The 57,208-nt window shown below is 70.6% G+C and carries 53 protein-coding genes (1 of these 53 cut by a window edge); 27 read left to right on the top strand and 26 right to left on the bottom strand.

The features are described from left to right. The 5 genes from LX88_RS43800 to LX88_RS22210 form a co-directional block, all read right to left on the bottom strand. Positions 1–687, bottom strand: the 5' portion of a protein-coding gene (locus LX88_RS43800) for a sigma-70 family RNA polymerase sigma factor (RefSeq protein WP_307790873.1). Its footprint begins 45 nt before the window's first position; only the first 687 of its 732 coding nucleotides appear in the window; the start codon lies at positions 685–687; its stop codon lies beyond the left edge, outside the window. Between the two features lie 348 nt (positions 688–1,035). Continuing rightward, a complete protein-coding gene (locus LX88_RS22225) occupies positions 1,036–1,239 on the bottom strand; it encodes a hypothetical protein (RefSeq protein WP_258949727.1) in 204 nt (67 codons plus the stop codon). 146 nt (positions 1,240–1,385) lie between these two features. Continuing rightward, positions 1,386–2,930, bottom strand: a complete 1,545-nt coding sequence (locus tag LX88_RS22220) for an alpha/beta hydrolase (protein ID WP_258949726.1) — start codon at positions 2,928–2,930, stop codon at positions 1,386–1,388. Between the two features lie 190 nt (positions 2,931–3,120). After that, entirely contained in the window at positions 3,121–4,098 is a 978-nt protein-coding gene (locus LX88_RS22215) for a hypothetical protein (RefSeq protein ID WP_258949725.1), read from the bottom strand. A 50-nt stretch (positions 4,099–4,148) separates the two neighbouring features. Beyond that, entirely contained in the window at positions 4,149–4,514 is a 366-nt protein-coding gene (locus LX88_RS22210) for a PadR family transcriptional regulator (protein WP_258949724.1), read from the bottom strand. A gap of 185 nt (positions 4,515–4,699) precedes the next feature. Between LX88_RS22210 and LX88_RS22205 the strand changes: the two genes are divergently transcribed. Continuing rightward, positions 4,700–5,089 carry an ATP-binding protein gene (locus tag LX88_RS22205; RefSeq protein WP_258949723.1) on the top strand — a complete coding sequence of 130 codons (390 nt, stop codon included), beginning with the start codon at positions 4,700–4,702 and terminating at the stop codon, positions 5,087–5,089. A 52-nt stretch (positions 5,090–5,141) separates the two neighbouring features. Here LX88_RS22205 and LX88_RS22200 read toward each other — a convergent pair whose 3' ends face one another. The 3 genes from LX88_RS22200 to LX88_RS22190 all read right to left on the bottom strand — a co-directional run bounded on the left by LX88_RS22200 (position 5,142) and on the right by LX88_RS22190 (position 12,394). Further along, complete coding sequence (locus tag LX88_RS22200) at positions 5,142–7,439, bottom strand: SpoIIE family protein phosphatase (RefSeq protein WP_258949722.1); 2,298 nt, start codon at positions 7,437–7,439, stop codon at positions 5,142–5,144. Next, on the bottom strand, positions 7,436–11,974 hold the full coding sequence (locus tag LX88_RS22195; protein ID WP_372511386.1) for a hybrid sensor histidine kinase/response regulator: 4,539 nt from the start codon (positions 11,972–11,974) through the stop codon (positions 7,436–7,438). The genes LX88_RS22200 and LX88_RS22195 overlap by 4 nt, the downstream gene beginning before the upstream one ends. Positions 11,975–12,106: 132 nt before the next feature. After that, entirely contained in the window at positions 12,107–12,394 is a 288-nt protein-coding gene (locus LX88_RS22190) for a DUF2188 domain-containing protein (protein WP_258949721.1), read from the bottom strand. 85 nt (positions 12,395–12,479) lie between these two features. On the opposite strand from LX88_RS22190, the gene LX88_RS22185 reads away from it, so the two are divergent. After that, positions 12,480–12,824: a hypothetical protein gene (locus LX88_RS22185; protein ID WP_258949720.1), complete on the top strand. Its 345-nt coding sequence runs from the start codon at positions 12,480–12,482 to the stop codon at positions 12,822–12,824. Positions 12,825–12,901: 77 nt separating this feature from the next. Here the strand turns inward: LX88_RS22185 and LX88_RS22180 are convergent, their stop codons facing one another. Next, positions 12,902–13,666: an esterase/lipase family protein gene (locus tag LX88_RS22180; protein ID WP_258949719.1), complete on the bottom strand. Its 765-nt coding sequence runs from the start codon at positions 13,664–13,666 to the stop codon at positions 12,902–12,904. Between the two features lie 207 nt (positions 13,667–13,873). On the opposite strand from LX88_RS22180, the gene LX88_RS22175 reads away from it, so the two are divergent. The 8 genes from LX88_RS22175 to LX88_RS22140 all read left to right on the top strand — a co-directional run bounded on the left by LX88_RS22175 (position 13,874) and on the right by LX88_RS22140 (position 22,237). Beyond that, positions 13,874–14,695 (top strand): DUF4097 family beta strand repeat-containing protein, encoded by an 822-nt coding sequence (locus LX88_RS22175; protein ID WP_258949718.1) that lies wholly within the window; start codon positions 13,874–13,876, stop codon positions 14,693–14,695. A 46-nt stretch (positions 14,696–14,741) separates the two neighbouring features. Then, positions 14,742–17,882: an AfsR/SARP family transcriptional regulator gene (locus LX88_RS22170; RefSeq protein WP_258949717.1), complete on the top strand. Its 3,141-nt coding sequence runs from the start codon at positions 14,742–14,744 to the stop codon at positions 17,880–17,882. Between the two features lie 102 nt (positions 17,883–17,984). Continuing rightward, complete coding sequence (locus LX88_RS22165; protein WP_258949716.1) at positions 17,985–19,199, top strand: cytochrome P450; 1,215 nt, start codon at positions 17,985–17,987, stop codon at positions 19,197–19,199. A 25-nt stretch (positions 19,200–19,224) separates the two neighbouring features. Further along, the gene (locus LX88_RS22160) at positions 19,225–20,007 is read left to right on the top strand and encodes an ABC transporter ATP-binding protein (RefSeq protein ID WP_258949715.1); all 783 of its coding nucleotides are present in this window, start codon (positions 19,225–19,227) and stop codon (positions 20,005–20,007) included. Next, positions 20,004–20,768: an ABC transporter permease gene (locus LX88_RS22155; RefSeq protein WP_258949714.1), complete on the top strand. Its 765-nt coding sequence runs from the start codon at positions 20,004–20,006 to the stop codon at positions 20,766–20,768. Before LX88_RS22160 ends, LX88_RS22155 begins: the two co-directional genes overlap by 4 nt. Positions 20,769–20,879: 111 nt before the next feature. Then, positions 20,880–21,257 (top strand): STAS domain-containing protein, encoded by a 378-nt coding sequence (locus LX88_RS22150; RefSeq protein ID WP_258949713.1) that lies wholly within the window; start codon positions 20,880–20,882, stop codon positions 21,255–21,257. A 308-nt stretch (positions 21,258–21,565) separates the two neighbouring features. After that, positions 21,566–21,802, top strand: coding sequence for a hypothetical protein (locus LX88_RS22145; protein WP_258949712.1), 237 nt, complete (start codon positions 21,566–21,568; stop codon positions 21,800–21,802). 132 nt (positions 21,803–21,934) lie between these two features. Beyond that, positions 21,935–22,237, top strand: a complete 303-nt coding sequence (locus LX88_RS22140) for a hypothetical protein (protein ID WP_258949711.1) — start codon at positions 21,935–21,937, stop codon at positions 22,235–22,237. A gap of 33 nt (positions 22,238–22,270) precedes the next feature. Here LX88_RS22140 and LX88_RS22135 read toward each other — a convergent pair whose 3' ends face one another. Further along, complete coding sequence (locus tag LX88_RS22135) at positions 22,271–22,942, bottom strand: response regulator (RefSeq protein WP_258949710.1); 672 nt, start codon at positions 22,940–22,942, stop codon at positions 22,271–22,273. Continuing rightward, complete coding sequence (locus LX88_RS22130; protein ID WP_258949709.1) at positions 22,930–24,120, bottom strand: sensor histidine kinase; 1,191 nt, start codon at positions 24,118–24,120, stop codon at positions 22,930–22,932. Before LX88_RS22130 ends, LX88_RS22135 begins: the two co-directional genes overlap by 13 nt. A 169-nt stretch (positions 24,121–24,289) precedes the next feature. Here LX88_RS22130 and LX88_RS22125 point away from each other — a divergent pair, with 169 nt between their 5' ends. Then, positions 24,290–24,985 carry a DUF4386 domain-containing protein gene (locus LX88_RS22125; protein WP_258949708.1) on the top strand — a complete coding sequence of 232 codons (696 nt, stop codon included), beginning with the start codon at positions 24,290–24,292 and terminating at the stop codon, positions 24,983–24,985. Here LX88_RS22125 and LX88_RS22120 read toward each other — a convergent pair. Continuing rightward, positions 24,882–26,759 carry a tetratricopeptide repeat protein gene (locus tag LX88_RS22120; protein WP_258949707.1) on the bottom strand — a complete coding sequence of 626 codons (1,878 nt, stop codon included), beginning with the start codon at positions 26,757–26,759 and terminating at the stop codon, positions 24,882–24,884. The genes LX88_RS22125 and LX88_RS22120 overlap by 104 nt on opposite strands. 139 nt (positions 26,760–26,898) lie before the next feature. Between LX88_RS22120 and LX88_RS22115 the strand changes: the two genes are divergently transcribed. From LX88_RS22115 to LX88_RS22105, 3 genes are read left to right on the top strand one after another with little or no spacing between them, the layout of a single operon-like run. Further along, positions 26,899–27,975 carry a TetR/AcrR family transcriptional regulator gene (locus LX88_RS22115; RefSeq protein ID WP_258949706.1) on the top strand — a complete coding sequence of 359 codons (1,077 nt, stop codon included), beginning with the start codon at positions 26,899–26,901 and terminating at the stop codon, positions 27,973–27,975. After that, on the top strand, positions 27,972–28,580 hold the full coding sequence (locus tag LX88_RS22110; RefSeq protein ID WP_258949705.1) for a transcriptional regulator: 609 nt from the start codon (positions 27,972–27,974) through the stop codon (positions 28,578–28,580). Before LX88_RS22115 ends, LX88_RS22110 begins: the two co-directional genes overlap by 4 nt. Then, positions 28,568–29,914 carry a PEP/pyruvate-binding domain-containing protein gene (locus LX88_RS22105; RefSeq protein WP_307790868.1) on the top strand — a complete coding sequence of 449 codons (1,347 nt, stop codon included), beginning with the start codon at positions 28,568–28,570 and terminating at the stop codon, positions 29,912–29,914. Before LX88_RS22110 ends, LX88_RS22105 begins: the two co-directional genes overlap by 13 nt. A 267-nt stretch (positions 29,915–30,181) precedes the next feature. On the opposite strand, the gene LX88_RS22100 is transcribed toward LX88_RS22105, so the two are convergent. Next, on the bottom strand, positions 30,182–30,769 hold the full coding sequence (locus LX88_RS22100; protein WP_258949704.1) for a histidine phosphatase family protein: 588 nt from the start codon (positions 30,767–30,769) through the stop codon (positions 30,182–30,184). Positions 30,770–30,993: 224 nt separating this feature from the next. Between LX88_RS22100 and LX88_RS22095 the strand changes: the two genes are divergently transcribed. The 7 genes from LX88_RS22095 (at position 30,994) to LX88_RS22065 (ending at position 37,022) form a co-directional block, all read left to right on the top strand. Further along, positions 30,994–31,455 carry a hypothetical protein gene (locus tag LX88_RS22095; protein WP_258949703.1) on the top strand — a complete coding sequence of 154 codons (462 nt, stop codon included), beginning with the start codon at positions 30,994–30,996 and terminating at the stop codon, positions 31,453–31,455. A gap of 80 nt (positions 31,456–31,535) precedes the next feature. After that, positions 31,536–31,862 (top strand): lycopene cyclase domain-containing protein, encoded by a 327-nt coding sequence (locus LX88_RS22090; RefSeq protein ID WP_258949702.1) that lies wholly within the window; start codon positions 31,536–31,538, stop codon positions 31,860–31,862. Further along, positions 31,862–32,173, top strand: coding sequence for a lycopene cyclase domain-containing protein (locus tag LX88_RS22085; RefSeq protein ID WP_258949701.1), 312 nt, complete (start codon positions 31,862–31,864; stop codon positions 32,171–32,173). Before LX88_RS22090 ends, LX88_RS22085 begins: the two co-directional genes overlap by 1 nt. Further along, entirely contained in the window at positions 32,160–32,852 is a 693-nt protein-coding gene (locus LX88_RS22080) for a class I SAM-dependent methyltransferase (protein ID WP_258949700.1), read from the top strand. The genes LX88_RS22085 and LX88_RS22080 overlap by 14 nt, the downstream gene beginning before the upstream one ends. Beyond that, on the top strand, positions 32,849–34,372 hold the full coding sequence (locus tag LX88_RS22075) for an FAD-dependent oxidoreductase (protein ID WP_258949699.1): 1,524 nt from the start codon (positions 32,849–32,851) through the stop codon (positions 34,370–34,372). Before LX88_RS22080 ends, LX88_RS22075 begins: the two co-directional genes overlap by 4 nt. Next, a complete protein-coding gene (locus tag LX88_RS22070) occupies positions 34,369–35,580 on the top strand; it encodes an NAD(P)/FAD-dependent oxidoreductase (protein ID WP_258949698.1) in 1,212 nt (403 codons plus the stop codon). The genes LX88_RS22075 and LX88_RS22070 overlap by 4 nt, the downstream gene beginning before the upstream one ends. Continuing rightward, positions 35,577–37,022, top strand: a complete 1,446-nt coding sequence (locus LX88_RS22065; RefSeq protein ID WP_258949697.1) for a cryptochrome/photolyase family protein — start codon at positions 35,577–35,579, stop codon at positions 37,020–37,022. The genes LX88_RS22070 and LX88_RS22065 overlap by 4 nt, the downstream gene beginning before the upstream one ends. On the opposite strand, the gene LX88_RS22060 is transcribed toward LX88_RS22065, so the two are convergent. The 4 genes from LX88_RS22060 to LX88_RS22045 form a co-directional block, all read right to left on the bottom strand. Next, positions 37,019–37,876 (bottom strand): MerR family transcriptional regulator, encoded by an 858-nt coding sequence (locus LX88_RS22060; protein WP_258949696.1) that lies wholly within the window; start codon positions 37,874–37,876, stop codon positions 37,019–37,021. The genes LX88_RS22065 and LX88_RS22060 overlap by 4 nt on opposite strands. Next, positions 37,873–38,160 carry a WhiB family transcriptional regulator gene (locus LX88_RS22055; RefSeq protein WP_090063512.1) on the bottom strand — a complete coding sequence of 96 codons (288 nt, stop codon included), beginning with the start codon at positions 38,158–38,160 and terminating at the stop codon, positions 37,873–37,875. Before LX88_RS22055 ends, LX88_RS22060 begins: the two co-directional genes overlap by 4 nt. An 80-nt stretch (positions 38,161–38,240) precedes the next feature. Continuing rightward, positions 38,241–39,203, bottom strand: a complete 963-nt coding sequence (locus tag LX88_RS22050; RefSeq protein WP_258949695.1) for a Rieske (2Fe-2S) protein — start codon at positions 39,201–39,203, stop codon at positions 38,241–38,243. A gap of 13 nt (positions 39,204–39,216) precedes the next feature. Beyond that, complete coding sequence (locus LX88_RS22045; RefSeq protein ID WP_258949694.1) at positions 39,217–40,143, bottom strand: phytoene/squalene synthase family protein; 927 nt, start codon at positions 40,141–40,143, stop codon at positions 39,217–39,219. Positions 40,144–40,286: 143 nt separating this feature from the next. On the opposite strand from LX88_RS22045, the gene LX88_RS22040 reads away from it, so the two are divergent. Genes LX88_RS22040 through LX88_RS22025 form a run of 4 tightly spaced genes read left to right on the top strand, consistent with a single transcriptional unit; the run spans position 40,287 to position 44,487 of the window. After that, positions 40,287–41,363 carry a polyprenyl synthetase family protein gene (locus tag LX88_RS22040; protein WP_258949693.1) on the top strand — a complete coding sequence of 359 codons (1,077 nt, stop codon included), beginning with the start codon at positions 40,287–40,289 and terminating at the stop codon, positions 41,361–41,363. A 13-nt stretch (positions 41,364–41,376) separates the two neighbouring features. Beyond that, positions 41,377–42,837 (top strand): phytoene desaturase family protein, encoded by a 1,461-nt coding sequence (crtI, locus tag LX88_RS22035; protein WP_258950154.1) that lies wholly within the window; start codon positions 41,377–41,379, stop codon positions 42,835–42,837. Further along, positions 42,834–43,085, top strand: a complete 252-nt coding sequence (locus LX88_RS22030) for a DUF3253 domain-containing protein (RefSeq protein WP_258949692.1) — start codon at positions 42,834–42,836, stop codon at positions 43,083–43,085. The genes crtI and LX88_RS22030 overlap by 4 nt, the downstream gene beginning before the upstream one ends. A gap of 28 nt (positions 43,086–43,113) precedes the next feature. After that, the gene (locus tag LX88_RS22025) at positions 43,114–44,487 is read left to right on the top strand and encodes an alpha/beta hydrolase (protein WP_258949691.1); all 1,374 of its coding nucleotides are present in this window, start codon (positions 43,114–43,116) and stop codon (positions 44,485–44,487) included. On the opposite strand, the gene LX88_RS22020 is transcribed toward LX88_RS22025, so the two are convergent. From LX88_RS22020 to LX88_RS22005, 4 genes are read right to left on the bottom strand one after another with little or no spacing between them, the layout of a single operon-like run. Next, positions 44,462–45,814 carry a GH1 family beta-glucosidase gene (locus LX88_RS22020; RefSeq protein WP_258949690.1) on the bottom strand — a complete coding sequence of 451 codons (1,353 nt, stop codon included), beginning with the start codon at positions 45,812–45,814 and terminating at the stop codon, positions 44,462–44,464. The two genes, LX88_RS22025 and LX88_RS22020, sit on opposite strands and share 26 nt — an antisense overlap. Positions 45,815–45,833: 19 nt before the next feature. Continuing rightward, positions 45,834–46,721 (bottom strand): carbohydrate ABC transporter permease, encoded by an 888-nt coding sequence (locus LX88_RS22015; RefSeq protein WP_258949689.1) that lies wholly within the window; start codon positions 46,719–46,721, stop codon positions 45,834–45,836. A 4-nt stretch (positions 46,722–46,725) separates the two neighbouring features. Continuing rightward, positions 46,726–47,637, bottom strand: coding sequence for a carbohydrate ABC transporter permease (locus tag LX88_RS22010; RefSeq protein ID WP_258949688.1), 912 nt, complete (start codon positions 47,635–47,637; stop codon positions 46,726–46,728). 18 nt (positions 47,638–47,655) lie between these two features. After that, positions 47,656–48,912, bottom strand: a complete 1,257-nt coding sequence (locus LX88_RS22005) for an ABC transporter substrate-binding protein (RefSeq protein WP_258949687.1) — start codon at positions 48,910–48,912, stop codon at positions 47,656–47,658. Between the two features lie 205 nt (positions 48,913–49,117). Here LX88_RS22005 and LX88_RS22000 point away from each other — a divergent pair, with 205 nt between their 5' ends. Continuing rightward, positions 49,118–50,158, top strand: a complete 1,041-nt coding sequence (locus tag LX88_RS22000; RefSeq protein WP_258949686.1) for a LacI family DNA-binding transcriptional regulator — start codon at positions 49,118–49,120, stop codon at positions 50,156–50,158. 24 nt (positions 50,159–50,182) lie between these two features. Here the strand turns inward: LX88_RS22000 and LX88_RS21995 are convergent, their stop codons facing one another. From LX88_RS21995 to LX88_RS21985, 3 genes are read right to left on the bottom strand one after another with little or no spacing between them, the layout of a single operon-like run. Next, positions 50,183–50,668, bottom strand: a complete 486-nt coding sequence (locus LX88_RS21995; protein WP_258949685.1) for a MarR family winged helix-turn-helix transcriptional regulator — start codon at positions 50,666–50,668, stop codon at positions 50,183–50,185. Positions 50,669–50,694: 26 nt separating this feature from the next. Continuing rightward, entirely contained in the window at positions 50,695–52,722 is a 2,028-nt protein-coding gene (locus LX88_RS21990) for a xanthine dehydrogenase family protein molybdopterin-binding subunit (RefSeq protein WP_258949684.1), read from the bottom strand. Beyond that, complete coding sequence (locus LX88_RS21985) at positions 52,719–53,189, bottom strand: (2Fe-2S)-binding protein (RefSeq protein ID WP_258949683.1); 471 nt, start codon at positions 53,187–53,189, stop codon at positions 52,719–52,721. The genes LX88_RS21990 and LX88_RS21985 overlap by 4 nt, the downstream gene beginning before the upstream one ends. 66 nt (positions 53,190–53,255) lie before the next feature. On the opposite strand from LX88_RS21985, the gene LX88_RS21980 reads away from it, so the two are divergent. Continuing rightward, complete coding sequence (locus LX88_RS21980) at positions 53,256–54,245, top strand: hypothetical protein (RefSeq protein WP_258949682.1); 990 nt, start codon at positions 53,256–53,258, stop codon at positions 54,243–54,245. Between the two features lie 8 nt (positions 54,246–54,253). Here the strand turns inward: LX88_RS21980 and LX88_RS21975 are convergent, their stop codons facing one another. Continuing rightward, complete coding sequence (locus LX88_RS21975) at positions 54,254–55,018, bottom strand: ANTAR domain-containing response regulator (protein ID WP_258949681.1); 765 nt, start codon at positions 55,016–55,018, stop codon at positions 54,254–54,256. Between the two features lie 285 nt (positions 55,019–55,303). Next, positions 55,304–56,800 (bottom strand): SulP family inorganic anion transporter, encoded by a 1,497-nt coding sequence (locus LX88_RS21970; RefSeq protein WP_258949680.1) that lies wholly within the window; start codon positions 56,798–56,800, stop codon positions 55,304–55,306. Positions 56,801–57,208: the final 408 nt, after the last annotated feature.

The following is a 57,208-nucleotide window of genomic DNA, read 5'->3' as shown; positions in this document are numbered from 1 at the left end:
GTGGTGACCGGGACGCCCGGTGTGGTGCGGTACGAGTCGGGCGCTCCGTTGGGAGTGGTGAGCACGCTGTCGGTCGTCGAGGCCGGCGTCGGCAAGGGTGGACCGGGGTCCACCGGTGTGCTGGGTGCGGTGGGCAGGAAAGCCGGTGCCAGCGCCAAGATCCCCGTCGTGGCGACGACGCTGCCCGCCACCGCGGCGGTACGGCGCCGCGACTGTCTCGCCCGGCTGCGCCGGATCAGGTCGGCGGCGGAGCTCAAACCCGGAGGCGATGTCTGCGACCGCAGTGCGGAGAAGATCGCTCTCAGTTCGTCTTCGTGCACCATCAGGCCTCCAGCCTCGACCGGTCGAACCCAGGCCGAGCTTGCGCCGCAACGTCAGCAAGCCCTTGCTGCTCTGCGACTTCACCGTGCCGGTCGAACAACCGAGTGCGGCGGCGACGTCCTCCACGCTCATGTCGTTCCAGTAGCGCAGCACCAGCACCGCACGCTGACGTGCGGGCAGTGTGGACAACGCCTCCCAGACCACGAGGCCGTCCTCGGCGCCGGGCGTGTCGAAGACTTCCTCGGGTGGTGCGTCGGTCAGCTCTTCCCTGCGCCAGTTGCCGCACAGCAGGTAGGCGGTGAACCGCATCGAGTCCGAGCACCGGTCGAAGAGTTCGGCGAACTCGGTTTCCCAGTTCAGCGTCATCCCCTATCCGACGGGCCGTGGCGGCGAGGACGGCACGGGTGACGATGTCCGTTGCCACGTCATGTCGTCTGTGCGGATCACTGTGGGACGCTGCTCTGGAGGTCGTTCGGTATCGCGGAGTGCGAGCACCGGGATCGCGATGACCACGAGCGCGAGCAGCAACACCGCCACCGCGATCACCTGGCCTGCTCGCACCGCGACTCTCCCAAGGGATCAGTGGCGCCTGGCAGACGCTCTCACCCTTATCCATGCGATGGGGGACCGGTTTGGTTGCCCGTGTGTCGTGAATCGCACCAGCGACCCGTGTGGGTGCGCTCGACGTAGGGCGTCCACGAGAACGGTGCCGATTCAGTTGCGCGGGGCCTCGCGGTTCTTGCGGTAGCTGGAGAAGAGCGCGATACCGCTGGCGATGGCGACCAGTCCGAAGGCGGCGCTGACGTAGAGGCTCAGGCCGAAGGCTTGGGTGGCGACGTTGCCCATGAGGCTGCAGGCCAGCACCACCGCGAGCAGGGTGCGGTTGCGGGTGGGGGAGAGGTTCAGTTCCTTGTCCATGGCAACGAATTTAGTTCTGCTCGCCGGCATCGCCGATACCGCAGGCTTCCTGATTGGAGGTAGAGCAGGCTGCACCTCGGCACCGAGAGCAGCTGATCCTGACAACTGTGCTCGATGATGGTCATGCGCCAGGGGAAGCAGCCCCGTCACCGCGGAGCGACGTCGGTGCAGACGACCTTCTCGTCCGGCAGCCGGCCGGTGGTCAGGAACGTCACCGTCGCCTCGTCCACGCACGTGGAGCCCTGGTTGTAGACGTAGTGCCCGCCGTTGTCCGCGCCGACGAAAGCCGCTCGCTTGCCGAGGACCTCGTACAGCCCGAGGCCGTCCTCCCACGGTGTGGCGTTGTCCCTGCGGTTCTGCAGGATCAACGTGTTGCGCGGTCCCTTTCCGGTCACGCGGACGGGCTGTTCGATCGGCTTCGGCCAGAACGCGCACGCCCAGATGTTGGCGGGCATCCCCGCGGTGAGCGGCCAGGCCGCGCGGTCCTCGGCGGTGCGGCGGGCGTAGTCGCCGACGTCGCCGGACCACTGCGCGTCACCACAGGTCAGTGCCAGGAACATGGTGGCCTGGTTGTCGGCCGGCACGCCGGGGGTCGGTGGCTGTGCGGCGAACACCTGCTGCAGCACTTGGCCGTCCGCCTCGGTGAGCGTGCCGCCGGCCAGTCCGGCGGCCGCCTTCCAGAACTGTGCGAGCACCGGGAGAGACTTGTTGTCCAGCAGGAGGCTGTAGGTGACGGTGCGCAGCATCGAACCCGTCAGCGCCAGTTGCGTGCCGGGGACGGGCGCGGGGGTGCGGTCGAGGCGGTCGGCGAGTGCGAGGTACTTCTGCGTCACCTCGTCGATGGTGCCGCCCAGACCGAGCGCGGCGTGCTGCGCCGCGGCGACCCTTGCCGCGTCGGGGAAGCGTTCCGACATGGCCTTGCCCCAGTTGTCCTTGGCGTGGGCCCAGACCTTCGTGGGGTCGACGTTGCCCTCGAGGACGACCCGGTCGGCGCGTTCCGGGAACAGTGACGCGTAGACGGTGCCGAGGTAGGTGCCGTAGGACTGACCCCAGTAGGAGATCTTCTTCTCGCCGAGCGCCGTGCGGATGCGGTCCATGTCGCGGGCCGTGTTGGCGGTGGTGAAGTACCGGAGTTTCCTGCCGGCGTTCGTCGCGCACCGTTCGGCGTCGGTGCGGGCGTGGCCGACGTTCGCGGTGATCGAACCGTCCGCGGCCGGGTACGGGAAGAGGCTTGCTAGAGACGGGTCGTCGAGGCCGCAGCTCTGCGGGGTGCTGTGCGCGACTCCACGCGGGTCGAAGCCGATCAGGTCGTAGGCCGCCAGCACCGACGGCGGCAGGGTCTGCGCCACGGCACGCGGTGTGTCCAGGCCGGGCAACGCCGGGCCGCCGGGGTTGAGCAGCAGGACACCGCGGCGGTCGCGGGACTTCGCCGCCGGCAGCTTCGAGACGGCCACCTCGATCTTCTCGCCACCGGGGTTCCGGTAGTCGAGCGGAACCTCCACCGTTCCGCAGGTGAGCCGGGGGTCGCGGCTGGCGCCCTCGGCCGACGCCGGGCACGTGCCCCAGGTGATGCGCGGCGTGCCGGCCGCCTCGGCGACGACCGGTGGTGCGTCCTGACTCGTGGGGCCTTCTGCCGCGGCGGCGTCACAGGCCGCCACCGCGGCGACGGTGAGCGCCACCGCGATCACCACCCTGGTGGACCTCCGGGGGATACCGGCTTCCGCTGACCGTTGCATCGTCTTCAACGTCCTTGTCCTCCAGGTCTCGGCGTGCTGCGACGCACTGACGCTGTCGCCAGCAGAAACCTATGAGGGACGGTGGCGCGACGAATCCCCTTGGCGTGGACACTCTTCTGTAGTCCTCACGGGGGACAGCGGCCACCTATGCGGTGAACCTGGTGAACGAGCGCAGGCGAAGGTGGCGGAGAGCCGTGGTCGTCGCCGTGAACGCGACGGCTGCGAGTGCCACGTCCGGGAGGAGTCTGAAAAGGACTGCCGCGGCCAGGAAGGAGCCCCGCGGAAGCAGGTCGTGGATCGGCTCGAGCGTGTAGGCGGTGGCGCTCACGATCAGCAGGGCGGTGAGCAGGCTGCGCCGTCCCGTGCGGTGGAGGAGCAACCCGGTGGTCGCGACGAGTGCGACGGTCATGCCGATCGGGAGTGCCAGCAGGTCGAGGTCCATCGTGAACGGGTGCCTGCTGCGGGCGGGCACCGACGTGGCGGTGGTGAGAATCGCGAATACCACGGAGATCGGGGCGATGGACGCGGCGACGAGCCCGGCCGTCAGGCGCTCGCGCTTGCCGAGCTGAAGCGCGGTCGTGGGTGTGAGAAGCAGGAGCAGGCCACCGATGGCGACGGTGATGTGGGCGTCCCAGCTCGCGCCCGCGACGGGCAGGAACGGCGCTGTGAGAGCCGCTCCGGCTGCCAGGAGCTTGGCTGATCGGGCGCGGCCCCTCAGCACCGACACCACTACTCCGCCCCAGAGCGTCGTGGTGACCGCGAGCGCGAGGTGCCCCCACGGCGACTCGATGTGCACGGCGTCGGTCAGGCCCAGGCCGTCGAAGGCGAGAAGTACGTAGAGGGCGACGAGGTAGCCGGTGACCAGGGCGGCGGTGGGGACGGCCGCCGCCGCGGTCGCACCGCGGATGCCGTCGCCTGCTCCGCGCAGGTGGGCTCGGGCGGCGCCGTGCACCAGACTGGCGCGCTCCCGTGCGGTGGGCCGGACCTGGCCGGGCCGCGCCATCTCGCAGAGGGTGCCCAGCATCTCCTGCTCACGGTCTGCCCGGTAGGCGGCGGGATACCAGCGGAGCAGCTTGCGGTAGGCGTGCTCCAGGCGATCGGGTGCCGGGTCGGAAAGGGTCACGAACGAGCTCCTTCGATGAACACGGGTCGGTGCTGGAGAGACCGGGTGAGTCAGGCCAGGCCGGGCGCGGGGCCGAAGCCGCCCGAGCCACCACGGGCGGCTCGGGCTCGGAGACCGGCGGTGGCGGCGTCGGCGTTGGCCCGCAGCCGGACGGTTTCGCTCGCGAGCACGCCGGCACCGGTGTCGGTGAGCCTGTAGTAGCGGCGTAGACGACCGTCGACGACGTCCTCGCGATCCAGTTCGATCCAGCCGTCTTCCTTGAGCCGGTCGAGTGCGCCGTACAAGGTGCCCGCCTGCAGGCGGACGCGGTCACCCGAGAGTTCCGCGACGGTCCGGACGATGCCGTAGCCGTGCAGCGGCTCTGTGGTGAGCGCGGTGAGGATGAAGAACGTGGGTTCACGCAGCGGAATGGGCACGCCGTGAAGCTACAGCGTTCGATATATATCGTCAACCGACCTATGGCCTCGAGCCCGTCCGGATGTCGGGGTGTTCTCCGCCCACTACTCCGCTCACTACTCCGCTCACTACTATGTGATTGCTGCAGGCGGTCGCGGTCGCGTTGCGCCCGTTGGCCATAGGCATACCTTTCGAGGAGGCGCTCGTGACACCGCACGGGCTTCTCGTGCTCGACCTGCCGGTGCACCCAGGCGTCGCGGTGTCGGCGTTGCGCCGTGATCTCACGGCGGCTCTGCGCGGTCTAGGAGAGGACCACCTCTACGACGTCCTGCTCGTGATGACGGAGCTCGTGAGCAACGCCCTGGACCACACACCTGGTGTCGGTCGTCTGCGCGTTCAGCGCAGCCAGGCGCCCTGTGCGGTGACGGTCGAGGTCGACGACATCTCGTCCGCGGAGCCGGTGTACGGCCTTTCGAGGCTGCCGAACGACTTCCGCGGGCGCGGGATCGTGGTCGTCGACAGCCTGGCGAGGACGTGGGGGACCCGGCGGCGCGCAGGCGGAGGCAAGACCGTGTTCGCGTCGGTCTACTGCTGAGCCGGCGCCGACCGCTTCCACCGTGAGAACCCGCCCGGCGCCGGGCAGGTGGTCACAGCAACTGGATACCGACGACGCAGGTGTCGTCGTCGGTGTTCGAGTCGCTGGTCGCGAGCAACTCGTCGAGCAGCGTCTCCAGATCGCGCGGTGGACCCGAGACCGCGACGCACAGGCGCTCCATGCATTCGTCGAGCGGCACGTCTCGGCGTTCGACCAGGCCGTCGGTGTAGAGCAGCAGGGTGTCGCCGGGCTCCAGCTGCACCTCACCCTCCTGATAGGACACTTCCGCCAGCGCGCCGAGCAGCAGTCCGGGCAGCATGGGCAGGAGTTCGCCGCGCTGGTCCCTGATCAGCACCGGCGGCAGGTGGCCGGCCCGCGCCCAGCGCAGCACGCGCGTGAGCGGGTCGTACACACCGCAGAGCGCGGTGGCGATGATGTGGTCGGTGAGGTGGTGCGCCACCAGGTTGAGCCACTTGAGCAGCTGACCCGGCCCCGCGCCGGTGGCGGCGAGACCGCGCAAGGCGTTGCGCAGCGCCACCATCCCGGTCGCGCCCTTGATGCCGTGGCCTGTGATGTCGCCGACCGAGACCAGGATCTGCTTGTTCGGCAACACGACGGCGTCGTACCAGTCGCCGCCGACCAGTTCCTCCTGCGCGGCGGGCCGGTAGCGCACGGCGACGCGCAACCCGAACGCGTCGATGGTGGGATGGGTGGGCGGCATGATCACCTGCTGGAGCCGCAGCGTGAGCCTGTTGTGCTCCTCGACCTCCTGCGTGGTGATGGCGAGCTGGTCCTGGGCGGCCGACAGCGCCACCTCGGTCCAGTGCTGCGCTGACACGTCCTGGTAGGCGCCGCGGATCGCGAGCAGTGCGCCGTGCGAGTCGAGCACGGGTTCGGCGATCACGCGGACGTGCCGGGTGACGCCGTCGGCGCGGTGCAGCCGGAAGGCCGCCGACGCGGGCCGGTGCTGGTGCTGGACGTTGCGGAGGAACCCGTTGAGGGACGGCAGGTCGTCCGGGTGGGCGTGATCGGTGATGTCCGACAGCGGCACGGGATCGGCGGTCGGCGGCAGGCCGTAGAGCGCGTACAGCTGGCTGTTCCAGATGACCTTGCCGTGCTGGGGCTCCTCTTCGAACCCGCCGATGCGACCGAGGCGCTGGGCGTGCTGCAGGAGGCTGGCGAGCCGGGCAGCCTCGTCCTGGACCCGCCACACCAGCAGGACGAGGACGCCGTGGCGGGTGACGCTGACACTGGCGGTGACCGTGAGCGGCAGTTCGTCGACCAGTGCCGCCAGCGTCATGCGCTCGGCCCGGAACGGTTCACCGGTCGCGTGCACGCGCTCGACCTTGTCGAACAGGTCGCCTTCGGCCGCGGCCAGCGGGTACGCCTCGAGCAGCAGCTTCCCCGCCACCGCGGACCGCGGCCTGCCCGCGAGGTCGACGAACCGGTTGTTCACGTGGTGCACCCGGAAGTCGGTGAGCGTGCCGTCGGCGGCGATCTCCGGGCCCAGCACGAGCGCGGGGTCGAGCAGTCCGTCGGCGAGGTCCGCGAGCTCGGCGGGCGCGGTCGTGACGTGGTCGATCTGGCCGTGCGGCGCGGTGTTGTCGAGGGTGGCGGCGCACAGCTCGGCCAGCGCCTCCACCTGCTTGTGCACGCTCAGCGGCTGCGGTTCGAGGACGTCGGGCCAGCAGATCTCGAGCACACCGGTGATCCGGCCCCCGGTGCCCGCGGGAACGGCCACGCGGCCGGGCAGGTCCCCGCCGATGGACGGCAGCCCGGACTCCGCGAGATCGGAGATCCACACCGCGTCGCGGTCGAGGAGCGCCCGCCGCGCGGGTGTGGCGACGCCGGGCGGCACGTAACGCCAGCGCTGGGCCTCGCCCGCGGCGAACCCGGCCTGCCCGACGAGGGTGAGCGAGGAGTCCGGGCCCGCCGACCAGATCGCCACCGCGGCCGCGCCCAGTGGCGAGAGCGCGTGGGCGAACAGCGACTGAGCGACGGCCTGCGTGTCGTCCGCCTGCAGCGCACCGCTTTCCGCCGTCCGCAGCCGGATCGCGGCGCGGTTGTCCGGGTCTGCCGCCGACGGCACCCGTGCGACGAAGTCGTCGCCGGACGCCTCGTTGATGATGTCGACGGCCAGTTCGAGCTGGGTGGTGCCGGCTCGGTCAGCGAGCAGGGCGAGCTGTTCCGCGGCCTGCGCCGGCCCGCAGCGCAGCCTCTCGACGAGCATGCCCTTCGCGAGCTCGACGAGCGCCCGGCCGTCCGCCTCCTCCCGGCTCTTCTCGAGCTCGCGCTGGAGGCGCGCGACCAGGCCGGCGAGCCGATCGACGCCTGTGCCGTCGGCCGTCACCGCTGACGCATCCAGTGACGTACGCAGGAGATGAGCTCGTCGGCGTCCACCGGCTTGGTGACGTAGTCGTTGGCACCGGACGCGATGCTCTTGTCGCGGTCTCCGGGCATCGCCTTGGCGGTCACCGCGATGATCGGCAGCTGTCCGTGGTCCGGCATGGCGCGAATGGCCGTCGTGGCGGCGTACCCGTCCATCTCCGGCATCATCACGTCCATCAGGATCAGGTCGATCTCCGGGTTGGCGACCAGGGCCTCGATGCCCTCCCTGCCGTTCTCCGCGTGCAGCACGCGGAGACCGTGCAGCTCCAGGATGCTGCTCAGCGCGAACAGGTTGCGGGCGTCGTCGTCGACGATCAGCACGGTGCGGCCGGCGAGCTGGCCGTTCGCCTGGTGGACCACCGGCTGCCCCGGCTCTTCCGGCCGTACCAGTGGAAGCACGTCCTGCGGGCCTTTGGCGTTGAGGTGCAACGCGATCCGCTCCCGCAGCTCGTCCAGACTGGACAGGATCTCGAGCGGTCGTGAGCTGCTGCGCTCGTGCAGCCGCTGCTCGTACTCGGCGGCCAGCCTGCGGTTGTGGTGCGCGAGCACCGGAACCGTGCTCGTCGCGGCGTCGCCGTCGAGGGCGTCCAGGAACCGCAACGCGGCCCCGTCGGGCATGTCGAGCTCCAGGACCACGCAGTGGCACGGCTCCGTCGCCAGCGCCGCCGCCGCCTCCTCCTGGCCGACCGCGGTGACCACGTCGACCGGGCCGCGCGGGTCATCGCTCGCGGACAGGTCGGTCACCGCGCTCTGCGCGACCAGTGCGAGCAGGCCGTGCGACTTCTCCTCGACCACGAGCAGCCTGCGCTTGTGGCCGGTGGCGACGGTCTGTGCCGCCGCCACGGGCAGCGCCGACGCCTCCTGCTCGGGGAGGTCCTGCGCGTTCTCGGGGAAGTCCTCGCGCCGTACCGGCAGGTAGAGGGTGAACGTGCTGCCCTTGCCGAGGGTGCTCTCCGCGGTGATCAAGCCGCCGAGCAGGTAGGCGATCTCCCTGCTGATCGACAGCCCCAGCCCGGTGCCGCCGTACTTGCGGCTGGTGGTGCCGTCGGCCTGCTGGAAGGCGCCGAAGATCGATTCGAGCTGGTGCTCGGCGATGCCGATGCCGGTGTCGCTGACGCGGAACATGATCGCCGGGCCGTGGTCGCGCACGGCGGGCGGCAGCTGGTCGGGGTCGGCGAGTTCGATGCGCAGGTCGACGCCACCGGTCTCGGTGAACTTCACCGCGTTGGACAGCAGGTTGCGCAGCACCTGCTGCAGGCGGGTGTCGTCGGTGACCAGCTCCGGCGGGGTGCCGGGGGCGGTGCTGAGCTGGAAGCTCAGCCCCTTCTGGGAGGTGAGCGGCCGGAACGTCACCTCGACGTAGTCCCGCAGCTGCCGCAACGAGACGCGTTCGGGGGTGATGTCCATCTTGCCGGCCTCGATCTTGGACAGGTCGAGGATGTCGTTGATCAGCTGGAGCAGGTCCGAACCGGCCGAGTGGATGATGCCCGCGTACTCGACCTGCTTGGGCGTGAGGTTGCGGCTCGGGTTCTGGGCGAGCAGCTGGGCGAGGATCAGCAGGCTGTTGAGCGGGGTGCGCAGCTCGTGGCTCATGTTGGCCAGGAACTCCGACTTGTACTTCGACGCCAGCGAGAGCTCCCGCGCCCTGGTCTCGAGTTCCTGGCGCGCCTGCTCGATCTCCAGGTTCTTCGCCTCGATGTCGCGGTTCTGCGTCGCGAGCAGTGCCGCCTTCTCCTCCAGCTCGGCGTTGGAGCGCTGCAGCTCTTCCTGGCGCACCTGCAGTTCGCCCGAGCGCGACTGCAGCTCCCCGGCGAGTCGCTGGGACTCGGCGAGCAGCTCGTCGGTGCGGGCGTTGGCGATGATGGTGTTGACGTTGACGCCCACGGTTTCCATCAGCTGCTCGAGGAAGTCGCGGTGGATGTCGGTGAAGTGGTGCACCGACGCCAGCTCGATGACGCCGAGCACCTGGTCCTCCACCACGATCGGCAGCACGACCAGGTTCACCGGGGCCGTCCGTCCGAGTCCGGACGAGATCGCGACGTAATCCGCGGGCATGTCGTCCACGGCGATGGTGCGGCGGCTGCGGGCGGCCTGGCCCACCAGCGACTGGCCGAACTCGAACCGCGCCGGCCGTGAGGCGTGGGGGTGCCCGTAGGAGCTGATCAGGCGCAGCTCCTGGTGGTCGTCGATGTCGTCGGCCAGGTAGAAGGCGCCGAACTGCGCGGACACCAGCGGCGTCAGCTCGTCCATGATCAGTTCCGCGACCACGGCGAGGTCGCGGCGGCCCTGCATGAGCCCGGAGATGCGCGCCAGGTTGGACTTGAGCCAGTCCTGGTCCTGGTTGGCCTTGGTGGAGTCGCGCAGCGAGCCCACCATCGAGTTGATGTTGTCCTTGAGCTCGGCGACCTCACCGGAGGCCTCCACGGTGATCGACCGCGTCAGGTCGCCCTCGGCGACCGCGCTCGTCACCTCGGCGATCGCCCGCACCTGCCGGGTCAGGTTGCCGGCGAGCTCGTTGACGTTCTCGGTGAGCCGCTTCCACGTGCCGGAGACGCCCTCGACCTCGGCCTGGCCGCCCAGCCGGCCCTCGCTGCCCACCTCCCGGGCCACGCGGGTCACCTCGGCCGCGAAGCTGGAGAGCTGGTCGACCATCGTGTTGATCGTCGTCTTCAGCTCGAGGATCTCGCCGCGGGCGTCGACGTCGATCTTCTTCGTCAGGTCGCCCTGCGCGACCGCGGTGGTGACCTGGGCGATGTTGCGCACCTGGTTGGTCAGGTTGTTCGCCATGAAGTTCACGTTGTCGGTGAGGTCCTTCCACGTGCCCGCCACGTTCGGCACGCGTGCCTGACCGCCGAGCATGCCCTCGGTGCCCACCTCGCGGGCCACGCGCGTCACCTCGTCGGCGAACGCGGACAGCGTGTCGACCATCGTGTTGATCACGCCGGCCAGCGCGGCGACCTCGCCCTTGGCCTCGACGGTGATCTTCTGGCTGAGGTCGCCCTTCGCGACCGCGGTGGCGACCTGGGCGATGGACCGCACCTGGTTGGTCAGGTTGGACGCCATGACGTTCACGTTGTCCGTCAGGTGCTTCCACGTGCCGGAGACACCGCGCACGGTCGCCTGGCCGCCCAGGTTGCCCTCCGTGCCGACCTCGCGGGAGACGCGGGTGACCTCGTCGGCGAAACCGGACAGCTGGTCGACCATCGTGTTGATGGTCTCCTTGAGCTCCAGGATCTCGCCGCGCGCGTCGACGCGGATCTTCTGGCTCAGGTCGCCTCGCGCCACCGCCGTCGTCACCTGCGCGATGGAGCGCACCTGCGCGGTGAGGTTGTCCGCCATGACGTTGACGGACTCCGTGAGGTCCTTCCACGTGCCGGAGACGCCCTTGACGTCCGCCTGACCGCCGAGGCGGCCGTCCGTGCCGACCTCGCGGGAGACGCGGGTGACCTCGTCGGCGAAGGAGGAGAGCTGGTCGACCATCGTGTTGATCGTGTTCTTCAGCTCGAGGATCTCGCCGCGCGCGTTGACGTTGATCTTCTGGCTCAGGTCGCCCCTGGCGACCGCCGTCGCGACCTGCGCGATCGAGCGCACCTGCGCGGTGAGGTTGCCCGCCATGAAGTTCACCGAGTCGGTGAGGTCGCGCCAGGTGCCGGAGACGCCCTTCACGTCGGCCTGCCCGCCCAGCGCGCCCTCGGTGCCGACCTCGCGGGAGACGCGGGTGACCTCGTCGGCGAAGGAGGACAGCTGGTCGACCATCGTGTTGATCGTGCTCTTGAGCTCGAGGATCTCGCCCCGCGCGGTGACCGTGATCTTCTGGCTCAGGTCGCCCCGCGCGACCGCCGTCGTCACCTGCGCGATGTTGCGGACCTGGTCGGTCAGGTTGCCCGCCATGAAGTTCACGGAGTTCGTGAGGTCCAGCCACACACCACCGACACCGGGCACCTCGGCCTGCCCGCCGAGCCTGCCCTCGCTGCCCACCTCGCGCGCGACTCGCGTGACCTCGTCGGCGAAGCTGGAGAGCTGGTCCACCATGGTGTTCACGGTGTTCTTCAGCTCGAGGATCTCACCGCGGGCGTCGACGTCGATCTTCTGGCTCAGGTCGCCCCGCGCGACCGCGGTGGCCACCTGGGCGATGTCGCGCACCTGGCTCGTCAGGTTGCCCGCCATCGCGTTCACCGAGTCGGTGAGGTCCTTCCACGTGCCCGACACGCCCGGAACCTCGGCCTGCCCGCCGAGCCGCCCGTCCGTGCCGACCTCGCGGGCCACGCGGGTGACCTCGGAGGTGAACAGCGACAGCTGGTCCACCATGCCGTTGAAGACCGTGGCGATCTCGCCGAGCAACCCGTCGGAGTCGTCGGGCAGGCGGATGCCGAAGTCGCCGTCGCGCACCGCGGTGAGCCCGGCGAGCAACTGCCGCAGCTCCGGCATGTCGGCCGCTCTTCGTGCCTCGCTCTGACCGGTGGCGGAACGGTCGGCCTTGGCCGTGGTGCCACTCATTCCTACTGCCTCCAGGACAGGGCGCAAACAAGGTGTGAGGGGACACCTGTTTGCTCAAGCGCACCTCGATCAACCAAACGACCTTACTTCAACCACGTCCGGGGAGGCGTAGAGGCGCATCCGGCACCGCGATCAGCCGGAGACGTCCCGCGGGTCCCGGCTGCGCGGATAGGTGTTCCGCTCGCCGATCGTGCCGTCCAGCTTGCGGATGATGTGCTCGACGCCGCGTTCGACAGCCATCTCGCGTCCCTTCGAGATCGCCTCGTCCTTGGTGTCGTGGGTGCTGGAGGCCTGCGAGTTGCCCTCGACCTTGGTCTTCCAGGTCCCGTTCTCGTGGTAGGTCTCGACGTCACCCTTCATCACGGTCTCCTCACTCGTCGTTGTGGGGCCCGGGATGCCCGGGAACCAGAACTTCGACACCTGATGGATCATTCGCCGGCCGTTGGCCGCACTCTTCCGGCCCAGTCCGAAGTTTGGCCGTGACGTCGACGGGTACGGCTGACGCATGACCAGAACTCGCTGCCACGCCGAAGGCGCCGAAGTGACGCTGCGGTCGAAGACGATGGTCCTCGACTTCGCCGGGGACTGTGACGGCACGCAGGCCGCCGGAATCCGGTTGGTCGCCGAGCTCCCGGACGCAGGTGGTGCCGAGGACGGCGGAACGGTCGTGCTGGAGCGAGATGCCGCGACGATCACCCAGCCGGGTGGTGAGATCTGCCTGGCCGCACGGGAACCGCTGCGCTGGGACGACGGGCCGGTCGACGTCGAGTTCGTCCTGCCGGAGAGTCCTGAGTCGACGGTGCTCACCGTCCGCGGGCTCTTGGTACGGCAGGAGCCCGCCGACGGTTGATTCCGCGAGGCATCACGGTCTTCCGGCCGCCGCGGACGTGACCGGCGACCTCGCCGGCCGTCCGGAGGAGTCGCTCGTCATCCGGTGGCGCGCAGGTCGTACCGCTCGGCGGCCCACCTGGCCAGGCGCGGCCGCAGAGCGAGGTAGACGTCCGGGTCGACGCCCATGCCGGTGTGGGTGCTGTGCACCTCGACGCACTCCGCGGAGGGGTCGAGGCACAGCTGCCACGGCACGATGCCATCTGATTTGGAATACACCGACACCGCGGGCATGCCGGAGGGCAGTGGCTCGTTGGCCGACGTGACGTTGTCCTCGAAGCAGGTACCCGAGAGGCACTCGGCGTTCATGAGGCCGGGCACGCCGATCGCGGACAGCCTGGCCAGTGCCTTGGCGGCGAGCAGCACGTGGGGATGGGCACCCAGGGGGTCCAGCACCGGGCTGCCCAGCATCACCAGACCGCACACGAGGTCGGGCCGGCGTACCGCCGCGAGCCGGGCGAGCCCGCCGCCACGACTCTGTCCCAGCAGCACCACCGGGCCCCCGGTGGCCTCGGCGTGCTCCTCCAGGCGACGCTCGACGCGGTCCACCAACTCGGACGTGCACCCCACGTTGAACCCGACACCGGCGCCGGTCGGCTCGTAACCGCGGTCGCGCAACCAGGTGCTGGCGAACGTGAGGCTGAGGTCGCTCGCACCGAACCCAGGTACCAGCACCACGCCCAGACCAGCGCCCTCGTGAGGGTTCGCCTTGCGCCACACCGGATGGCGCAGCAGGCGGGGGATCGTGAGCGCGGCGACCGCGACGTGCTCACGTGCCAGTGATCGCAGGTCACCAGAACTCATGGTCATTGCTCCGCTCATCCGTTCGGGTGCAGAAGAACTAACCCGGATGAACACGGGTAAACGCGGAGCTTCATCACGTTTCCGAGCCGGAGCGCAGCCGGCGTCGTTCCTCTACCGCAGCGCGGTGTCAGGGCCGTGACAGCCCTGTGTCCGGCCTGCCGGCGAACGTGGTCACGACGACCGCGAGGCCAGCAGGGGAGACACGAGATGCCCACGTTCACCACGCCCGGCCCCATCACCGCCACGCTGACCGCCGCGGGTGCCCGTGTGCGGATCGCCGCCGGCGAGCGGGCGGACACGGTGGTGCGGGTCGAGCCCGTCGACAGCACGAACTCGAAGGACGTGAGGGTCGCCGAGAAGACCAAGGTCGACTTCGCCGGCGGCGTGCTGGCGGTCAAGACGACCAAGTCGGGGGACCAGAACGGCTCCGTCGCCATCACGATCGCACTGCCGGCCGGTTCCAGCCTGGTCCTCAACACCGCGTGGACGGAGGTGCGGGCCGACGGCGTGCTCGGTGACTGCGAGGTCAACATCGGGTCGGGGCAGGTCCGGCTCGACCGCGTCACCGCGCTGCGGGGCACCCTCGGGGTGGGCGGGCTCGCGGTCGGGCACGTCACCGGGTCCGCCGAGATCGAGGGCAGCTCGGCCGACGTGCGGATCGGTGAGGTCGAGGGCGTCATCAGGTACCGGGGCACGACCGGGAAGGTCTGGATCGGCCACGCCCGCTCCGACGTCGATCTGGGCGGCTCGAACGGCAGCTTCGACATCGGCCGGGCCGACGGCGGCGTCACCGCCAGGGCGGCGGGGTGTCCTATCCGGATCGGACGGGTCACGCGCGGCCGGGTGGAGGCGATGAACGCCTCCGGTGGCATCGAGATCGGTGTCAGCGAGGGCACTCCCGCCGAGGTCGACGCGAAGAGCACGAAGGGTTCGGTGCGCAGCACGGTGTTCACGCAGGACGACCCCGAGGTCAGGGTTCACGCCCGCACCCGGCTCGACGACATCGTCGTCCGCCGCGTTGCCGCCTGAGTCCGCTGTCAGGGAACTGCCAGTCAGCCGTGGCAGGATCGGGCAGGTGCAAATCGCGATTCTGGGACCGTTCGAGGTTCGCGCGGACGATGGCACTCTCGCGGACGTGCCAGGTGCACGGCTGCGTGCGCTGCTGATCGCCCTCGCGCTCCAACCGGGTCGCGTGGTTCCGAAGGCGGCGCTCGTCGACTGGATCTGGGGCGAGAACCCACCCGCCGACGCGGCGAATGCCTTGCAACGCCTGGTCTCCCGGCTGCGCAAGGCGCTGCCGGACCTGTCGGTCGAAGGGCTGACGGACGGGTACCGCCTGGCGGTGGATCCCGACGCCGTGGACGCGGTGCGGTTCGAACGCCTCGGCGCCGGTGCTCGTGCCGACGAGGGATCGCTGCGGGTCCAGCGGCTGCGTGATGCTCTCGGGTTGTGGCGTGGCCCGGCCTTGCAGGACGTCGGTCTGCAGGACAGCGATGCGTTCGACGCCGCGGCCACCCGGCTCGAAGGGCTGCGCCTGACCGCGGTGGAGGACCGGTTCGACGCGGAGCTCGGGCTGGGTCGTGGCGCGGAGCTGGTCGGCGAACTGACCGACCTGGTGGCCGCGCATCCCGTGCGGGAGAAACTCGTCGTCGCGCTGATGCGCGCACTCGTCGCGGCGGGCCGCAACAGCGAGGCGCTTCTCGCGTACCAGCGCACCAGGGAAGCCCTGGCCGACGAGCTGGGCGTCGACCCCTCACCGGAGCTGTCCGCGCTGCACGTCGCGTTGCTGCGCGGCGAGATCGGCCGGCGTGAGGAGAACCGCAGGACCAACCTGCGTGCCGAGCTGACCAGCTACATCGGCAAGGACGCCGATGTCACCGCGGTGCGCGAGCTGGTCGCCGGCCACCGCCTGACCACCCTGATCGGACCGGGAGGCTCGGGGAAGACGAGGCTGGCAACGGAAACCGCACGCGTGCTGCTCGGCGACCTGCCGGACGGGGTGTGGCTGGTGGAGCTCGCCCCCGTCGGCGCTGAGAGCAAGGAAGGTGGGCCCGAAGGGCAGCAGGCCGGGAAGAACGCGGTGGCGCAGTCGACGCTCGCCGCACTCGGCCTTCGAGACGCGCTGCTCGGCGAAGCGACGAGCGCGGAGCCGCTGGAGCGGCTGATCTCCGCGATCCGCGAGCGCGAGGCGCTGCTGGTCCTGGACAACTGCGAGCACGTGATCGAGTCGGCGGCGGCGTTCGCCCATCGGCTGCTGGGGGAGTGCCGGAAGCTGCGGATCCTGGCGACCAGCAGGGAGCCGCTCGGCATCACCGGTGAGGCGTTGTGGTCAGTCGCGCCGCTGCACCTGCCGGCGGCGGTCCGACTGCTGCGGGAACGAGCGGCCGCCGTGCGCACCGACCTCGTGGCCGACGCCGGCACGGTGGCGACGATGACGCGCGTCTGCCGGGCGCTGGACGGGATGCCGCTCGCGATCGAACTGGCCGCGGCCAGGTTGCGCACCATGTCCGTCGACCAGCTGGCCGCTCGGCTCGACGACCGGTTCCGCCTGCTGACCGGAGGCAGCCGCACCGCGTTGCCCCGCCACCGGACGTTGCGCGCGATGGTCGACTGGAGCTGGGAGCTGCTGACCGACGCCGAACGGGTGGTGCTGCGCAGGCTCGCGGTGTTCGCCGGCGGGGCGAGCCTGGAGGCGGCCGAGAGGGTCTGCGCGGACGAGGCCGTCGAGGAGCACGAGGTCCTGGACCTGCTCACCTCGCTGACCGAGAAGTCGCTGCTGGTCGTCGGTGACGAGGGCGCACCTCGGTACCGGATGCTCGGCACGATCAAGGAGTACGCCGCGCACCGGCTCGCCGAGGCGGGGGAGTCGGAGCCTGCTCGGCGGACGCACCTCGCCTTCTTCACCGAGCTCGCCGAGACAGCGGCTCCGCACCTGCTCCGCGCCGAGCAGCTGACCTGGCTCGCCGCACTGAGTGCCGAGCACGACAACATCAGTGCCGCGATGCGGGGTGCGCTCGCGGCCGGTGAAGCACATGCGGCGATGAGCCTGGCGGCGGGCGCCGGCTGGTACTGGTGGCTCGTCGGGCACAAGGCAGAGGGCCTGGAACTGATCCTCGCGGCCACCGAGACGCCGGGAGAGGTGCCCGACGAGATCCGGGCATGGGTGTACGGCCTCGTCGTGACGTTCCTGAGTTCCGGGCTGGGTGACGAACGCCAGGCCGCCGGGTGGATCCACCAGGCTTACGAGCTCTACCAGCGCCTTCAGGTCCGCCCCCCGATGCTGGGACTGGTCGCCTCGCTGGAACGCATGCTGCGGGAGCCGGACAGCGCTCCGTCCGCGTGGGAGATGGCGCTGGACAGCGAAGATCCCTGGGTGCGTGCGATAGGCCGGCTGCACCTCGGGAAGATGCGGGTCGCGGTCGGCCGAGACGGGCCGGAGGCGGATCAGTACCTGGAGGAGGCGCTCGTCGAGTTCCGGGTGCTCGGCGAACGGTTCGGGATCTCGTTCGCCCTGACCGAGCTGGCGGACCGGATCGCCACGCGCGGCGAGTTCGCCGAGGCGTGTGAGCACTACGAAGAGGCGATCGCGGTCATCAGCGAGATCGGTGCCGTCGACGACGTCATCCGGATGCGCGCGCGACAGGCCCAGCTGTACTGGCTGATGGGCGACAAGGACGCGAGCGCGGGCGCCATGGCCGAGGCCGGGCGGTGCGCGGAAGGCGTCACCTGGCCGGACGCGCTCGCCATGCTGGCTCTCGCGAAGGCCGAGCTCGCCCGGTGGAGCGGCGACGCCGAGGCGGTGTACGAACAACTCCGCGTCGCGACCACCGTGTGGGGCGCCGAGGCGGACCAGGTGAGCATCCGCGCCGCGACGCACACGCTGTTCGGCTACCTGACCGACGACCTCGACGAGGCGCGGGAGTTCCTCGCGGGTGCGTGCCAGGCGGCGGCCGAGGTGGGGTACGCGCCCACGATCGCGCAGGTGCTCGTCGCGGTCGCGGACCTGGCACTGCGCCGCGACCAGCACGAGCAGGCCGCCCGGCTGCTCGCGGCGAGCACCGCCGTGCGCGGACTACCGGACTGCTCACACCTCGACGTGGACCGGATCGAGCGGGCGGCGCGAAGCCGCCTCGGCGACGCGGCGTTCGACGAGGCGGCCCAGGTGGGTGCGCAGACGAGCTGGAGTGACCTGGTGGCGGTCACACTCGCTTCCTGACAGGCCGGGCTGACACGGGCACGGCCCGTGTCAGCGCCGTGACAGTCCCGTGTCCGGACTCCCGGTGATCGTGGTGGCGACAACCACCACGAAGGGGATCCGATGAGCCACACGGCTTCCGTCCTGCAAGGCCTGCCGATGGAGCGCGACGCGGGCCCGTTCGACCCGCCCAGCCAGATCACCGCCGTGCGCGGGGCCCGGCCCGTCAGCCCCATGCTGTTCCCGGACGGTCACGAGGGCTGGCTGGTCACCGGGTACGACGCGGTGCGCCAGGTCATGGCCGACACCAGGTTCAGCAACCGCCAGGACATCGGCGTCCTCCACGTGCCGTTCGAGACGCCCGGCATGCCGGGGGCGACCGAGCCGTCCCCGCAGACGCCGGGCCTGTTCATCAGCATGGACCCGCCGGACCACACCCGGTTGCGCCGCAAGCTGACCGGCGCGTTCACGGTCAAGCGGATGAAGCAGCTCGAAGAGGGCATCATCGCGATCACCGAGCGGCAGCTGGACGAACTGGCCCGCCTGACCCCGCCGGTCGACCTGGTTCGCGAGTTCGCGCTTCCGGTGCCGTCACTGGTGATCTGCGAACTGCTCGGCGTTCCGTACGCGGACCGCGAGACCTTCCAGGCCAACTCCTCGAAGTTCATGGAAAGGGACATCAAGCTCGAGGACAAGATCGCCGCGATCGGTGCCATGTTCGGCTACCTCGCCGAGCTGGTCACGGGCAAGCGCGCCGACCCCGGTGAGGACGTCCTGTCCGACCTCGCCCGCGACGAGGACCTCACCGTCGAGGAACTGTCCGGGATGGCTTTCCTGCTGCTGCTCGCGGGGCATGAGACCACCGCGAACATGCTGGCGCTGGGCACGTTCGCCCTGCTGGAGCACCCCGCGGAACTGGCGGAACTGCGGGAGAAGCCGGAACTGCTCCCCGACGCGGTCGAGGAGCTCATGCGCTACCTGTCCGTGGCCGACATCTTCTACCGCTACGCCACGGAGGACGTCGAACTCGGCGGCGAGACCATCCCCGCCGGCTCCACCGTCGTCGTCTCGCTGCTGGCCGCGAACCGCGACCCGCAACGGTTCGAGCACCCGGACGTCCTGGACGTGCACCGCAAGGTCCGCGGCCAGGTCGCCTTCGGGCACGGCGTCCACCAGTGCCTCGGCCAGCAGCTGGCCCGCATCGAGATGCGCGCCGGCTTCGAGGGACTGCTGCGACGCTTCCCGGCCTTGCGGCTCGCTGTTCCCGCCGGCGACGTCAGGCTCAGGACCGACATGCACATCTACGGCGTCCACGAACTCCCGGTCACCTGGGTCTGACCCACCGTCCACTCAGGAGCGTCCCATGACAGCACCACCCGCGATCCGAGTGCAGGGCCTGGAGAAGTCGTACAAGACGCTGAACGTACTGCGCGGCGTGGACTTCGACGTGGCACGGGGCAGCATCTTCGCGCTGCTCGGCTCGAACGGCGCAGGCAAGACCACGGTCGTGAAGATCCTCTCCACCCTGCTGAAAGCCGACGCGGGGACCGCCGACGTCAACGGCTTCGACGTCACAGGGCAGGCCGCGAACGTTCGGGAGTCCATCAGCCTCACCGGGCAGTTCGCCGCCGTCGACGACATCCTCAGCGGCCGGGAGAACCTCGTGCTCGTCGCCCGGCTGCGGCACCTCCAAGGCCCCGGCGAGATCGCGGACGAGCTGCTGGCCCGGTTCTCACTGACCGACGCGGCCGCACGGAGGGTGTCGACCTACTCGGGCGGCATGCGCCGCCGCCTCGACATCGCGATGAGCCTCGTCGGGAACCCGCCGGTCATCTTCCTCGACGAGCCGACGACCGGGCTCGACCCCGAAGGACGCCTCGAGGTGTGGCAGGCCGTCCGGGAACTCGCCGGCCAGGGCACGACGGTGCTGCTCACGACGCAGCACCTGGACGAGGCCGAACAACTCGCCGACCGGATCGCGATCCTGCACGAGGGCCGGATCATCGTGAACGGCACCCTCGCCGAACTGAAGCAGCTGCTGCCGCCCGCTGAACTCGAATACGTCGAGAAACAACCGACCCTCGAGGAAGTCTTCCTCGCACTGGTCGGTGCCCGCAAGGACACGACGCCGAGAGAGGCGCGATGACGACCAAGCACTTCTTCGTCGACACGACCGTCCTTCTGGGACGGTCTCTGCGTCACATCACGCGAAGCCTGGACACCATCCTCACGACCGTCATCACGCCGATCGCCATGATGCTGATGTTCGTCTACGTGTTCGGTGGCGCGATCCAGACCGGTTCGGACTCGTACGTGAACTACCTGCTGCCCGGCATCCTGCTCATCACGGTCGCCTCCGGCATCGCCTACACCGCGTTCCGGCTCTTCATGGACATGCAGAGCGGCATCTTCGAGCGGTTCCAGTCCATGCCGATCGCACGGTCGTCCGTGCTGTGGGCGCACGTGCTGACCTCGCTGGTCGCCAACCTGCTCTCGCTCGTGGTCGTCGTGCTCGTCGCCCTGCTCATGGGCTTCCGCTCGGGGGCGGGACCACTGGCGTGGCTCGCGGTCGCCGGCATCCTGGTCCTGTTCACCCTGGCGCTGACCTGGCTCGCCGTCATCCCCGGTCTCACCGCGAAGTCCGTCGACGGCGCGAGCGCGTTCTCCTACCCGCTCATCTTCCTGCCGTTCCTCAGCTCGGCCTTCGTGCCCACCGACACCATGCCCGGCCCGGTGCGCGCCTTCGCCGAGAACCAGCCGGTGACGTCCATCGTCAACGCCCTCCGCGCCCTGTACACGGAGCAGCCGGTCGGCACCGGCATCTGGATCGCACTCGCCTGGTGCGCCGGCATCCTCGTCGTCGGTTACGTCCTCGCCACGATCACCTACCGCCGCAAGATCTCCTGACGGCCCGGCCTCGCCGGAACGCCGGGGAACCGCTGTGTCCTGCCGTCTGGCGTCGTGGTTCGTAATATCGGCGGCAGGACAACGGTCGGGGATCTTCAAGTGAGGTGTTCAGTGACTACAGGCGAGACGGCAGCGGTGGCCGGCGTGCAGACCAGCGATCATGGCGGCGTGCTGGTCGCTGTCATCAGCGGCGAACTCGACATGGTCAGCGTGGACGGAGTCGGGACGGCCCTGTTCGACCACCTGGCCAAGAAGCCGGACGGCCTGGTGGTGGAGCTGGCCGTGGAGTTCATGGGCTCGTCCGCCTTGTCGATGCTGCTGGAGCTGCACGCACGGGCACAGCGCGAGGAAGTGGGGTTCGCCATCGTGGCCACCGCGGTGGCGGCCGCGCGGCCGTTGATGGCCAGTGCCCTGACCCAGGTGCTACCGGTGGCCCAGTCGGTGGACGAGGCCGTGAAGGCGATCCAGGAGGAACGCAAGCCGGGCTAGTGGGTTCGGCCGGGCTTGACGCGGTGCGTCGAGCCCGGCCGGCCTCAGCATGCGTGCGGGTCACATTCACCCGATAGCGGGATGCGAAATCGTTGCCTTCCTATTTGGCCTGATCATCCGCCAGAACAAAGCTGAACCGCGCAATTGAGATGCCACTCGAAAGTGTGGTCCGAGCCGTCTCGGCCGCGTTGGAGCGCGGTGGACGATTTGGTGACTCTTTGATCGTTTGGATACGGTCTTGGCGGACTTGCGGAACGTGTGCAATGCCGACACTTCCTTTCCGTAAAGAATCAACAGAGGAGATTTTTGTGCTGAAGAAGGCAGGGGCGGCCGTCGCTATCGCGGGCGCTTTTCTCGGTTTCGGTTCCACCGCGATGGCTGACGCCCCCGAGCTGGACATCACGGACCAGGTCGGCATTGCCAACCTGGAGGACTCCGAGGTCGTCAGCGACCTGAACGCCTGCTTCATCGACGTCAACGTCATCGCGGTGCCGGTGCTGTCGGACAACGACAGCGGCCTGTGCGCCAACCCCGACGACAAGTGACGTGAGGCGGCGCCCGTTGTGACGGCGCGCCGTCCGCAGACCGGGGAGCGGAGTCCGGCAGGGGTGCCTGGCTCCGTTCCTCCTTCGTAGCACGCGCAGATCGAACGACTGGTTCGTGAGGGGAAAATCGTCATGTTGAAGAAGGCTTTTGCCGCGGCTGCTGTGGGCGCGGGTTTTCTGATGATGGGCACGCCCGCTTTCGCGACGCAGGGCGACGCCATCGACGACACGACGGACCTCGCCTCGAAGTACGACCACACCCACCAGGTGAGTCTGGTCAACTTGCAGGACGCCGAACTGCTCAGTGACATCAACGTCTGCCACGTCGACGTGAACGTCATCGCGGTGCCGGTCCTTTCGAACAACGACTCCGGACCGTGCGTGAACCCCGACATCGAGGGTGAGCACTTCCACGAGGACGACTCAGAGCGCTGACCCGCCTTACGAGCGGGACGGGCCTCAGGTGCCCTACTCGGGCACCCGTCCGGCGTCGTGCACGCACCGGGAGACCTGGACGCGGTTGGTGACCTCCAGCTTCGCGAACACGCTCCCGACATGCGTCTTCACGGTGGCAAGGCCGAGGTGCAGGGACAGGGCGATCTCGGCGTTGGTCAAACCCTCGGCGACCGCGGTGGCGACCTCGCGTTCACGGTCCGTGAGCCGGGCGAGGAGCGCGCGGGCCGTGTGACGCCGGGAGTCGTCCCCCTGCCTGGTGGCCACGGCGATGAGCCGGCTGGTGACGCTCGGCGAGAGCATCGGCTCGCCGATCGCGACGCGGCGCACGGCGGCGACGATGTCGGCGGGCCTGGTGTCCTTCAGCAGGAAGCCCGCCGCTCCCTCACGCAGCGCCGTGAAGACCAGCTCGTCGGTGTCGAACGTGGTCAGGACGATGACCCGGGCCGGCGATCCCCGGTCGCGGAGCCGGCGGGTGGCGGCCAGGCCGTCCATCCCGGGCATCCGGATGTCCATCAGGACGACGTCCGGTCGCTCGCGCACGACCACGTCGATCGCGTCCCGCCCGTCGGCCGCCTCGCCGACCACGTCGACGTCCTCGGCACCGCCCAGGATCATCCGCAGACCTGCCCGCACGAGCGGGTCGTCGTCGACGACGACGAGCCGCACCACGTTCAGCTCTGCCACGGCAGCCTCGCGGTCACGACGAACGACCCGTCCGGTCGTGGCCCGTGAGCGAAGGTTCCGCCGGCGAGTTCGGCGCGCTCCGCTAGACCCAGCAACCCCACTCCCGACGACGGCGCCGCGCTCGTCCGGCCGGCCAGCGGGTTGCGGACCTCCACTTCGAGCACGTCCCCGGCGGCACCGGTGAGCCGTACGACGACGGGCTCACCGGGCGCGTGCTTCCTGGCGTTCGTCAGAGCTTCCTGGACGATCCGGAAAGCCGTGCGAGACAGGGTTTCCGGGAACCGGTGCACGAGCAGCTCCCCGCTGTCGAGCCGAACCGCCGAACCGGCCTCCCGCGCGTCGGCGAGCAGCGCCGGCAACTGCGCGAGCGTCGGCTGCGGAGCGTCGGCGGAGATGCCCGCGGGCCCGTCCGCCCGCAGGACGCCCAGCACCTCCCGGAGCTCGGCCAGCGCGAGCCGGGCGTTCTCCTGGATGGTCTGCGCCGCCTCCACCGTCTGCCCGCGGTCGAGGTCGTCGCGGTAGGTGAGTGCTCCGGCGTGCAGCGCCACCATCGAGATGCGGTGCGCCAGCACGTCGTGCATCTCCCGGGCGATCCGGTTCCGCTCCGCCTCGCGGGCGACCTTCGCGGCCAGCGCCTGCTCCCGCTCAGCGGTGAGGGCCCGCTCACGCAGCGAGCCGACCAGGTCGCGACGGGCGGCGACGTAGTACCCGGTGGCCACGGCGGCGGCGAAGAAGACCTCACCGAGCAGGACGCCGCTCGTCGCCTCGAAGCCACCGCCCTCGGTGAACAGAAAACGTGGCCGGTACACGAACTCGGACACTATCGAGCCCGCGAGGAACACGGTCGCGACGACCGCGACCGGCACCCGTTGCCGCCGCGTGGCCATGGAGGCGACGGCCAGCGCGGCCGGGCCCATGCTCGTCACCGACACGACGCAAGCAGCGCTCGTCAGGCATGCCACGACCAAGGGATGACGCCGCCGCAGCAGGAGTAGCGCGAACGTCACCGCGCCCAGCACGAGGTCGAGCACCAGCGCGGCGCCCACGACGTCCTGCTGTGCCGCGGTCAGCGGTACGGACAGCACCACGGCGGTCATGGCGCCCCACGCCACCACGCCGACGGCTGCCGCGAGCAGGTGGCGCCAGACGCGGGACCACGCACGCAGCAGTTCCGGCATGCCCGAAGCCTAGATGGCGCGAGGTACGCCGCAGATCCGTCGCAAGGCTCGATCGCCTCCACCTCCGGGTGGAGACGATCGAGTCTCCGCGGGGAGTCGCGCAGGGCTTCGACAGGGCAGCGTTGGTGCCGTCATCACCGCTACCGGCGTTGCGCCACAAGGAGAAGCCATGACCAAGCCCAAGACGCTCGCGAGAATCGCCGGTCTGCTGTACCTCGCACTCGTCGTCCTCGGCACCTGGGCGCACCTGGTCGTGCGCGACGGCGTGCACGTGCCCGGCGATCCCGCCGCCACCGCGGCCAACATCGTGGCCCACGAAACGCTGTTCCGCTGGGGTCTCGCGGCGGACGTGCTGATGGCGGTGGTCTTCGTCTTCCTCGGACTGGCCCTGCAGCGTCTGCTGCACCACGTCGACGAGCGCGCCGCGACGGCGCTCCTGGTGTTCGTGTCGGTCGGTGCGGGCTCCATCCTGCTCAACCTCGCGCTCCACCACGGGGCGCTGCGAGTCGCCACCGATCCCGCGCTCACCGACGAGCTCGCGTTGCTCCTGCTCGACCTGCACGGCTACGGATACACCCTCGGCGGCGTGTTCTTCGGCCTGTGGCTGCTGCCGATGGGCTACCTCGCCCTGCGTTCCGCCCTGTTCCCGAAGCCGCTGGGCGTGCTGCTGATCGTCGGCGGCTTCGCGTGGATCGCCGATCCGGTGATCGCGTTCGCCCTGCCCGGCGCCCCCGGACTCGTCCGTGACGTGGTGTCGGCTCCTACTTCGCTGGCCGAGTTCGGCCTGATGCTCTACCTGCTCGTCCGAGGCGTTCGTTCCCCGGTGCCGGCCGGTTCTGAGAACGTTCCGAGCCGCGTCCTCTGACTGGCACGGGACACCACGACAGGAAGCGCAGGCCGCTGGTGGCGGCGCTCGTCAGTCGCGCGACCGCATGCTGCGCCTGGCTTTTCCGGAACTGCGGCCACAGCCGTTCCGCCTTCCGCTGGTGTCCCCCTGCGAGGTAGGCGGCATGGGCGGCGTGCAGCTGGCGCTGCTCCTCCTGCTGATCGGTGTCACACGCGATCAACGCGAGGTGCTTGTGCGCATGCCCCATCAGGTCGTGCCGGCCGACCTCCTCGGCGATCTCGATGCAGTCCAGGAAGTACCCGACCGCGCGGTCCGAGAGCTCCACGTCGTCGGCGAGCACGCCCAGGCTGTAGTTGACCTGGGCCTCCCCGGGGCGGTGCCCGCTCGTGCGGTAGGCCGCCAGAGCCGCGTCGTAGAACCTCTGCGCCGAGTCGAAGTCCTTGCGGTGACGGGAGAGCAGGCCGAGGTTGTACAGCGCCTTGCCCTGGCTCTCGTCGTCACCGAGTTCGCGGCTCACCGAGGCGGCCGACTCGAACCGTGCGCGGGCGGCCTCGTCGTGGCCCATCTCGCGGTGCAGGCGCCCCAGCCCGAGCAGGGCCTTGGCCTCCGCTGTCCGATCGCCCAGGCTCACGGCGGCGTCCAGAGCCATTTCGTAGGCGGAGATCCCTTCCACCGCGGTGCGGCGGCCGTAGAAGAAGTAGAGGAACGAGCCCAAGGCGAACGCCAGGCGCAGCACCTGTTCACGACGGCCGGTCCGGTGCGCGAGAGCTACGACGGCGATGACGCTCTCGCGCTCGGCCCGCAACTCTTCCGCATCGGCTTCGCACTGTTCCGCCGCGTACAGCCGCAACAGGTCGTGAAAGCGGAACCAGCCGGGCGCTTCACCGCCCTCGATCATGTGCGCGCGTCGCAGGCCGGTCAGCAGTTTCCGCGTGGACTGCGGTGACCTGCCGGCCAGTGCCGCCGCGGCCCCGGTGCTGATCTGGGGACCGGGACTGAGCGACAACAACCGGAACAGCCGCTGCTCCTCGTGAGCAAGCCTGGCGTGCGAGAGGTCGAACGCCGCGCGGACGGCGAAGTCGTCGTAGCTGAGTTCGGCCAGCCGCGCTTCCTGCAGCAGCACGGCGAGTTCGGCGAGCAGGAGTCCGGGATCGTCGGACAGCAGGGCGGCCACGATGCCGAGGGCGAGCGGCAACCATCCGCACAGTTCGGCGATCTCGTGCGCGGACTGCGGGGCGTCGGCGATCCGCGTGTCGGCGGGATCGGTGGCCTGCAGGAGGTTCGCCAGCATCGTCACCGAGTCGTCGGCCGGCAGCACGTCGATCCCGACACGCCGGGCGCCCTGCAGATCTCCGAGTGTGTGCCGGCTGGTCACGAGCACGCGGTGCTGGTCGCCCGGCGGCAGCGGCCGGACCTGCTCGGACGACGACGCGTTGTCCAGCACCACCAGCACCGGCCGGCGTTTCGCGAGCCGGGAGCGGTAGAGCGCCTCTCGTTCCGGCCGCGTCTCCGGTACGCACGACACGCCGAGCGCCGTGAGGAAGGTGGCGAGAGCGGTCTGCGGTTCGACGGGTGTGGAGTAACCGTGGAGGTCGATGAACAGCACACCGCCCGGGAACCTGCCTGCGGCGGCGTGGGCCGCCTTCACCGCCAGCGTGGTCTTGCCGACGCCGGCGAGGCCCGTCGACACCACAAGAGGTTGAGGGCTGCCCAGCGCTGCGGCGACGGCGCTCAGGTCCGCGGCGCGGCCGGTGAACTCGGCGGCGACCGGTGGCAGTCCGTCGACCAGCACCGGTCACCACGTCCGGCTTGGTTCGAGCCGCGCACGTCTTCGTCGCAGACATCGATTCGGGCCGCCCGGAAGGACGCATTCGGAGGTTAGGGTAATCTGGATGTTCAGAACATCTCAAGCGCGTTCGGCGGGAGTGGCGATGGTTCGGCTGACTCGGGTGCAGCAGCAGGCGCGCACGCGTGCCGCGGTGCTGGCGGCGGCGCGGGAGGAGTTCGCCGAGCACGGTTTCCTGCCGGCGAAGGTGGACCGGATCGCCGAACGGGCGGAGCTGACGCGCGGGGCGGTGTACTCGAACTTCCCGAGCAAGCGCGCGCTGTACCTGGCGGTGCTGATCGACCTGGTCGAGAAGGCATCGGGGGAGGAGCCACGGGCGACGGTGTCACCGACGTCGCGGGTCGACGCGCTCGGGGTGTTCGCACGGGTCTGGCTCGAACGGCTGCCGCTGGTGGGCGACCCGGCGCCGGGCGGGCGGCTGCGGTTGCGGTCGCTGGACGGTGTCTTCGAGGACGAGCGCGGTCCGGCCGTGCTGGCGCAGCTCGCGCGGCTGGAGGCGTTGTTGCTGGCCATCGCCCTCGAACGGGGTGCGCCGGTCCGGCGGGTCCGGCTGGCGGAGCTGGTGCTGACGATGCTGGACGGCGCCGGTCACCGGTCAGAGACTTCGCCGGGTTTCGGTGACCCGTTCGACGTCGCGCACGCGTGCCGGCACATGGCCGAGATCGCCCTGGAGGACACCTGGGCGCCGCCGCACCTGCCGTACGTCGCTCCGGCGCGGACGTGCTCGGACGCCTGGACCGCGCCCGAGGGTCTCGTGGACCAGATCAGTGGTGAGCGGGTCGACCTCACGAACGGACTGGTGGTGGTGCTGGGCGCGAGTCGTCTCGGCGCGGCCGAGGAGGCCGTGCGGTCCGCGAAGCCCGGCGAACAGGTCACGCTGGCCGTCGTCACCGGCGATCCGGAGGAGACCGGGCGACTCGTCCGGCTCCGGGTGACGGACGCCGTCGGCTGTCTGAGGCGGGTGTTCGCGCCCGAGGTCTGGCAGCACGTCCGGCTGGTGCTCGACGACGACGCGCTGGTGGCGTCGTCGATCGGCCTCACCGATCCCGGCGACGACACCGAGTCCGCGGTCAGCGTGCGGGACGGCGTGATCGTCGCGCGCGCCCACGGCCGCGGTGCCGGCTACGCGGCCGGTGCGCGCAGGCGGGAGGCGACCCAGTGAGCAGGGACCTTTCGGTGCTGCACGCGTTGCGCTGTGTCGGCACGACCGGACTCGCCCGCGTGGCGTCGTTCACGGGGCTCGCCGAGTCCGATGTGGAGTCCGAACTGATCGATCTCGCGGTCGCCGGTCTCGTCACGCACCACAAGGGTTTCGGCGGGTGGGCGCTCACGGAGTCCGGCCGGGCCGCCGACTCCGCTCGGACCAAGGCCGAGCTGGAGTCGGCCGGTACCCGTCCCGCGCTGGCCGAGGCGTTCGACGTGTTCCTCGTGCTCAACCCCGAGCTGCTCGACCTGTGCACGGCGTGGCAGGTCCGGTCCGCCGGCGGCGTCACGACGATCAACGACCACAGCGACGCCGCCTACGACGCCCGCGTCCTCGCCCTGTTCACCGACTTCCACGCCCGTGCCGTCGTGGTGATCGCCGCTCTGGCCGCCGCCGTGCCGCGGTTCGGCCGTTACGACGCGCGCCTGTCGGAGGCCTTGGACCGCGCTCAGGCAGGGGAGATCGAGCGGCTGGCCGACACCATCGACTCGTTCCACACGATCTGGGCGGAGCTGCACGAGGACCTCCTCGCCACGCTGGGGATCGCGCGATGGAGTGGGTGAGGCACCTCTCCGGTGAACTCGGCGAACCACCGGAGGTCGTCGGCGGCAAGGCCCACGGCCTCGTGCTGCTGCACCGCCTGGGCCTGCCGGTGCCCGCCGGTTTCGTCGTCACCACCGAGGCCTGCCGGGTCTTCCTCCGCACGGGCCGGCTCCCCGGCGGGCTCGGCGACGAACTGGCCTCGGCCATCGAGGTCCTGGGCCCCTCCACGGTCTCGGTGCGTTCCGGGGCCGCCGTGTCGATGCCCGGCATGATGGACACGATCCTCAACCTGCGCCTCACGCCGGACTCGCTCGACGAGGCGCTGAAGTCGGTGTTCTCGTCGTGGAACACACCTCGCGCCCGCACCTACCGCACCCTGCACGGCATTCCGCACGACCTGGGCACGGCCGTGGTCGTGCAGCGCATGGTGTTCGGCGACCGCGACGGCCGCAGCGGCTCCGGCGTCGCGTTCAGCCGCGATCCCGGCACAGGCGAGAACACGCCGTTCGGCGAAGTCCTCTTCGGACACCAGGGCGACGCCGTCGTCTCCGGCCGCACGCTGACACTGCCCCTGCACGCACTCGCGGACCGCGAACCCGCGGCCTGGCGCGACCTGCTCGACGCCCTGAGCCGGATCGAACAGCACCACCGCGACGCCTGCTACGTCGAGTTCACCTTCGAGTCAGGTGTGTTGTGGCTGCTGCAGGTGCGGCCGGGCAGGTTCACCGGCGCCGCCGCCGTCCGCCTGGCCACTGACCTGGCCGACGCCGGCGCGATCACCCGTAACGAAGCACTCCTGCGGGTGTCGCCGCACCACCTCCGGCACGTCCGCGTACCCCGGATCGCACTGGATGCCGACGTCATCGCACGCGGGCTCGGAGTGTGCCCGGGGGTGGCGGCGGGCAGGGTGGCGGTCACGGCCGACGAGGCGGTGCGCATGGCCGCCGGCGGCCCGGTCGTCCTGGTGCGTCCGGAGACGTCACCGGAGGACATCCGCGGCCTGGCGGCGGCCACCGGCATCGTCACCGCCCGGGGCGGCCCGGCGAGCCACGCGGCCGTCGTCGCGCGCTCGATGGGAAAACCCGCCGTGGTAGGAGTCGCCGACCTTCTCGTGGGGCGCGACTCGGTGGTGATGGGCGGGCGCACGGTCGGCGTGGGCGCGATGGTCGCCGTCGACGGGACCGGGGGCGAGGTCGTGCTCGGTACGCCGCGCGTCGTCACGGGAGGGGCGGACGAGCACCTGCGCCGGTTGCTGGGGTGGGCGGACGAGGTGTCGGGGGAACGGCCGGAGCGGGACGAGGCCAGGCGCCTGGAGGCCGCGCAGGTCGTGCTCCGGCGGCGGCGCGGCGCTTGAGGGGCGTGCGTTGCGTGGCATCGGGGAGCCGGGTCCCGGCGGAATGTTGTGCGGCGGCCGGTAAGGGGCGGTGTGGCGGCCGGGCAAGAGGTGTGCTCCTGCGGGTGCAACGGTGGGGTGGGCAACGCGAGTAGGCGCCTGGGTGACGGCGTCGGTGAGGTGCGGAGCTTGCAGGCGGCCAGACGGTGCGCCTGAGCGAGGGGGTGCTCGGCGCGTTGACGAACAGCGGGGTGAGCAGGTGACCCGGCCCGGATGCGGTGACGTGACTCAGGGCCGGGTGCCTGGACCGAAGCCCGTCCAGCGCAGCTCCTCCGGCAGGTGGCTCATGTCGTTGTACAGCACCAAGGACGGTGGCGTGCCGTCGCGGAACTGCAGGACGGTCAGCGCGGTGTTGCCGCAGCTCATCGCCAGCCACCGGTCCGCTGGTGCGCCGAGGGCGTGCCGCACCAGCCACGCCACCTGGTAGGCGTGCGTGACCAGGACCTCGTGGGACCCGGTCTCGGCCGGGTGCGCGAACCGGGCGGTCAAGGCTTCCGCGAGGCCCGCGCCGGCGGCTGCCTCCGCCGCGTCGTAGCCGTCGAAGAAGCCCGTCCACGCGGGCGGGGGGTCGGCGGGCACGTGCGGCACGTGGTCTACCAGCTCGGGGGCCTCGGTGACGGGGACGCCCGGCAGGTGCTCGCCCAGGATCCGCGCCGTGCTCGTCGCTCTCGCCAGGGGCGAATGCAGGACCGCGTCGATCGGCGACCGGGCCAGGCGCTCGCCCAGTAGGTGCGACTGCTGTTCGCCGGTGCCGGTGAGCTCGCCGAACGGGTCTGCTGCGCCGTGACGCACCACGTAGAGGTGCCTGGTCGCCATGGTGAGCCTCCAAGTCGGCAACATCGGGATGTTATCAACATCTGAGAGTGCGCTAATAGCCCATAGCAGTCCCGAATGCGCTGCTGCGGACGGGTGAACTGCGGGCCACTCGTCATGCAGCGGGGGCAGGGTCGTTTGAACATGGCTGAGTTGCGGTTGTAGCAACACAGAAATCCGTGTGCGGGGGCGCAGTCGGGGCCGATCGCGAAGGAGACCGGGAGTCGATGCATCGACTCGATGAAGTGCAGGCCAGGGAAGTGACCCTGGCCGCGGTGGGCGCGGTCAACAGGCGTGATCACCTGTGGTCCGTCGACGCCGTGCGGTGCCTGGTGGCGGACGAGCGGACGCGGGTGGTCGCGATCGACACGTGCGCGGCGATCCTGCTGCGCGGTGTCCCACGCGGCTCGCTGGAGCCGTCCGTCCGCATTCCGATCTCCGTGCCGGCGACGCGGGGTGACGCGACCTGCGCGCGGGCGGCCGAGGTCGCCTCGGAGGTGCTGAGCGGACTGGCGTGCGGTGACGACCGGCGTGTCGCCCTGGTGCTGGGAACGTTGACGGAGGAACAGCAGTTCGACGCGGTGCTGGTGCTGGTGCGCGCCGCGGCGGCGTGGATCGACGCTTATGTGGGCATCGACGGTGACACCGTGGACGCCTACTACGCGATCTCCAAGGTGGAAACGACCTGACGGCCTCGGTCCGGCGGAAGACGTCCCGCCGTTGTGCAGACTCGCCGCGCCGCCCATACGGTCGTCGTGGGAGGTCGGTGATGCGAAGCCAGTACGAATACCTGATGGTGCTGGGTGTGTGCGTGCTCATCACGCTGCCCCTGGAGTGGATGGGACGCGGCGTCTACCGCCGTGGCCCGGATCTGGCGCGTGCCATCGCGCCCGTGCTGCTCGTCCTCGCCGTCTGGGACGTCGTCGCGATCGTGCGGGGCCATTGGAGCTTCCACCCCGAGGCCACGACGGGGGTGTTGCTCGGAGGGCTGCTGCCGATCGAGGAAGTCCTGTTCTTCGTGGTGATCCCGCTCTGCGCGGTGCTCACCTACGAGGCCGTGCGCGGACATTCGAAGCGCTGGTTGCGTGATGGTTGATGGAGTACTCGGTCGCCGCGATGGCGGCGGTGGCAGTGGTGCTGCTGCTGGAGTTCTTCTTGCTGCGCACGGGTTTGTTCAAGCGTCCGGCGTACTGGATCACGATGGCGATCGTGCTCGGGTTCCAGGTGCCGGTGGACGGGTGGCTGACGAAGCTCGACGCGCCGATCGTGTTGTACGCGGACTGGGCGATCAGTGGGGTGCGGGTGCCGTGGGACATCCCGGTGGAGGACTTCCTCTACGGGTTCGCCATGGTCACCGCCGTCTTGTTGTTGTGGGAACGGGGAAGGCCGGCACGTGAACAAGCTTGAGGTACCGGGGAAGTTCGACCGGGCAGCCCGCGGTTACGACCTCCTGGTCGGGCTCAACCCCGGCTATCACCAGGCGCTGCGCCTCTCCGCGCGAGCGCTCGGCCTGCGGCCCGGTATGCGGGTGCTCGACCTGGGCTGCGGCACGGGCGCCTCCACCGCGGCGCTGGTCGCGGCCGCGCCCGGCGTGGAGATCGTCGCCGTGGACGCCTCGGCGGGCATGATCGCACGGGCGAGGGAGAAGCGCTGGCCCGCCACGGTGAGGTTCGTGCACAGCCGCGCCGAGGACGTGGACGAGGGCGAGTTCGACGCGGTGTTCGCCGCGTACCTGGTGCGCAACCTGCCCGAGCCGGACGCGACGCTAACCCGGATCAAGGACCTGCTCAAACCCGGCGGAACGCTGGTGCTGCACGAGTACTCGGTGCGCGACTCCCCGGTGAGCACCTTGGTGTGGACGCTGCTGTGCGGGTTCATCGTGCCGGCGGGGTGGCTGGTCACCGGCGACCGCTCGCTCTACACCTACCTGTGGCGCAGCGTGATGGACTTCGACGGGGCGACCACGCTGCGGGACAGGTTGCGGCGCAACGGCTTCGTCGGCGTGCGCAGCGCGCCGCTGCCGGGCCTGCAACTCGGTGTCGTGCACACCTTCCGCGGCCACGTGCCGGAACAGGAGCAGCGGTGAGGGATCGCAAGGCCGTGCGGATCCCGGCCCCGGCCGGCCGTGCGCAGTTCGAAGGCACCGCGCCCGTCGTCGTCGTGGTGGGCGGTGGCATCGCCGGACTCTCCGCCGCGACGCTGCTCGCCGAGCGCGGGGCGCAGGTCGTGCTGTGCGAACGGGAGGACTACCTGGGCGGACGGGTCGGCGGCTGGAGCACCAGGCTCGCGGACGGCAGCGACGCCACCATGACGCGCGGCTTCCACGCGTTCTTCCGGCAGTACTACAACCTCCGGGCCCTGCTCGAACGCGTCGACCCGGCCGGACGTGCCCTGGTCGCGGTGCCGGACTACCCGTTGCAGCACGCGTCCGGCCACCGGGACGGCTTCGCGAACCTCCCGAAGACCGTGCCGTGGAACGTCCTCGCGTTCCTGCGCAGCAGCCCCACGTTCCGCTGGCGCGACCTGCCCGGCGTCAACGCGCGGGCCGCGCTGTCGCTGCTCGACGTGTCGGTGCCGCGGGTGTACGAGGAGCTCGACGGCATCGACGCCGCGACCTACCTGGAACGGATCCGCTTCCCCGAGGCCGCGCACGCCCTCGCCTTCGAGGTGTTCTCCCGCAGCTTCTTCGCCCACCCGACCCGCATGTCGGCCGCGGAGCTCGCGGTGATGTTCCACATCTACTTCCTCGGTTCCAGCGAAGGGCTGCTGTTCGACGTGGCCGCGGACCCGTTCCCGCACGGCCTGTGGGAGCCGCTGCGGCGCCACCTGGCCCTGCTGGGCGCGACGGTGTGCACGGGCACCGAGGTCAGGTCCGTGCTGCCGGGGGAGGACAAGCGGTTCTCCGTCACCATCGGCGACGGCGCGATCGAGGCGGACGCCGTGGTGCTCGCCGCGGACGTCCCGGGCCTGCGGTCACTCGTCGGCGACTCGCCCGCGCTCGGCGACGCCGCGTGGCGCGAGAAGGTCGGCGGGCTGCGCACCGCACCCCGGTTCCTCGTGTCGAGGTACTGGCTGGACACGCCGGTGGACGCGGACCGGCCCGGTTTCCTCGGCACCGGCGGCCACGACCTGCTCGACAACATCAGCGTGCTCAACCACTACGAGCACGAGGCACGGGCCTGGGCCGCACGCACGGGTGGTTCCGTGGTGGAACTGCACGGCTACGCGCTGCCGTCCGATGTGGACGAACAGGACGCGCGCGCCCGGCTCTGGACGCAGCTCACCGAGGTCTACCCGGAGACCAAGCGGGCGGGCGTCGTCGACGAGCGCCACGAGCTGCGCGAGGACTGCCCGCTCTTCCCGGCCGGCGGGTACGCGGGACGGCCCGGCGTCACCACACCGGACGACTTCCTGGTGGTGGCGGGAGATCTCGTGCGCATCGACCTGCCGGTCGCGCTCATGGAACGCGCGGCCACCACCGGTTTCGCCGCCGCCAACCACCTGCTGAGCCGCTGGGGCGTCGCGGGCACCGACCTGTGGACGGTGTCGGCCGAGGGCCGCGCTCCGCTGCTGCGCGCGGCCGCCCGACGCTGGAGGACGCTGTGATCGTCGTGGTGGGAGCCGGTCTCGCGGGCCTGAGCGCCGCGCTCGAACTGGCTGCGGCGGGCGTCGAGGTCACCGTGCTCGAGGCGGGCGACGAGGTCGGTGGCCGGGTGCGGACCGACGTCGAGGACGGCGTGCGGTTCGACCGCGGGTTCCAGATCATGCTGCCCGCCTACCCCGAGCTGGAGCGGCTGGGCCTGGAGCCGTTCCCGTTGCGGCACTTCAGGCCGGGCGTGTTCGTGCACGACGACGGCAGGCACGACCTGCTCGCCGATCCGCGCAGCGGGCCGGCGGCCTGGGACGGGTTCCTGCGCCAGCACGTCCTGGGCGTGCGGGACGTAGCGGCGATCGCCCGGTTCTCGGGTCCGGACGCCTTCGGTCCGGTGCGGCCGTTGTTCACCGCGCCGGACCGCACGACCCGCGAGGCGCTGCGACGGCTGGGGGTGTCCGGCCGCGCGGTCGAGGCCGTGTTCCGGCCGTTCCTGTCCGGTGTGTTCCTGGAATCGGAGCTGAGCACGTCGTCGCGGTTCTTCCACCTGGTGTGGCGCAGTTTCGCCCGCGGTGGCGCCGCGGTGCCGGCGCTCGGCATGGGGGAGTTGCCGAAGGCGATGGCGGAACGGCTGCCCCAGGACGTCGTCCAGCTGGAGACCGCCGTCCGGGCGGTGCACGACGACGGTGTGGAGCTGGAGGAGGGCGGCCGGGTCGCCGCCGACGCCGTGGTGGTGGCGACGGACGGCACGACCGCGGCCCGCCTGCTGCCGGGCCTGGCCGAGCCGCGCTGGAACGGCGTGACCACGTGGTACTTCCGCCCGCCGCGGTCCCCGCTGCGCGACGGGTGCCTGGTCATCGACGCCGGTGGCGGCCCGGTCGTGAACACGGCGGTGATGTCGGAGGTGTCGCGCCCGTACTCGCCGCACGCTCCACTGGTGCAGGCCTCGGTGCTCGGCGAAGCGTCCGAGCAGGCCGTGCGCACGCACCTGGATCGCCTCTACGGCACGGACACCAGCCGGTGGGAGGTGCTGCGGCGTTACGACATCCCGCACGCGATTCCCGCGATGACCGCGCCCCACCGGTTGAAGCAGTCCGTTCGCGCGGGCGGCCGCCGGTACGTGTGCGGTGACCACCGCGACACCAGCTCGATCCAGGGAGCACTGCACTCGGGACGCAGGGCCGCGCACGCCGTGCTGGCCGACCTGCGTGGTGATCGGTGACGACGCTGCTGCTGTTCGGCGACCAGCTCGGCCCGCAGTTCCACGCAGGCCACGACGAGATCGTGATGGTCGAGTCGGCGGCGGCCCTGCGCCGCAGGCCGTACCACCGGCAGAAGCTGCACCTGGTGCTGTCCGGCATGCGGCACCTCGCCGCCGAGTTCCCCGGCCGCGTCACGCTCGTGCGGGCGAACACCTACCGCGAGGCGATCCGGGACCTGGGACGGCCGCTGGTGGCCTACCAGCCGGGTTCGGCCTCCGCGCTCCAGATGCTGACCGAACTCGGTGTGGAGGTGCTGCCCACCCCCGCGTTCGCGTTGTCCCGCGACGAGTTCTCCGCGTGGGCGGGCGCACGCGGACGGTTCCTGATGGAGGACTTCTACCACTACCAGCGCACCCGCTTCGACGTGCTGATGGAGGGCGAGGTCCCGGTGGGCGGCCGCTGGAACTTCGACACCGAGAACCGCGAGCCACCACCGAAACGCGGAAGGCTCGGCGTTCCGGCTCCCTTCTGGCCGGAAGAGGACGACATCGACGCCGGGGTGCGCGCGGACCTCGACGCGATGGACCTGCCCGCGGTGGGCAGGGACGGCCCGCGCCGCTTCGCCATCACTCGGGAGGAGGCGCTCAGCGCGCTGGAGGTCTTCCTCCGCGACCGCCTCCCGCACTTCGGCCCGCACGAGGACGCCGTGCTGGCCAAGGACTGGACGATGGCGCACTCGCTGTTGTCGGTGCCGCTCAACCACGGGCTCCTGCACCCGCTGGAGGTCGTCTACGCGGCGGAGGACGCGTACCGCGCCGGCGACGCGCCGCTGGCGAGCGTCGAGGGCTTCGTCCGGCAGGTGCTCGGCTGGCGCGAGTACGTGTGGCACCTGTACTGGCACTTGGGCCCGGAGTACCGGCGCAGCAACGGTTTCCGCGCCACCGCCCCGCTGCCGTCGTGGTGGGCGGAGCTGCGGCCCGCCATGGTGCGCGCGGCGTGCCTGCGGACCGCGTTGGAAGGCGTCCGCGACCACGGCTGGGTGCACCACATCCAGCGGCTGATGGTGCTCGGCAACCACGCGCTGCAACGCGGTTACGACCCGGCCGCGCTCAACGACTGGTTCGTCACGTCGTTCGTGGACGGCTTCCCGTGGGTGATGCCGGTGAACGTGATCGGCATGAGCCAGCACGCGGACGGCGGCGTGATCGCGACCAAGCCGTACCTCAGCGGCGGCGCGTACCTCAACCGCATGACCGACCACTGCGCGACGTGCTGGTTCGACCCGAAGCGGCGCACGGGCGAACGAGCGTGCCCGTTCACCGCGGGGTACTGGGCGTGGCTCGACCGGCACGAGGACCGGGTGAGCGGCAACCACCGCATGACGCGAGCCGTGCAGGGGCTGCGGCGCATCTCCGACCTGGACGAGGTCCGGGCGGGAGAACGCGACCGGAAGATCTTCTAGCGGTCCACCACGAGCCCGATCGCCTCGGTCAGGGACATCGGCCTGCGCACGAACGACGGCAGCGCCACGCCCTCCCACCCGGAACCGGCGACCGCGACCACCGCCCCCGAGCGCGTGCCGAGCTCGTCCAGAGGCACCCGAAGCGCCAGGTCCTGCCGGTGCGCCCAGATCAGCACGACCTGCGGGCACAAGCGGGCCACCGCGTCGCACAACGCCTCGGCGGGCACCCGCGCCCCGAGGTTGCCCCACCTGTGGTCCTGTTCGGACAGTGCGGCGCCGAGCGCTTCCAGCGGCAGCCAATGCTGTTCGTCCGGTGCGCACGACAGCAACATGGACAGCGGCGCGGGCCTGGTCGTGCGCGGGATCCCGCGTAACGCGTGCAGGACGCTCCCACTCGCCAGGTGCTCGATCTCCACGCCCTGCCCGCTCGTGGCGACCAGTTCGCCGAGTTCCACCAGTGCCGGTACGAACACCGCGTCCCATGCGGCCACGACACCGTGCGCGGCGAGGAGCTTCGCGGCGATGTCGGCCATCGCGGGTTCGTCGAGACGTTTCGCGGCGCCCAGGAAACTCTGCTGGGCCACCGAGGCTTCCGCGGAGCCGATCGGAGTGCGTTCGCCGCCGGGCGGAGCCACCGGCTGCTTGCGTGCCAGCACCGCCGCGGCGGACGCGGCCACGCCCTGCGCGGTCAGCGCCAGCATCCGGCGCAGCACCTCGACGTCCGCGTCCTCGTAGCGGCGATGGCCGCCGTCGGTGCGAACGGAGGGCCCCAGGCCGTAGCGCTGGTCCCAGGTCCTGAGCGTGGTGGGGGCGATGCCGAGCATCCCGGCCACAGCACGAGGCGTGTACGTCACGTCCTGCGTGCGCGCTTCGCAAGCATCGCCCTCAACTCACTCTCTCCGAGTCCACCCCAGATGCCGAAGGTCTCGTGGACCTCCAGCGCGTGCGATCGACATTTTTCCATGACCGGGCAGCGCTGGCAGATGGCCTTCGCCGCGGCCTCGCGCTGGTCACGCGCGGAGCCGCGTTCGTTGGGCGTGTGGAAGAAGTAGGCGCTGTCCATGCCGCGGCACAGACCGGCCAGCTGCCAGTCCCAGGATTCCGCGACCGGCTGAGGCAGACGGGACAGTTCAGGCATGACGAGCACGTCCTCCGTGAGTCGACCTCGATGGGGACACCATCCTAAAATCGACTCAGAAACGACGCAACTCGGGGTCCTCAGTCCGGGAACTGCCCCTTCCGGCGTAGTTCGTACCGGCGTTCGGCGTAGGCGAGGTCATCGCGCCACAGCCGTGCCGCAGCCCAGCGCATGACCGGCCGCAACGCCCCCGCCACCGGCTTGGCCAGCGCGAACCCCGGACGCTCCGAGTGCGCGATGGTCGCCTCCACCACCGCGGTGCGGCCGTCGCGGATCGGGGTCGCGTGCGTCTCGACGACGCTGCCCTCACCCTCGCCCTCGACGATGTGCATCACGACGGTGCGCGGCTCCGGGCAGCTGAACGCGGCGATGACCGGGACTCCGACGCGGCCGGCGAGCCGGAACGTCACCTCCACGAGGAAGCGGTCGTCCGAGTCGGTGGGGGTCTCCAGGACGTGCAGGTTCGCGAACGAGTACGGGTGGAACCACGCGCCGTGCCACGGGTCGAGGCGGTTCGCCACCACGTCCTCGGGGTCGCAGCGGCCGATGAGCGTGGCCACCGCGTCGATCGATCCGGCCGGCGGCCGCTCCGGCAGCACCGGGGCGGGCAGGGGGTCCTCGCCCCCGGCCCGGTCGAGGCGGACCCACACCAGCACGCCGTCGTCGTGCGCGGGGAACGGCGTCCAGGCGCCGAACCGCGTGCCGTCGAGCGCGAGGCCATGCCAGCGGCAGATCAGCTTGCCCTCGGCCACGGCGCCGTCGCACAGCGGAGCGCCGAGGTGGGGGCACGATCCCGAGCCGGCCAGGAGCACGCCGTGGGGCCCGCGCCAGAGCACGACCTCCTGACCCGCGATGGTGCGGCCGCACGGCTTGCCCTTCACGACGTCGCGGCTCGCACCGGCGACGAACCAGTTGCCGGACGGCCGCGCGGTGGCGCGCTTGAGCGCCGACTCGATCAGCGCGGGCTTGGCGTCCTGCCACGTCGGCCGCTGCTCGCGCCACGGCGGGCTGTCGTAGATCCGCAGCGGGATCCGGTCGCGCATGGTCTTCCTCTCCTCAGGCCGCACGGGCGAACACCGCCCTGGCCAATGCGGGCAGGGCGACGGCGAGGCGCCTGCCGTTCGACACGACCACGCGGCGCGACAGCACGTCGCAGTCCGCGTGCTCGACGAGGTCGAGGATCCGCCCGTAGAGCCGGTAGGCGGTGAGCACGCACGGCCTGGAACGCGGCGCCAGCATGCCGATGCCCGGCCAGGCCCGTTCGTAGACCTGCCGCGCCCTGCGCACCTGGTCCCGCAGCGCGGCCCGCACCTGCTGGTCGGCCCGGCCCTCCGCCCGCGCGCGCATCAGTCGTTCGCGGTCGACGCCGAACGCCGCGAGCTCGTCGGCGGGCAGGTACACCCGGCCGCGGTCGAGGTCCTCGCCGATGTCGCGGATGAAGTTGGTGAGCTGGAACGCGACGCCGAGCGCGGCCGCCGCGGGCTCCGCCTCCGCGCGGGGCACGCTGGTGCCGAGCACCGGCAGCACCTGCAGGCCGATCACGGCGGCGGATCCGTGCACGTACTGTTCGAGATCGGTGAAAGTGGGGTAGTCGGTGACGGTGAGATCCATCCGCATCGACTCCATGAAGTCCTGGAAATGCCGCACCGGGATGTCGTAGCGGTGCACGGTGTCGACCAGCGCCGCCAGCACCGGGTCGTCCGTCGCCCCGTCCCTGAGCGCTGTCTGCAGGCGCCCGTCGATCGCCAGCAGCGCGGCGGACTTCTCGTCCGGTCCACTGTGGAGGTCGTCGACGACGTCGTCCACCCACCGGGCGAACCCGTACAGCGCGTGCACGGCGGGCCGTTGCTCCGCGCTGAGCAACCTGGTTGCCAGGTAGTAGGTCCGGCCGTGCTGTGCGTTGAGCTCACGGCAGCGCCGGTACGCGTCGCGCAACGCCGGCGCGGTGACGCCCGCGGCGTCCAGTTCGCGTTCAGCCGACATCAGCGGTCCTTTCGCGGAGGAGTTGCCTCCACGCTAAGTCCGCGAGTTGCCCTTCGCACAACGGCGGTGCTCATCATGCAGATCACCTGTCGCGCTGCTTAGCTCGAAAAGCCGAACACCGACCCACTCCCGGGGGAACGCCGATGTCGCTGCTGACCAGCGTGGACGCTCGCACGTCGCAGGTGGACGACTTCCGCGTCCTGCTCGACGGCGCACTGCACGACTTCCTGCTCGCCAGGCAGGACCTCGCCCCCGAGCTCGCCGCCGAGCTGCGGGAGCTGATCCTCGCCGGAGGCAAGAGGATCAGGCCGACGTTCGCCTGGTGGGGATGGCGCGCGGGAGGCGGCTCGCCGCCGGTGGACGCCGTGGTGCAGGCGATGGTGGCCCTGGAACTGCTGCAATGCTGCGCGCTGGTGCACGACGACGTGATGGACCGCTCGGCGACCAGGCGGGGCAAGCCGTCGGTGCACGAGTCCTTCGCGGCCCGGCACCGGCGGGAGCGGTGGGCCGCGAGCGCCCGCCAGTACGGCGACTCCGCGGCGATCCTGGTCGGCGACCTCGCGCTGGCGTGGGCGGACGACGCGCTGGTGACCGCGGGCCTGCCCGCCGACGCCCTGAGTCGCGCCTGGGGGCCGTGGCAGGCGATGCGCACCGAGATGATCATGGGTCAGCACCTCGACCTCCTCGCCGTCGCACGACGCGAGGAGTCGCTGGAGCACTCAGTCCGCGTGGCGGCGCTCAAGACCGCCGCCTACACGGTGGAACGGCCGCTGCACCTCGGCGCCGCCCTCGCGGGAGCCGACGACGACGTCGTGGACTGCCTGCGCGCGTACGGCCATGACATCGGCGTCGCCTTCCAGTTGAGAGACGACCTGATCGGTGTGTTCGGTGACTCCTCGGTCACCGGGAAGCCGGTGGGGGAGGACCTGAGAGAGGGCAAGCGGACGCCGCTGATGTCCATCGCCCTCTCTCGCGCGCAGGGCAACCCCGTGGCGCAGAGGCTGCTCCGGCGGTGCCTGGAGAGCGGCGTCGTCAGCGACCGTACTGTCGACGACGTGCGCGCCCTGCTCGTGGAACTCGGAGCCGTCGCCGCCGTGGAGAAGCACATCGAGAAGCTGGCGGGGACGGGCATGGCGGCGCTGGACCGCGCGGCCATCCCCAGCGACGCGCGTCACGAGCTGATGCGCCTCGCTGACCGCGCCGTGACGCGAACGACCTGAGGGGAACGCAGTGGTGCACGTGGTGAAAGGCCGCACGGACCGGGTGGTCGTGGTCGGCGCGGGTCTCTCGGGACTCTCGGCGGCGCTGCACCTGCGCGGCGCGGGGCACGAGGTGACGGTCCTCGAACGGCACCCGCACCCCGGCGGGCTCGCGGGCAGGCTCGACGTCCGCGGCCACCGGATCGACACCGGCCCGACCGTGCTGACGATGCCGGAACTGCTGGACGACGCGTTCGCCGCCGTGGGCCACAAGCGCGAGGACCACCTGGAACTGCTGCCGCTGCACCCCGCCTACCGCGCGACGTTCTCCGACGGCTCGGCGCTCGACGTGCACACCGACGCCGGCCGCATGGAGCAGGCGGTGCGCGACTTCGCGGGGGACCGGGAGGCCCAGGGGTACCTCGACCTGCGGGCCTGGCTCACGAAGCTGTACGACGTGGAACGCGACAGGTTCATCGGCGCGAGCTTCGACTCGCCGCTCGACCTCGTGGGCCCCGACCTGGCGAGGCTCGCCAGGCTCGGCGGTTTCGGCTCGCTGGCGAAGGCGGTGGGCCGGTTCCTGCACGACGACCGGCTCCGGCGCGTCTTCACCTTCCAGTCCCTCTACGCCGGCGTCGCACCGAAGGACGCCCTCGCCGCTTATGCCGTCATCGCTTACATGGACACCATCGCGGGCGTGTGGTTCCCGCGCGGCGGCATGCGCGCTGTGCCGCAGGCGTTGGCCGACGCGGCCGCCGAGGCCGGAGTCGTGTTCCGCTACGGCGTCGAGGTCGAGGAGCTCGAACGGACCGGTCACCGGGTGAACGCGGTGCGCACGGCCGACAGCCGGTTCCCCTGCGACGCCGTCGTCCTGGCCACCGGACCCGCCCAGAGCACCCGGCTGCTGCGCGGCGAACCGCGCCGGGTCGTGCCCCTGCGCTGGTCGCCGTCCGCGGTCGTGGTGCACCTCAGCTCCGGCCGCGTGGCCGACGACCTCGCCCACCACACGATCTCCTTCGGCGACAAGTGGAACGGCACCTTCGACGAGATCATCCGGCAGGGAAAGCTGATGAGCGACCCGTCGCTGCTGCTCACCACGCCCTCCCTGACCGACCCCGCGCTGGCGCCGGAGGGCAGGCACCTGCAGTACCTGCTCGCGCCCTGCCCGAACCTCGACGCCGCCCCGCTGCGCTGGGACGCGCTGGCGCACCGGTACGCCGAGGAGCTCGTCGACGAGATGTCGGCGCGCAAGCTCCTCGTCGACGCCGAGCCGCTCGCGGTCGTGACCCCGGACGATTGGGCGCGGGACGGCCAAGCCGCCGGCACGCCGTTCTCGGCCGCCCACACGTTCGCCCAGACCGGCCCGTTCCGGCCGGGCAACCTGCCGTTCCGGGACGGCAACGTCGTGCTGGCGGGCAGCGGCACCACCCCCGGCGTCGGCATCCCCCCGGTGCTGATCTCGGGCAGGCTCGCCGCGGAGCGCCTGCGGCGGTGAGCACCGTCGAGCAGCGGCTGGAGCGGGCGGTCCTGGACCTGGTCGAGGCCCGCGGACCGGGCAAGTCGATCTGCCCGTCGGAAGCCGCCCGCGCTGTCGGCGAGGACGGATGGCGCGACCTCATGGAACCGGCTCGCGCGGTCGCACGGGAGCTCGCGGCCCAAGGCCGGGTCGTGGTCACCAGCGGCGACCGGGTGCTGTCGCCCTCCGACGAGTGGCACGGACCCATTCGCATCCGCCACCCGTGAGAGCGCTTTCTCTCCTAGGGTGAGGAGGATGAGGCGGGCACTGGCGACATCCCTGGCTGCTGTTGTTCTGGTCATCTCGGCGGGAGCAGCGCACGCCGACCCCGCGAGACCCGTCGCGTGGGCGCCGTGCCCGGACAACCCCGACGGCGAGTGCGGAACGCTGAACGTGCCGCTGGACTGGAAGAAGCCGTGGGGCCGGCGCATCGACCTCGCGATCGCACGTCATCGCGCGACCGATCCGGCGCGACGGCTGGGTGTGCTGGTGGTCGACCCCGGCGGCCCTGGCGGCTCGGCGGCGGAGTTCGCGCTCTCCGGCCTGTTCAGCCCGGAGGTCCGCGCCCGGTTCGACATCGTCGGCATCGACCAGCGGGGCACGGGCGGCAGCCTGGCGATTCGCTGCGCCGACCTCATGCCCGGCGGGCCGTCGACCCACCCCCGGGACGAGGCCGGGTTCACCGCGCTGTTGCGGCACAACCAGAACGTGCTCGCGCAGTGCCGCGAACGCAGCGGTCCGATCTTCGACCACGCCGACGGCGCCGGCGTTGCCCAGGACATGGACGCGGCACGGCGAGCTCTGGGCGAAAAGAAGATCAGCTACTTCGGGCTGTCGTACGGCACGACGTTCGGCCAGGTGTACGCCGAGAGGTTCGGCCGCAACCTCCGGGCGATGGTCCTCGACAGCGTGGTCGACCACAGCGTCGACCTCGCACGGTTCGTGGGAGACCGGGCGGCCGCCTCGGACGACGCGTTCCGGGAGTTCGAGAAGTGGTGCGCCGGCACGACCTCCTGCGTTCTGCACGGGCAGGACGTCCGCGCGGCGTGGGAGGCGGCGCTCGTCCGCGCCGACGGTGAGCCGGGCGGGCGGCAGCGACTGCTCGACGACATGTACTTCGCGTTGCGCGGCCCCGAGTGGGAGTACGCGGCGGACCTCATCACGGGCCGGACGGGGCTGCGGGCCCAGGCCTTCGAACCCAACTACGAGTCGGTCCGGCTGGCCTCGGTGTGCCAGGACTTCTCCCTGCGCATCAGGAACTTCCGCGAGTACGAGCGGCTGCGGGCCGAGGAGCTCCGCCGGGCGCCGATCATGCGCGGCAGCTTCCTCGGCCACGACGAGGCCACCGCGTGCATCGGCGTTCCCGGGCCGCCCGCCAACCCGCCCCACCGCCTCGACATCAGCGACGCGCCGAAGATCCTCGTGGTCAACGCGAAGCACGACCCGACGACCCCGCACGCGTGGGCCGTCGACATCCGGCGCCAGGCGCCGCGCAACACCGCGTTGCTGACCTACGAGGGATGGGGCCACATCGCCTATCCCCGCAGCGCCTGCACGCGCGGCGGGGTCGACGACTACCTGATCGATCTCAAGGTGCCCGCGGTCAGCTGTCCTGCCGTGCCGCGGTGATGAAGTCGCGGTACCAGTGGTAGCTGGCCCGCGGTGTGCGTTCCAGCGTCTGGTAGTCGACGTGCACCAGGCCGAACCGGTGCTTGTAGCCGTGCGCCCACTCGAAGTTGTCGAGCAGCGACCAGCAGAAGTAGCCGCGCAGGTCCACGTCCGCCGCCCGCGCCGCCGCGATGTGGTCGCGCAGGTAGGAGATGCGCTCGGTGTCCTCGAAGCCCTCCACGTCGGGGTAGACGCAGCCGTTCTCGGTGACGTAGACGGGCGGCAGGGCGGGGTGCCGTGCCTTGAGGTCCGCCAGCGCGGTCGTCATGCCGGCCGGTTCGACGGGCCAGCCCATGCCGGTGCGCGGGACGTCCGGCAGCTGCGTCGTGTCGACGCCGATGTCGTGCGCCGTGCGCCTGGCGGGGTCGGGCTCGCGGTGCGGCGCGTCGGCGACGTGCAGCCGGTAGTAGTAATTGAGGCCGACGTAGTCCAGCGGCTGCCCGATGACCTCCAGGTCGCCGTCCTGCCGGAACGAGAAGTCGCTGATGTCACCGAACATCGACGTCAGCTCGTCCGGGTAGGCGGAGCCGAACAGCGGGTCGGTGAACTGCCTGCGCAGCAGGACGTCCTGGCGGTTCGCCGCGGCGACGTCGGCGGGCGAGTCCGTGACGGGCACGGCGGGGGACTGGTTGAGCACGATGCCGAACTCCTGCTCGGCCAGCCCGTTCGCTCGCATGGACTGCACGGCGAGGCCGTGGCCCAGCAGCAGGTGGTGCACCGCCGCCAGCGCGCCGTGGCCCTCGCGCGCACCGGGGGCGTGCCGGCCTTCGCCGTAGCCCACGACCGAGGAGCAGTACGGCTCGTTCAGCGTGGTCCACTTCCTGACCACGTCACCGAGTTCCTCGTGCACGACGGCGGCGTAGTCGGCGAACCGGTGGGCCGTGTCGCGGTTGCGCCAGCCGCCCTCGTCCTCCAGCGCCTGGGGCAGGTCCCAGTGGTACAGCGTCAGGAAGGGCTCGATCCCCTTGCCCAGCAACGACTCGACGAGCCGCCGGTAGAAGTCGAGACCACGCCGCTCGACCTTGCCGTGCCCCTCGGGCAGGATCCGCGACCACGACACCGAGAACCGGTAGGCGTCGACCCCCAGGTTCGCGAGCAGCTGCACGTCCTCGGGCCAGCGGTGGTAGTGGTCCGCGGCCACGTCCCCGGTGTCGCCGGACGCGACGGCACCGGGCACCTGGGCGAAGGTGTCCCAGATGGACGGACCGCGGCCGTCGAGCCGTGCGGCCCCTTCGATCTGGAAGGCCGAGGTGGCCACACCCCAGCGAAAACCGTCAGGAAAGCTCACAGCAGTCTCCAAAAGAAAGTCAGCCCTTGACGGCGCCGGACATGATGCCGCCGACGATCTGACGGCCGAACAACAGGAACACGGCCAGCACCGGCACCGTGCCGATCGTCGCGGCGGTCAGCACCAGCGTGTAGTCGGTGGTGTAGCCACTGGCCAAGGTGGACAGAGCGGTCTGGACCGTCGGGTTCTCCGGCGTGAGGACGACCAGGGGCCAGAAGAAGTCGTTCCACGCCTGCATGAAGGTGAACAGGCCCAGCACGGCCGCCGCCGGACGCGCCGCGGGCAGTGCGACGTGCCAGAACAGCCGCAGCGAGTGGCAGCCGTCCATCCGGCCCGCCTCCAGCAGCTCGTCCGGGATCGCCCGCTCGAAGTACTGGCGCATGAAGAACACGCCGAACGCGGTCACGAGGCCCGGCACGATCACCGCGTGGATCTCGCCGGCCCAGCCGAACTCGGCCATCATGATGTAGAGCGGGATGATGCCGAGCTCGGTCGGGATCGCCTGCGTGCCGATGATGAGCAGCAGCAGGATGTTGCGGCCGCGGAACTTCAGCTTGGCGAACGCGAAGCCCGCCAGTGTCGAGAACAGCACCACCGAGATGGTCACCGTGCCCGCCACCACGATGGAGTTCACCAGCGCCAGCGCGAAGTCGGTGGTGTCGAAGACGCGGGCGATGTTCGCGAAGAGGTGCCCGCCCGGCACCAGGACGGGCGGCACGCTGTCGATCGCGTCCGGTGTCTGCGAGGACACCACGAACGACCAGTACACCGGGAAGGCGGACCCGGCGAGGATCGCGATCAGGGCGGCGTAGGTCCACGGCCCCGCCACGCGCCTGGCCAGCCTGCGCGCCTTCGCCGCGGGCCCGGTGGGCGGCGCCGGCGCGGGGCGTTCCAGCACAGCGGTCATGGGGTCACTCCGTCCGGATCCGTTTGGTCACCAGGTAGCCGAGTCCGGCGACGATGACGGTGGCGATGGCCAGCACGACCGCGATCGACGAGCTGTAGCCGAAGTCGTACTTCGTGAAGCCCTGCTCGTAGAGGTACAGCGCGGCGGTCTGGAACTGCCGGTCGGAGCCGCCCGTCGCCGCCGCGGCGCCGGGGTTGAACAGCAGCGGCTCGGCGAGCAGCCGCATGTTGCCGGTGGTCGCGATGATCGTCGTGAAGATGATCTGCGGCCGCAGCAGCGGAACCGTGATGCGCCAGAACTGCTGACGGCCGCTCGCGCCGTCCAGGGTCGCCGCCTCGTACAGGGTCGGTGAGATCGCCTGCATCGACGCCAGGAAGATCAGCGCGTGGTAGCCCGTCCAGCGCCACACCACCATCACGGCGATCGCGATGTGCGACGAGGCCGTGCCCGCCTGCCAGTCGATCTGTCCCGCGCCGAACAGGTCCAGCACCCAGTTGACCAGGCCGAAGTCCCGGCCGAACAGCTGCGCGAAGATGATCGTCACCGCCGCCACCGAGGTGATGTTCGGCAGGATCACACCCATCCGGAACAGCGTGCGGGTGCGGACCTTGCGGTTGAGCAGCTGCGCGATGAACAGCGCGAACAGGATCTGCGGAACCGTGGTGAGCAGCCACAGGCTGAGCGTGTTGCCCATGGCGTTCCAGAAGTACGGGTCCGCCATCAGCTTGACGTAGTTCGCGAACCACACGAACGTCGCCGCTTCGGACTCGAGCAGGTTGCGGTCCTGCAGCGAGACCCAGATCGTGTAGAGGAGGGGGAACAGCCCGAAGACACCGAAGATCAGGAAGTACGGCGCCACGTATCCGTACGGCGCGAACTTCGTGTCCCACCGGTGCCTTTTGGCCGTCTTGTCCATCAAGACCATGTCAGCGCATCACTTCTGGACGTCGCCGACGAACTGGTTCCACGACTCGTCGCCGTTCTGCTTGCCCTGCTCGACGCGCTGCATCGCGTTGCCGATCGCGGTCTGGATGTCGCCCGCCTTCGGACCCTGGTACTGCGGGTTCAGCTTCTTCGCCGCGTCGGTGAACAGCTTGCCGATGGGGGCGTCGTTGAAGTACGGGTTCTTGTAGTCGACGATCGACGGGTCCTCGTAGAGCTTCGGGGCAGACGGCAGCAGCCCGGCGCTCTTGAACACCTTGGCCTGCTGCTCGGGCGCGGTCAGCCACGCCGCCAGCTCCACGGCCTTGTCGATGTTCTTGCCCGACTTGGGAACCGTGAGGTACGAGCCGCCCCAGTTGCCGCCACCGCCCGGCACGGACGTGACGTCCCACTTGCCGGCGGCCTCCGGACCGGCCTGGTCCTTGATCTTCGCCATCTGCCAGGCGGGGCAGGTCACGGTCGCGAACTGGCCCTGCTTGAAGCCGGTGTTCCAGACGGGCGTGGAGTAGAGCAGCTTCGAGGACAGCCCGGACTGCACGCCGTCGACGACGAGGTCCCAGCCCGCCTTGATCTCCTTGTTGTCACCGACGACGATCTTGTCGGACTTGTCGTAGTAGCCGACGGACGCCTGGCCGACGATGGCGTTGAGCACGGTCGGACCGCCGTCGAACCACTTCACGCCCTCGGGCGCCTTCTCCTGGAACTTCTTGCCCGCGGCCATGAAGTCCTGCCAGGTCGGCCACAGCGCGGCGACCTGGTCGCGGTCGGCCGGCAGCCCGGCGTTCTGCAGCAGGTCGCGGCGGTAGCAGATGGCCAGGCCGCCGATGTCGGTGCCGTAGCCGATCTGCTTGCCCTCCTTGCTGAGCGAGCCCTCCCATTTCCACGGCAGCCAGCGGTCCTTCAGCTGGTCACCGCCCTTGGTGTTGAGGTCGACGAACTTGTCCGGCGTGGCCTTGAACTGGTTGATGTAGCCGGTGTCGACCGCCTCGATGTCCGCGGCGCCGCTGCTGGTGGCGAGGTGGGCGGCGAGGTTCTTGTGGTGGTCGGAGTACGACGCGGTGCGGTCCGAGATCTCGACGTCGGGGTGCGCGGCGGCGTACTCCTTGAGCAGCTCGGCGTACCCGAAGTTGCCGAACAGGCCGATGGTCAGCTTCGTCTTGCCGCCGGACGCGGTGTCACTGCCGCAACCGCTGAGCACGACGGCGGTCGCCAGTGCCGCGCAGCCGAGTACGAGTGCTTTGGGGCGCATTTTCCTGGCCTCCGTTGTTTTTTGGGCGCGCTCGACCAGAGATGTGGTTCTCCGGGAAGATTTGTGTGGCGCCTATGACAGCGGTGTTACGCGCCTCCAGTCAAGTAACGAAACGATAAACAGATCAACTCGCCCAGGCGTTTGACTAGGAGAAGTGCTGCTCCTAGGGTCTATGTAACCGCTTACGGTGAAACGGGAGGCCCTGATGGCGACCGGGCGAGAGATCGCCCAGCTCTGCGGCGTGTCCGTCGCGACGGTGTCGCGCGTCTTCAACCAGCCGGAAACGGTGAACGGGGACACGCGTGAACGCGTGCTGCGCGTCGCGAAAGAGCTGGACTACCGGCCCAACGAGTCCGCCCGTGCGTTGTCGACGAAGCAGTCGACGATGATCGGACTGGTCTGGGACACCGATCACCGCAGGCCGGGCTGGCGCCACCCGTACCTGCAGGACCTGCTGATAGGCCTGAAGTCCGCCCTGAGCGCGCACGGCTACCACCTGCTGATGCTCGCGACCAGCGGCGACGCCCGCGAGGTCGGCGCGTCGCTCGCGGACCCGGTCGGCTACGTGAACATGACCCGCCGCCACCACCTCGGCGGCCTCGTCCTGATCGACAGCGGCTCCGACGCCGAGGCCTTCGGCGCCTTCGCCCAGTCCGGAGTCCCGTGCGTGGCGCTCGACGTGGCCGTCGAGGGACCCCGGGCCACCTACGTCACGTCCGACAACGCCGGCGGCGCCCGAGCGGCGGTCGCCCACCTCGTCGGCCTCGGCCACTCGCGGATCGCCACGATCACCGGCCCACCCGGCAACCAGCCGTCCGACGCCCGTCTTTCGGGCTACCGCGAGGCGTTGCGGGACGCGGGTGTCGAGCCGCGCGCTGACTACGTCGTCGCCGGCGACTTCTACCGGGCGAGCGGAATCGCTGCCATGCAACGCTTTCTGGCTCTGGACGAGCCGCCTACCGCGGTGTTCGCATCCAGTGACGAGATGGCGGTCGGTGCGTTGCTCGCCGCCCGTGCGGCCGGGTTGCGGGTGCCGCGGGACCTGGCGCTGGTCGGCTTCGACGACATCGAGATCGCGTCGGTGGTCGAACCGGCGCTGACCACGGTGGCGCAGGACAAGCCCGGGTTCGGGGTGGCGGCGGCCAAGGCGATCATGGCGATGATCACCGGGAGTGGGCCGGACGGGCCCGTGGTCCTTCCGGCGCAGCTGGTGGTCAGGGATTCCTGCGGAGCGCGCCAGGTGTGAGGTCGAGGTGACGGCGCCGGCGTCCTACTGAGGGCGCTGGTCCTCTGTGGACGTTGCCGCCGCGATCAGCGCGATCAGCTGCTGCCGGAAGTGGTCGTAGTCCTCGACGGCGCCGAGCAGCGTGTCGGACTCGCGTTCCTCGCGGCGGGCGGCGGCGAGGGCTCGGCGGCCCGCCGGAGTGATCTTCACCGAGGTGCGGCGGCGGTCCTTCGTGTCCTGGCTGCGCACCACGTGGCCGCCTCGGTCGAGGTGGTCGATCGTGCGGCTCATGGTCTGGTCGGTGACCCGGCAGAGCAGGGCCAGTTCGCGTTGTGAGCGCGGGCCGTCTGCCAGGTGGTGCAGGGTGATCATGCCGGCGTGGGTGAGGCCTCTGGTCGCCAGGAAGTCCTCGAAGCGCTTCTCGACGACGCGGGCCGCCACGGACAGGAGCCTGCCGGTGGGCCAGGAGGCGACGTCCGCGCCCACCTGGTCCGGGCGGTCGGCCACCGCCAGCTCGTCTCCCTCGGCCACGGCCCCATCATCCCAGACCCGCCCGATCACCCCACGGCGGTCCCGAACGGCATGCTGGTCACGGGCGTGTCGCCGGCGATCGCGGACGCGATCGCAGCCGCCGCAGGCGGGTAGGCGAGCTCGCCGAGGCCTCCCAGCGGTGCGTCCGACCGCACGATGGTGACGTCGATGTCGGGTGTCTGGCCTATCCGCGCCCACCGGTAGTCGCCGAAGGACGACTCCGCCACCGCGCCCTCCCGGACAGTGATCTGCGCACCGAGCACAGTGGACAGCGCGTCGACCACGCAGCCCTCGACCTGCGCGCGGACACCGGACGGGTGCAGCGCCACGCCGACGTCGACGGCCGCGTGCACGCGCAGCACCTTGCGTGAGCCCGGTTCGGCGACGGCGATCACCGCGATCGCGGAGCCGTACTCCTCCAGGCACGCGACGCCGCGTGAGGTGCCGGGTGCGGGCGGCCTGGTCCAGTGGGCGCGGTCGGCGACGGCGTCGAGGACCTTGTGCAGGCGCGAGCCGGCGGGCAGCAGTGAACGGCGCAGTGCGACCTGGTCGAGGCCGGACCTCCTGCCGATCTCGCTGAGGAAGTTCTCCTCGGCGTAGACGAACTGTCCCGCGTAGACGGACCGCCAGAACCCGGTGCGCAGCGGCGCGGGCCGCACGACGACCGAGACCTCGCCGGGCACGGTGTAGGGGAAGTGGTCGCCGCTGGCCTTGATCAGGGCGGGGTTGGCGAAGAACGGCAGGACGGTCAACGGCCAGGTGACGACCTCGTGGGCCCTTCGGACGGGCAGACCGTCCGAACCGATCTCCGCGGACATCCGGTGCACGGACATGGGCCGGTAGGAATCGTTGCGCATGTCGTCGGCCCTGGTCCACAGCACCTGGACCGGAGCGCCCGCACGCCGTGAACAGGCCACCGCCTCCAGCACGGGATCGGGTTCGATGCGCCGCCCGAACGCGCCGCCCGACGCCGTTGCCTCCACCCGCACGGACGCGGCGGGCACGCCGAGCTGGCGGGCCAGTTGGGTGCGCAGGCCGCCGGGATCCTGCGTGGGAGCCCAGATGGTCACGCCATCCGGACGGACGTGCGCGGTGGCGTTCATCGGTTCCATCGGCGCGTGCGCGAGCAACGGCATGGAGTAGACCTGCTGGACGCCGGCGATCGGGGCCTGGGCGGGCAACGCCGCGCGCAGGTCCGCGAGCCACGCGCGGCTGTCGGCGGTGGGTGTGCCGCCGCGCCAGGTGATCCGCAGCGCGTCGCGACCCCGCAACGCCTGGTGGGTCGACCGGGCGATGACCGCGACGCCGCCCTGCCCGTCGGCCGGTGCGGTGAGGGTGAGGACGTCGACCACGCCCGGCAGAGCACGGGTCGCGGTGTCGTCGACCGTGTCGGGGACCGCGCCGATCCACGGCGGGCGCGCGACCACGGCGACCAGACCTCCGGGCGGCCGGGCGTCGATGCCGTACCTGGTGCGTCCGGTCACGACGTCGCGGGCGTCCACGCGTCCGCCGCGGGTCTTGCCCAGCAGCCGCCACTTCTCCGGTGGGGTGAGCTCGACGGGCACGGTGGCGGGATCGAGCGCGGCCGCGGCACGGACCAGCGCCCGGTAGGGGAGCTTGCCGCGGCGCGGGTGGCACACGAAGCCGTCGCGAGCGGTGCATTCGGCGACCGGCACGCGCCAGCGCTGCGCGGCCGCGGTGACGAGCAGGCAGCGCGCGGTCGCGGCGGCCGTGCGGATCGGCGTGCTGAGCTGCCGCACCGAGGTCGAGTTCGCCACGGCCTGCGAGCCGAAGCGTTCGGTGTCACCGGGTGCCTGCTCCAGCGAGACGTCGCCGGCTTGCACCGCCAGTTCCTCGGCGACCATCAGCGCGACCACGGTCCGCACTCCCTGGCCGGTGTCCGGGCGGGGCACGGTCGCGGTGATCCGGCCCGCGTCGTCCAGCCGCACGAAGACGTTCGGCACGAGCCCCTCCGCGGCGAGCGCGGGCACCGGCACCGCGACGACCAGCGCGCCGACTCCCGCGCCGCGCAACAACGTCCGCCTGCTGATCACCGTTCCTCCCTCATGATCCGGCTCGCGCGGCGCACGGCGTCGCGGATGCGGGGGTAGCTGCCGCAGCGGCACACGTTGTCGCGAAGGGCTTCCTCGATCGCCGCGTCGTCGGGGTCGGGGTCACGGGCGAGCAGCGCCGCCGCGGCCATGACCTGGCCCGGCTGGCAGTAACCGCACTGCGCCACGTCGAGCTCGCGCCACGCCCGCTGCACCGGGTGGTCCCCATCGCGGGACAGCCCCTCGATCGTCGTGATCCTGGTCTGCGCGCTGTCGGCCGCCGTGCGCACGCAGGGCCGCGCCGCCGCACCGTCCACATGGGACGTGCACGCACCGCACAGGCCGACCCCGCATCCGTACTTGACGCCCGTCAGCCCCAGCTCGTCACGCAACACCCACAGCAGGGGAGTGTCTCCGTCGACGTCGACCTCGCGCCGTTCACCGTTGACGCGCAACAGATATCGGGCCACCGCGATCCCCTCCTGATTTGCTCAGTGCGCTGAACGTATCACGCCGGGCAATGCATAATGCTCAGCATGCTGAACGAATTGCGGCGGCCCGGCCGCAGTGTCCTCGTGTGGGGCGTGGTGGCAAGTGCGCTGCTCACTGGCCTGGTGTGGCTGCTAGGTCAACGGCTGCACGGCGTCGCGCTGCTGCCCGACCAGGGAGCCTCCTGGTACTACTGGAAGTTGCCGGACCCCACCTTCTGGAGCAGGGCGTCCGCCTGGGTGGGCTACGCGGCGCACCAACTCGTGTCCTGGGGCCTGATCTACTACGCGCAGACCAGGATCCGGCGCTACACCACCGGCCTGCACCGCATCAACGTCGTCGCGCTCGCCGCGAACGGCGCGTTCATCGGCCTGCACGCCCTGCAGACCCAGGTGTTCTACGACGGTCTCGCCCAGGACGTCTCGATCTTCAGCTCGCAGGGCTCCGTCGTCCTGCTGCTGGTCGCCGTCCTGCTGATGGAGAACCGCCGCCGCGGCCTTGTGCTGACCTGGTCCGCGCCCATCTCGGAGCAGGTCGTCGGGTTCGCGCGCCGCTACCACGGCTACCTGTTCAGCTGGGCCGCGATCTACACGTTCTGGTACCACCCGATGGAGTCGAGCAGCGGGCACCTCATCGGGTTCTTCTACATGTTCCTGCTGCTCGTGCAGAGCAGTCTGATGTTCACCAGGTCCCACACGAACCGCTGGTGGACGATGACCCTCGAACTGCTCGTGGCCGTGCACGGCACGCTGGTCGCCGTGATGAACTCCGGCCCCAACGGCATGTGGCCGATGTTCTTCTTCGGCTTCGTGGCGATCTTCGTGCTCACCCAGATGCACGGCGTCGGCCTGAGCAAGGCGGCACGGTGGTGGATCGGCGGCACGTTCGTCGTCGGCGCGCTCGCGGTCTACTCCTGGCGCGGCCTGGGCAGGATCGACGAGGTCGTGCGCATCCCGTTGATCGAGTACCTGCTGGTGGCCGTGCTCGCCCTGCTGATCTGGGCGGGCATCAGGCTCGCCCGCCTCGGCCGCTCATGAGGAACGCGTCATCGCTGCTTCGCGGGGCGGCTGGCCGACTCGATCAACTTCGTCGCGACGTCACGCAGCTTGGTGTTCGCACGTTGCGACTGCTCCACGAGCATCTTGAACGCCTCGTCCGCGTCGCAGGTGTGCACCGCCATCAGCACGCCCTTGGCCTGCTCGATCACGGCTCGCGACTCCAGGGCCTGTTCCAGTTGCCCGACCCGGCCCTGCGAGTGCCGCCACCGCTGGGCGCTGGTGATCGTCGCCGACGCGGCCGTCGTGAACAGCCGCATGAGCCCTTCGTCGAACGGGTCGAAGGCCGCCGCGGTGTAGCTGTATACGTTGAGCGTGCCGATGTGCCGCGCCTTGATGTCGTCCGAGGCGGGCAGGATGACCGGCACCGACAGGTAGGCGCGGACACCGGCGGCCTCGGCCGCGGTCTCGAACTCCGGCCACAGATCGCGGTGCTCGCCGATCACCGCCCGCACGGGCTTCAGCTCGAGCGCGGCCTCCAGGCACGGCCCGCGGCCGGAGTCGTACTGCTCCGTGTCGAGCGCGACCAGACGCGGGTCGGTGGCCGCCGCGGTGTGCGGCTGGTCCGGGGTCACCACGGACACGGTCACCGCGTCGGCGTCGGGCAGGGCCCTGGCGGCGGTCTCCGCGACCCGCTGCAACGCGTCTTCGAGGGGCTCCTCGCTGGTGAACGCATCGCGCAGCTCAGTCAACGCCTCGGTCGCCTCGTCCAGGCGCGACACCGGATCCGGGCGTGCCCCGTCAACCGGTCTCATCGATCCCGTCTGCACGTAGTCGGCCATGCCGCGGCGCCCCTTCATAGGCAGTGGAGTCCCCGGCGCCGGCTGCTCGACGCACGTCCAGCGCATCGTACGGCCACCGGTGACACGTGCCCTGTGAGCACCGAAACCGGTGCCGGCGACGGGTCGCTGCAAGGTCTCAACTTCCCGTGCCGGCACCGGCCGGACCTCCCGAGGGAGGTCCTCCGTTGCGAACACGCGCGCGCGTTCGGCGATGTGGCAATACCCGGCCGGTGTCGTGCCCACACCGCCTGATGCCGATCAATGTGAGCCGGTGAGCTGGCCGGACAGCTTGGTGTGGAGCTGTTCGCTGTGCGGGTTGAGGCCGATGATCTCCGCTTCGACGCCGCGCGCGGCGAACTTCGCGGTGACCGCGTCGAGGGTGGCGACCGCCGAGCTGTCCCACACGTGGGCACGGGAGAGGTCGACGACCACTTTGGACACCGCGTCGGTGTAGTCGAACGCGTGCATGAGTTCGTTGGTGGAGGCGAAGAACAGCTCACCGGTCACCGAGTAGACGCGGATGCCGCCGTCCGGGTCGAGGACGCTCGAGACCTCGACGAGGTGGGCGACGCGGCGCGCGAAGAAGATCGCGGAGAGCAGTGCTCCCGCCAGCACGCCGAGCGCGAGGTTGTGGGTGGCGACGACCGTGCCGACGGTGACGACCATCACGGCGGTCTCGCTCTTCGGTGTGCGGCGCAGGGAGGAGATCCTGATGCTGGTCCAGTCGAACGTGCTGACCGACACGAAGACCATGACCGCGACGAGCGCCGCCATCGGGATCAGCGAGACGACCGGGCCGAGGACGAAGACGAGCACCAGCAGGAACACTCCGGCGGCGAGCGTCGACAGGCGCGTGCGGCCGCCGGACTTCACGTTGATCATCGACTGGCCGATCATCGCGCAGCCCGCCATGCCACCGAGGAAACCGGTGGCGATGTTGGCGATGCCCTGGCCGCGGACCTCCGTGCCCTTGTTGGAGCCCGTGTCGGTGATGTCGTCGAGCAGTTGCGCGGTGAGCAGCGACTCGATCAGGCCTACTGCGGCGAGCGTCAGCGCGTAAGGCGCGATGATGCCGAGGGTCTCCAGCGTGAACGGCACCATCGGCAGGCCGAAGCCGGGCAGCGCGGACGGCAGCTCGCCCTGGTCGCCGACCGTGGGCACGGAGATGTGCAGGAACACCGTGAGAGCGGTGACCACGACGATCGCGACCAGTGGCGCGGGCACGGCCTTGGTGAGGCGGGGGAGCAGGTAGATGATCCCGAGCCCGAGCACGGCCAGCGCGATGACGGGCCAGCCGCCACTGGTGATGTGGGGGACCTGCGCGGCGAACAGCAGGATCGCGAGCGCGTCGACGAAACCGACCATGACGGTGCGCGGCACGAACCGCATGAGCCTGTGCACGCCGAGCAGTCCGAAGAGGATCTGGAACACACCGGTCAGGACCGTGGCGGCGAACATGTACTCGACACCGTGGTCCCGCACCAGCCCCACGAGCACCAGCGCCATCGCGCCGGTCGCGGCGGAGATCATGGCGGGACGGCCGCCCGCGAACGCGATGATGATCGCGATGGTGAACGACGCGTAGAGGCCCACCTTCGGGTCCACCCCGGCGATCACGGAGAACGACAACGCCTCCGGGATCAGGGCGAGTGCGACGACCAGGCCGGACAACAGATCCGCGCGCGGGTTCGAGAACCACGCCGTGCGGACGCGCTGCGGCAGGGACGGCCGTGGGACGGCCTGGAACGAGGACATCGACACCTCGGGGAACGGCGAGCACGCCGAAGGCGGTACCTCGCGTGGGGGAGAGGGTCGCGACCGCTGCGGCGCGACGGAGCCGAACTCTACCGTGACGTGAGAGTAGGGTTGGCGTCGGCTGCGATGATCGTGAGCAACGTCTCCAGGCGGCTAGTGGTGTGGCCCGGAGGTTGCCGGGGGAATTCGCGGTCAGACGGGTGCATCGTGGTGTCGCCCCCACGTCCTCGTGCTGGTTGTACGGGGGCGTGGGGGCGGCGCCGCGGGGCGCCCTGCTGAGCGTGGATTACCTCGCCGACATTCCGGGTCACGCCACTAGTGTCCTGCGCCGGAAATTCGCCTGCAAAAGCGTGCGAGTGACTCGAGGATCTCTTCGGCGGTCTTGGTCCACAGGAACGGCCGTGGGTG

The sequence above is a fragment of the Lentzea californiensis genome (assembly GCF_024648825.1).
Taxonomy (GTDB): domain Bacteria; phylum Actinomycetota; class Actinomycetes; order Mycobacteriales; family Pseudonocardiaceae; genus Lentzea; species Lentzea californiensis.
The sequence above is the reverse complement of the archived record's forward strand: the minus strand, read 5'-3'. Positions and strand labels throughout refer to the sequence as shown.

Excerpts from the sequence above, each read along its gene's own strand:
- LX88_RS21980 (WP_258949682.1), top strand. The coding sequence starts at position 53,256 with ATGCTGAACGAATTGCGGCGGCCCGGCCGCAGTGTCCTCGTGTGGGGC.
- LX88_RS22195 (WP_372511386.1), bottom strand. The coding sequence starts at position 11,974 with ATGAGTGGCACCACGGCCAAGGCCGACCGTTCCGCCACCGGTCAGAGC.
- LX88_RS22155 (WP_258949714.1), top strand. The coding sequence starts at position 20,004 with ATGACGACCAAGCACTTCTTCGTCGACACGACCGTCCTTCTGGGACGG.
- LX88_RS22130 (WP_258949709.1), bottom strand. The coding sequence starts at position 24,120 with ATGCCGGAACTGCTGCGTGCGTGGTCCCGCGTCTGGCGCCACCTGCTC.
- LX88_RS21975 (WP_258949681.1), bottom strand. The coding sequence starts at position 55,018 with ATGAGACCGGTTGACGGGGCACGCCCGGATCCGGTGTCGCGCCTGGAC.
- LX88_RS22140 (WP_258949711.1), top strand. The coding sequence starts at position 21,935 with ATGTTGAAGAAGGCTTTTGCCGCGGCTGCTGTGGGCGCGGGTTTTCTG.
- LX88_RS22040 (WP_258949693.1), top strand. The coding sequence starts at position 40,287 with ATGTCGCTGCTGACCAGCGTGGACGCTCGCACGTCGCAGGTGGACGAC.
- LX88_RS22160 (WP_258949715.1), top strand. The coding sequence starts at position 19,225 with ATGACAGCACCACCCGCGATCCGAGTGCAGGGCCTGGAGAAGTCGTAC.
- LX88_RS22085 (WP_258949701.1), top strand. The coding sequence starts at position 31,862 with ATGGAGTACTCGGTCGCCGCGATGGCGGCGGTGGCAGTGGTGCTGCTG.
- LX88_RS22025 (WP_258949691.1), top strand. The coding sequence starts at position 43,114 with ATGAGGCGGGCACTGGCGACATCCCTGGCTGCTGTTGTTCTGGTCATC.
- LX88_RS22185 (WP_258949720.1), top strand. The coding sequence starts at position 12,480 with ATGACCAGAACTCGCTGCCACGCCGAAGGCGCCGAAGTGACGCTGCGG.
- LX88_RS22000 (WP_258949686.1), top strand. The coding sequence starts at position 49,118 with ATGGCGACCGGGCGAGAGATCGCCCAGCTCTGCGGCGTGTCCGTCGCG.
- LX88_RS22100 (WP_258949704.1), bottom strand. The coding sequence starts at position 30,769 with ATGGCGACCAGGCACCTCTACGTGGTGCGTCACGGCGCAGCAGACCCG.
- LX88_RS22095 (WP_258949703.1), top strand. The coding sequence starts at position 30,994 with ATGCATCGACTCGATGAAGTGCAGGCCAGGGAAGTGACCCTGGCCGCG.
- LX88_RS22050 (WP_258949695.1), bottom strand. The coding sequence starts at position 39,203 with ATGCGCGACCGGATCCCGCTGCGGATCTACGACAGCCCGCCGTGGCGC.
- LX88_RS22045 (WP_258949694.1), bottom strand. The coding sequence starts at position 40,143 with ATGTCGGCTGAACGCGAACTGGACGCCGCGGGCGTCACCGCGCCGGCG.
- LX88_RS22225 (WP_258949727.1), bottom strand. The coding sequence starts at position 1,239 with ATGGACAAGGAACTGAACCTCTCCCCCACCCGCAACCGCACCCTGCTC.
- LX88_RS22165 (WP_258949716.1), top strand. The coding sequence starts at position 17,985 with ATGAGCCACACGGCTTCCGTCCTGCAAGGCCTGCCGATGGAGCGCGAC.
- LX88_RS22090 (WP_258949702.1), top strand. The coding sequence starts at position 31,536 with ATGCGAAGCCAGTACGAATACCTGATGGTGCTGGGTGTGTGCGTGCTC.
- LX88_RS22180 (WP_258949719.1), bottom strand. The coding sequence starts at position 13,666 with ATGAGTTCTGGTGACCTGCGATCACTGGCACGTGAGCACGTCGCGGTC.
- LX88_RS22115 (WP_258949706.1), top strand. The coding sequence starts at position 26,899 with ATGGTTCGGCTGACTCGGGTGCAGCAGCAGGCGCGCACGCGTGCCGCG.
- LX88_RS22175 (WP_258949718.1), top strand. The coding sequence starts at position 13,874 with ATGCCCACGTTCACCACGCCCGGCCCCATCACCGCCACGCTGACCGCC.
- LX88_RS22055 (WP_090063512.1), bottom strand. The coding sequence starts at position 38,160 with ATGCCTGAACTGTCCCGTCTGCCTCAGCCGGTCGCGGAATCCTGGGAC.
- LX88_RS22010 (WP_258949688.1), bottom strand. The coding sequence starts at position 47,637 with ATGGACAAGACGGCCAAAAGGCACCGGTGGGACACGAAGTTCGCGCCG.
- LX88_RS21970 (WP_258949680.1), bottom strand. The coding sequence starts at position 56,800 with ATGTCCTCGTTCCAGGCCGTCCCACGGCCGTCCCTGCCGCAGCGCGTC.
- LX88_RS22105 (WP_307790868.1), top strand. The coding sequence starts at position 28,568 with ATGGAGTGGGTGAGGCACCTCTCCGGTGAACTCGGCGAACCACCGGAG.
- LX88_RS22125 (WP_258949708.1), top strand. The coding sequence starts at position 24,290 with ATGACCAAGCCCAAGACGCTCGCGAGAATCGCCGGTCTGCTGTACCTC.
- LX88_RS22005 (WP_258949687.1), bottom strand. The coding sequence starts at position 48,912 with ATGCGCCCCAAAGCACTCGTACTCGGCTGCGCGGCACTGGCGACCGCC.
- LX88_RS22015 (WP_258949689.1), bottom strand. The coding sequence starts at position 46,721 with ATGACCGCTGTGCTGGAACGCCCCGCGCCGGCGCCGCCCACCGGGCCC.